Annotated in this window: 38 protein-coding genes; 27 read left to right on the top strand and 11 right to left on the bottom strand. The window is 32.1% G+C overall.

The annotated features are described in order from the left end of the window. The first annotated feature begins 153 nt into the window (after window positions 1–153). From RWQ73_RS03180 to RWQ73_RS03135, 10 genes are all read left to right on the top strand, one after another. Window positions 154–969 (top strand): MBL fold metallo-hydrolase, encoded by an 816-nt coding sequence (locus tag RWQ73_RS03180; protein WP_314406662.1) that lies wholly within the window; start codon window positions 154–156, stop codon window positions 967–969. Between the two features lie 474 nt (window positions 970–1,443). Next, on the top strand, window positions 1,444–2,448 hold the full coding sequence (locus RWQ73_RS03175; RefSeq protein WP_314406661.1) for an ABC transporter ATP-binding protein: 1,005 nt from the start codon (window positions 1,444–1,446) through the stop codon (window positions 2,446–2,448). Next, window positions 2,441–3,373, top strand: coding sequence for an ATP-binding cassette domain-containing protein (locus RWQ73_RS03170; RefSeq protein ID WP_314406660.1), 933 nt, complete (start codon window positions 2,441–2,443; stop codon window positions 3,371–3,373). Before RWQ73_RS03175 ends, RWQ73_RS03170 begins: the two co-directional genes overlap by 8 nt. Next, on the top strand, window positions 3,373–4,338 hold the full coding sequence (gene opp4B, locus RWQ73_RS03165; RefSeq protein WP_314084645.1) for an oligopeptide ABC transporter permease: 966 nt from the start codon (window positions 3,373–3,375) through the stop codon (window positions 4,336–4,338). Before RWQ73_RS03170 ends, opp4B begins: the two co-directional genes overlap by 1 nt. A gap of 14 nt (window positions 4,339–4,352) precedes the next feature. Then, window positions 4,353–5,258, top strand: a complete 906-nt coding sequence (locus RWQ73_RS03160) for an ABC transporter permease (protein WP_314406659.1) — start codon at window positions 4,353–4,355, stop codon at window positions 5,256–5,258. Between the two features lie 378 nt (window positions 5,259–5,636). After that, a complete protein-coding gene (locus RWQ73_RS03155; protein ID WP_314084650.1) occupies window positions 5,637–7,439 on the top strand; it encodes an ABC transporter substrate-binding protein in 1,803 nt (600 codons plus the stop codon). Between the two features lie 492 nt (window positions 7,440–7,931). Continuing rightward, window positions 7,932–9,734 (top strand): ABC transporter substrate-binding protein, encoded by a 1,803-nt coding sequence (locus tag RWQ73_RS03150; RefSeq protein WP_314406658.1) that lies wholly within the window; start codon window positions 7,932–7,934, stop codon window positions 9,732–9,734. Between the two features lie 500 nt (window positions 9,735–10,234). After that, window positions 10,235–12,043, top strand: coding sequence for an ABC transporter substrate-binding protein (locus tag RWQ73_RS03145; RefSeq protein WP_314406657.1), 1,809 nt, complete (start codon window positions 10,235–10,237; stop codon window positions 12,041–12,043). A 241-nt stretch (window positions 12,044–12,284) separates the two neighbouring features. Then, the gene (locus RWQ73_RS03140) at window positions 12,285–13,178 is read left to right on the top strand and encodes a DMT family transporter (RefSeq protein WP_314406656.1); all 894 of its coding nucleotides are present in this window, start codon (window positions 12,285–12,287) and stop codon (window positions 13,176–13,178) included. Window positions 13,179–13,255: 77 nt separating this feature from the next. Further along, the gene (locus tag RWQ73_RS03135) at window positions 13,256–14,320 is read left to right on the top strand and encodes an endonuclease (RefSeq protein ID WP_314406655.1); all 1,065 of its coding nucleotides are present in this window, start codon (window positions 13,256–13,258) and stop codon (window positions 14,318–14,320) included. A gap of 218 nt (window positions 14,321–14,538) precedes the next feature. Here the strand turns inward: RWQ73_RS03135 and RWQ73_RS03130 are convergent, their stop codons facing one another. Continuing rightward, on the bottom strand, window positions 14,539–15,738 hold the full coding sequence (locus RWQ73_RS03130) for a dicarboxylate/amino acid:cation symporter (RefSeq protein ID WP_314406654.1): 1,200 nt from the start codon (window positions 15,736–15,738) through the stop codon (window positions 14,539–14,541). A gap of 342 nt (window positions 15,739–16,080) precedes the next feature. Beyond that, the gene (locus RWQ73_RS03125) at window positions 16,081–17,406 is read right to left on the bottom strand and encodes an FAD-containing oxidoreductase (protein ID WP_314084668.1); all 1,326 of its coding nucleotides are present in this window, start codon (window positions 17,404–17,406) and stop codon (window positions 16,081–16,083) included. A 302-nt stretch (window positions 17,407–17,708) separates the two neighbouring features. Between RWQ73_RS03125 and RWQ73_RS03120 the strand changes: the two genes are divergently transcribed. Continuing rightward, window positions 17,709–18,044 (top strand): zinc ribbon domain-containing protein YjdM, encoded by a 336-nt coding sequence (locus tag RWQ73_RS03120; protein ID WP_314084671.1) that lies wholly within the window; start codon window positions 17,709–17,711, stop codon window positions 18,042–18,044. A gap of 545 nt (window positions 18,045–18,589) precedes the next feature. On the opposite strand, the gene RWQ73_RS03115 is transcribed toward RWQ73_RS03120, so the two are convergent. Beyond that, the gene (locus RWQ73_RS03115; RefSeq protein WP_314406653.1) at window positions 18,590–19,804 is read right to left on the bottom strand and encodes a peptidoglycan bridge formation glycyltransferase FemA/FemB family protein; all 1,215 of its coding nucleotides are present in this window, start codon (window positions 19,802–19,804) and stop codon (window positions 18,590–18,592) included. A gap of 164 nt (window positions 19,805–19,968) precedes the next feature. Here RWQ73_RS03115 and RWQ73_RS03110 point away from each other — a divergent pair, with 164 nt between their 5' ends. Continuing rightward, window positions 19,969–20,235 carry a hypothetical protein gene (locus RWQ73_RS03110; RefSeq protein WP_314406652.1) on the top strand — a complete coding sequence of 89 codons (267 nt, stop codon included), beginning with the start codon at window positions 19,969–19,971 and terminating at the stop codon, window positions 20,233–20,235. A gap of 65 nt (window positions 20,236–20,300) precedes the next feature. Here RWQ73_RS03110 and RWQ73_RS03105 read toward each other — a convergent pair whose 3' ends face one another. Both RWQ73_RS03105 and RWQ73_RS03100 read right to left on the bottom strand, forming a co-directional pair. Then, a complete protein-coding gene (locus RWQ73_RS03105; RefSeq protein WP_314406651.1) occupies window positions 20,301–21,395 on the bottom strand; it encodes a metallophosphoesterase in 1,095 nt (364 codons plus the stop codon). Window positions 21,396–21,755: 360 nt separating this feature from the next. Continuing rightward, window positions 21,756–22,382 (bottom strand): superoxide dismutase, encoded by a 627-nt coding sequence (locus RWQ73_RS03100; protein ID WP_314406650.1) that lies wholly within the window; start codon window positions 22,380–22,382, stop codon window positions 21,756–21,758. 441 nt (window positions 22,383–22,823) lie between these two features. On the opposite strand from RWQ73_RS03100, the gene RWQ73_RS03095 reads away from it, so the two are divergent. Continuing rightward, window positions 22,824–23,993: a hydroxymethylglutaryl-CoA synthase gene (locus RWQ73_RS03095; RefSeq protein WP_314406649.1), complete on the top strand. Its 1,170-nt coding sequence runs from the start codon at window positions 22,824–22,826 to the stop codon at window positions 23,991–23,993. Window positions 23,994–24,004: 11 nt separating this feature from the next. Continuing rightward, on the top strand, window positions 24,005–25,273 hold the full coding sequence (locus RWQ73_RS03090) for a hydroxymethylglutaryl-CoA reductase, degradative (protein WP_314406648.1): 1,269 nt from the start codon (window positions 24,005–24,007) through the stop codon (window positions 25,271–25,273). Between the two features lie 71 nt (window positions 25,274–25,344). Here RWQ73_RS03090 and RWQ73_RS03085 read toward each other — a convergent pair whose 3' ends face one another. Next, window positions 25,345–26,181, bottom strand: coding sequence for a hypothetical protein (locus RWQ73_RS03085; RefSeq protein WP_314406647.1), 837 nt, complete (start codon window positions 26,179–26,181; stop codon window positions 25,345–25,347). A gap of 226 nt (window positions 26,182–26,407) precedes the next feature. On the opposite strand from RWQ73_RS03085, the gene RWQ73_RS03080 reads away from it, so the two are divergent. Further along, a complete protein-coding gene (locus RWQ73_RS03080) occupies window positions 26,408–27,586 on the top strand; it encodes an acetyl-CoA C-acetyltransferase (RefSeq protein ID WP_314406646.1) in 1,179 nt (392 codons plus the stop codon). A 135-nt stretch (window positions 27,587–27,721) separates the two neighbouring features. Continuing rightward, a complete protein-coding gene (locus RWQ73_RS03075) occupies window positions 27,722–28,348 on the top strand; it encodes an O-antigen ligase family protein (RefSeq protein ID WP_314406645.1) in 627 nt (208 codons plus the stop codon). Between the two features lie 485 nt (window positions 28,349–28,833). Here RWQ73_RS03075 and RWQ73_RS03070 read toward each other — a convergent pair whose 3' ends face one another. Beyond that, a complete protein-coding gene (locus RWQ73_RS03070; protein ID WP_314406644.1) occupies window positions 28,834–29,520 on the bottom strand; it encodes a uracil-DNA glycosylase in 687 nt (228 codons plus the stop codon). A gap of 158 nt (window positions 29,521–29,678) precedes the next feature. Here RWQ73_RS03070 and proC point away from each other — a divergent pair, with 158 nt between their 5' ends. Then, complete coding sequence (gene proC / locus RWQ73_RS03065; protein ID WP_314406643.1) at window positions 29,679–30,470, top strand: pyrroline-5-carboxylate reductase; 792 nt, start codon at window positions 29,679–29,681, stop codon at window positions 30,468–30,470. 197 nt (window positions 30,471–30,667) lie between these two features. Here proC and pepF read toward each other — a convergent pair whose 3' ends face one another. Next, entirely contained in the window at window positions 30,668–32,476 is a 1,809-nt protein-coding gene (gene pepF, locus RWQ73_RS03060) for an oligoendopeptidase F (protein ID WP_314406642.1), read from the bottom strand. A 275-nt stretch (window positions 32,477–32,751) separates the two neighbouring features. Here pepF and RWQ73_RS03055 point away from each other — a divergent pair, with 275 nt between their 5' ends. Then, window positions 32,752–33,846 carry an FAD-dependent oxidoreductase gene (locus RWQ73_RS03055; RefSeq protein ID WP_314406641.1) on the top strand — a complete coding sequence of 365 codons (1,095 nt, stop codon included), beginning with the start codon at window positions 32,752–32,754 and terminating at the stop codon, window positions 33,844–33,846. Between the two features lie 73 nt (window positions 33,847–33,919). On the opposite strand, the gene RWQ73_RS03050 is transcribed toward RWQ73_RS03055, so the two are convergent. Next, on the bottom strand, window positions 33,920–35,257 hold the full coding sequence (locus RWQ73_RS03050; RefSeq protein WP_314406640.1) for an MFS transporter: 1,338 nt from the start codon (window positions 35,255–35,257) through the stop codon (window positions 33,920–33,922). A gap of 549 nt (window positions 35,258–35,806) precedes the next feature. On the opposite strand from RWQ73_RS03050, the gene RWQ73_RS03045 reads away from it, so the two are divergent. The 5 genes from RWQ73_RS03045 to RWQ73_RS03025 all read left to right on the top strand — a co-directional run bounded on the left by RWQ73_RS03045 (window position 35,807) and on the right by RWQ73_RS03025 (window position 41,497). After that, a complete protein-coding gene (locus tag RWQ73_RS03045) occupies window positions 35,807–36,955 on the top strand; it encodes a pyruvate kinase (RefSeq protein ID WP_314406639.1) in 1,149 nt (382 codons plus the stop codon). A 420-nt stretch (window positions 36,956–37,375) separates the two neighbouring features. Further along, a complete protein-coding gene (gene cdaA, locus RWQ73_RS03040) occupies window positions 37,376–38,182 on the top strand; it encodes a diadenylate cyclase CdaA (RefSeq protein WP_314406638.1) in 807 nt (268 codons plus the stop codon). A gap of 11 nt (window positions 38,183–38,193) precedes the next feature. Further along, window positions 38,194–39,156: a CdaR family protein gene (locus RWQ73_RS03035; RefSeq protein ID WP_314085783.1), complete on the top strand. Its 963-nt coding sequence runs from the start codon at window positions 38,194–38,196 to the stop codon at window positions 39,154–39,156. Between the two features lie 2 nt (window positions 39,157–39,158). After that, entirely contained in the window at window positions 39,159–39,410 is a 252-nt protein-coding gene (locus tag RWQ73_RS03030) for a hypothetical protein (protein WP_314406637.1), read from the top strand. A 215-nt stretch (window positions 39,411–39,625) separates the two neighbouring features. Further along, on the top strand, window positions 39,626–41,497 hold the full coding sequence (locus RWQ73_RS03025) for a nucleoside-diphosphate sugar epimerase/dehydratase (protein WP_314406636.1): 1,872 nt from the start codon (window positions 39,626–39,628) through the stop codon (window positions 41,495–41,497). Window positions 41,498–41,627: 130 nt separating this feature from the next. On the opposite strand, the gene RWQ73_RS03020 is transcribed toward RWQ73_RS03025, so the two are convergent. Beyond that, the gene (locus tag RWQ73_RS03020; protein ID WP_314406635.1) at window positions 41,628–41,858 is read right to left on the bottom strand and encodes a hypothetical protein; all 231 of its coding nucleotides are present in this window, start codon (window positions 41,856–41,858) and stop codon (window positions 41,628–41,630) included. Between the two features lie 423 nt (window positions 41,859–42,281). Here RWQ73_RS03020 and RWQ73_RS03015 point away from each other — a divergent pair, with 423 nt between their 5' ends. The 4 genes from RWQ73_RS03015 to ftsH all read left to right on the top strand — a co-directional run bounded on the left by RWQ73_RS03015 (window position 42,282) and on the right by ftsH (window position 46,889). Continuing rightward, the gene (locus tag RWQ73_RS03015; RefSeq protein WP_314406634.1) at window positions 42,282–42,896 is read left to right on the top strand and encodes a S1 RNA-binding domain-containing protein; all 615 of its coding nucleotides are present in this window, start codon (window positions 42,282–42,284) and stop codon (window positions 42,894–42,896) included. Continuing rightward, window positions 42,886–44,202, top strand: coding sequence for a tRNA lysidine(34) synthetase TilS (gene tilS / locus RWQ73_RS03010; protein ID WP_314406633.1), 1,317 nt, complete (start codon window positions 42,886–42,888; stop codon window positions 44,200–44,202). The genes RWQ73_RS03015 and tilS overlap by 11 nt, the downstream gene beginning before the upstream one ends. Before the next feature lie 4 nt (window positions 44,203–44,206). Beyond that, window positions 44,207–44,752, top strand: coding sequence for a hypoxanthine phosphoribosyltransferase (gene hpt / locus RWQ73_RS03005; RefSeq protein ID WP_314406632.1), 546 nt, complete (start codon window positions 44,207–44,209; stop codon window positions 44,750–44,752). Window positions 44,753–44,852: 100 nt separating this feature from the next. Then, on the top strand, window positions 44,853–46,889 hold the full coding sequence (ftsH, locus tag RWQ73_RS03000) for an ATP-dependent zinc metalloprotease FtsH (RefSeq protein ID WP_314406631.1): 2,037 nt from the start codon (window positions 44,853–44,855) through the stop codon (window positions 46,887–46,889). 142 nt (window positions 46,890–47,031) lie between these two features. On the opposite strand, the gene RWQ73_RS02995 is transcribed toward ftsH, so the two are convergent. After that, window positions 47,032–49,263 carry an HAD-IC family P-type ATPase gene (locus RWQ73_RS02995; protein WP_314406630.1) on the bottom strand — a complete coding sequence of 744 codons (2,232 nt, stop codon included), beginning with the start codon at window positions 49,261–49,263 and terminating at the stop codon, window positions 47,032–47,034. Window positions 49,264–49,529: the final 266 nt, after the last annotated feature.

The raw sequence follows: 49,529 nt of genomic DNA, 5'->3' as shown, positions 1-49,529 counted from the left end.
CGTTATTGTATGTTTTTTTCTATATTCTTTTATGCACTTAATTTTACAATGTACCGAAAGCAAACTTTATATATTCTAAAGTATTTTTATCTTAAAAATTTTTTAAAAAAATGATATAATGTAGCAGTATATAGTTAGATATGGAGGTGCAATTTGAAATTATCGGTATTAGCCAGCAGTAGTAGTGGAAATAGTATCTATATAGAGCATAATAATTTTAGATGTTTGGTAGATGCTGGACTGACTGGGAAAAAAGTAATAGAGAACTTAGCACAGATTGGGCGAGATATTAAAGATATAAATGCAATTTTTGTAACTCATGAGCATATTGATCATATTAAAGGGGTAGGGGTACTAGCAAGAAAGTACAATATTCCTGTGTACGCTAATAAACTTACTTGGCAAAATATGACTAAGTGTGGTGAAATTAGCTCAGATCTTAAGTTTCATTTTGAAAAAGAGGAAAGCAAAATTTTTGGTGATGTAGTTGTTAATAGTTTTGGAGTTAGTCATGATGCAATTAATCCGCAATTTTACACTTTCGAATGTGAAGGGAAAAGAGTAAGTATCCTTACAGATACGGGGTATGTATCTGATAAGATGATTGATTATGTAAAGGACTCTCATACGATTGTTTATGAGAGTAATCATGAGGAAAATGTTCTGCTTAGTGGACCTTATCCGTGGTCAACAAAACAACGTATACTATCAGATATGGGACACTTATCTAATACAGACTCTGCTAATTATTTAACAAAAATAGTAGGAGATAATACAAAAAATGTCTTTTTAGCTCACTTAAGCGAACAGAATAATACTAAAGAACTTGCTCGTATGACAGCGGATATGACGCTTAAGAACAAGGATATAAACTGTGTTTTAGAGGTGGATAAGACTATAGATTGTAATAATAAGATAGTTATAATGGATACTGATCCAGTGATTCCGACAAAAATTATAGAAATTTAGAAGAATGTGGCTGACCTAAAAGACCTAAATTTTAAAAAAGTGTATATGATAACTTATAGACGCAGTGGTTTATTGATATCTAAATTCGCTTTATAAAAGCTTTTTAGATATCTAATAAGCTTTGCGAAGGTGACTCGACAAAATTGATTTCTTCGAAATCACGATTTTTGAGTCACTCCCATTCTCTAATATTGTTAGTGATAAATTAGTAGATGCTTTGCTTATTAATGGTATGTTTTATATAGGAAGCTGAAGCAGTATCTCTAAATAGTCAGAAAATTCTAGTTTTTTTACTATGAATTTTTTCTTTTTTATTGCTTTTTTTCGAAAAATTTTATAATATAGTATTATGCGTTTTTTAAAATTATAATCTTTTAAAAAAGTTATAATTTATAGAACAATATTAAACACAAGAAATTAAGTTTTGAATTTGTATTTATTTTTATATGAAAGTTATTGGAAGGAGATAGGTGAATGGAAAAACTATTAGAGATTAAAAATCTAGAGACAGCATTTAGAATTAAAGATGATTACTTTAACGCTGTTGATAAAGTTAGTTTGAACCTATATAGAAACGAAGTATTAGCCATCGTTGGTGAGAGTGGTTGTGGTAAGTCTACGTTAGCAACTACTATTATGCGTCTTCATAATGAGAATTTAACGAAGTCTACGGGAGAGATTATCTTCAATGGAAAGAATTTGTTAGACCTAACAGAAGATGAAATGAATAAAATTAGAACAAAAGATATTGGAATGATTTTCCAAGATCCTCTTTCTTCATTAAATCCATTACACAGAATTGGAAAACAAATTGAAGAAGCATTAATTTATCACACGGAGTTAAGTGCGGAAGAAAGACAAAAACGTGTTATCGAGTTATTAACACAGGTTGGTATTCCAAACCCAGAACGTTGTGCAAAACAGTATCCACATGAATTATCAGGTGGTATGCGTCAACGTGTAATGATAGCTATGGCGATGAGCTGTAAACCAAGTGTTCTTATCGCAGATGAGCCAACGACAGCACTGGATGTTACTATTCAAGCACAAATCTTAGACCTTGTTAAAGGGCTTCAGGATGAAATGCACGCAGGAATTATTTTAATTACTCACGATCTTGGGGTCGTTGCTGAAATGGCTGATAGAGTAGCTGTATTATATGCAGGAGAAGTAGTAGAAATTGGAACTGCTGAACAAATATTTAAAAATCCAAAACACCCATATACTCGTAGTTTATTACGTAGTATTCCTCAAATTGATGATGAGGAAGTAGGAGACGAACTTTATGTTATTCAAGGTATGGTGCCTTCTTTAAAAACTCTAGATAGACAAGGATGCCGTTTTGCTAATCGTATTCCTTGGGTGAAAGAAGAAGAACACGAACACAATCCAACGCTACATGAAGTAGAAGAAGGACATCATGTACGTTGCACATGTTATAAAAACTTTGAATTTGAAAGGGAGGAAAACAATGCTTAAAGTTGAAAATCTAAAAGTACATTATCCTATTCGTGGTGGATTTTTCAATACGATTAAAGATCATGTTTATGCAGTAGATGGTGTTGATCTTGAGATAGAGGCTGGAAAAACTTATGGACTAATTGGAGAAAGTGGTAGTGGAAAGACTACAGTTGGTAAAGTGGTTCTAGGTTTAGAAAAAGCAACTAATGGACAAATTATCTATAAAAATGAAGATGTTACTAAAAAAGCATCTCGTAGTAAAATTAAATATAATCGCGATGTTCAAATGATTTTCCAAGATGCAATGTCTAGTTTAAATCCTAAGAAACGTATTATAGATATTATTGCAGAACCAATTAATAACTTTGATAACTTATCTGAAGAAGAAACTAAAAATAGAGTCTTAGAACTTCTTAATATAGTTGGTATGGGAGAAGAGGCACTGTACAAATATCCATTTGAATTTTCAGGTGGACAACGTCAACGTATAGGGGTTGCGCGTGCAATTGCATGTAATCCTCGTTTAATAGTAGCCGATGAACCGGTATCTGCACTTGACCTTTCAGTTCAAGCACAGGTATTAAACTTTATGAAAAAAATTCAAAGAGACTTTAATATAAGTTATCTATTTATTTCTCACGACCTAGGTGTTGTTAAACATATGTGTGATTATATTTATATCATGTACCGTGGTCGTATAGTAGAACGTGGAACTCGTGAGGACATTTATAATAATCCACAACATATTTACACAAAACGTCTTATTGCGGCTATCCCAAGTACAAACTTAGATAAAGCTAAAGAAGTAAAAGAAATTAGACAAGCTGTTGAAGAAGAATATCAAAAACATTATAATGATTATTTCGACAAAGATGGAAGAGTATATCCACTTAAAAAATTAACAGATACACACTATGTAGCGATGAAAGGAGGAGAAGTGTAATGTGGAAAGTAGTTTTAAAACGTGTTTTAGTAATGATACCACAATTATTCATCCTTAGTATATTAGTGTTTGGTCTAGCTAAGCTTATGCCTGGGGATCCATTTAGTGGTCTTGCAGAAAATCCAAAGATCTCTCAAGAACAAATTGAAGCTATTCGACAAGCTAGTGGATTCTATGAGCCTTGGTATCAACAATATCTAACTTGGTTAAAAAACTTTATGCATGGAGATTTTGGACTAAGTTATACTACTGGTAAATCGGTTGGTACACTTTTAGGAGAAAGAATTTTCAATACATTTAACTTGTCTTTATTTACGGCATTATTAATGTATTCAATCGCTATTCCTATGGGGATGTATGCAGGGCGTTATAACGGTTCTAAATTCGATAAATTCGTAAACTTTTATAACTTCTTCTTCTTAGCGATACCATCATTCGTATTATATTTATTTATGATTGCGTTATTCGGTTTTGGATTAGGATGGTTCCCAACAAGTGGATCTGTAGATGTTAACCTTGATCCAGGGACATTCTCATACTATATCAATAAACTGCAACACTTAGTTTTACCGGGTATCTGTTTAGCATTATTATCAACAGTATCGACTGTTCAATATTTACGTAATGAAGTTATTGATGCAAAACAAAGTGACTATGTAAAAACAGCACGTTCTAAAGGTGTGCCAGTTAAGAAAGTTTATTCTGGACATATCTTCAGAAACTCTATTTTACCAATTGCAGCATTCTTTGGATTTTCTATTACTGGATTATTCAGTGGTGGTATCTTCGTAGAAACAATTTTTGGTTACCCTGGAATGGGGCAATTGTTCTATCAAAGTATTCAAGATAGAGACTATAGTGTTGTAACAACATTAATGTTATTCTCTGGATTCTTAACACTACTTGGTAGTACTTTAAGTGATATTATCATGGCAATTGTTGACCCACGTATTAAATTAGACTAGGAGGAAGTTGAATGATGACAAAAGCAAAAGAAGAAAAAGTTATAACTAAAACTCCTTCTGGGTTTTCAGTTGTAGCTCGTGAGTTTAAAAAAGATAAAGGTGCACTTACAGCTTTAATTACATTAAGTGCTATCTTAATATTCGTAGTACTTTTCAATATTTACATTCGTGTAAGTGGCGTATATAGTACTTACTTTGATGTAGATTTATTAAATATTTTCTTAAAACCTGGTGAGGATGGATTCTTATTAGGTACAGATGTTGGAGGACATTCAGTATTTGGATGGCTTATGATGGGTATGCTTAACTCGATTCTTATCGCAGTAGCGGTAACAGTATTAACTATCGGATTTGGTACTGCTGTAGGTTTAGTTATTGCGTACTATGGAGGAAGTGTTGATAATGTAGTAATGCGTTTTGTAGATTTTATGGTAATTATTCCAACACTGATGGTAATCATTGTATTCGTAAGTATTAAACGTGATTACGGACTTGTGCTGTTCATCTTGATTTTATCAGCGTTTGCATGGATGAGCTCAACTCGTTTAGTACGTAGTAAAGCTTTATCAGAATCACGTCGTGATTATGTATTAGCTTCAAAAACTATGGGAACACCTGATTGGAAAATCATGTTACAAGGAATCTTACCTAACATTAGTTCTATCATCATCGTAGAAGCTACATTATCATTAGCGGCTAATATGGGTATTGAGGTAGGTTTAACATATCTTGGATTCGGTCTTCCAGCAGGAACACCAAGTATTGGTACTATGTTATCTTACGCAAAAGATGCAGACGTACTTATTAACAAAATGTATATTTGGTTACCAGCAGCTCTTTCTATCTTAATTATAGTTTTATGTATTAACTCTATCGGTGGTGCATTGAGACGTAGTTTAGATGCTAGACAAAGATTATAATATTAAAAAGTCATGTAGAAACTTTCTACATGACTTTTTTATTTACTTCATAATACGGAGTAGCTATGATTTTGTAATAACTGTTTTAAGGTAATTGTTACAGTAGTATGTCCAAAAGAGTGTTAGTACTTAATAAAAGTTTGTATTCTAAACCTAAGAAGATACAATAGAGGATATATGTTGAAGTATGGTAGTAATGCTGAAAATAATAATTATTTCTAGTGATTAAAAGGTATCAATTTTTAAAAAATCTAATAAGTAAAAAAATACTGTAAAATTTTCTGACAATTACTTGACTTAAATATTTTTTTTTGATATAATTGCTAAAAAATAATATTTAAGAAAGGCTGTATTTAATACAGCATGGAGGATAAGATAATGGAAAAGAAAAAAATGTTAAAGGTAGTTAGTTCAGCTATGGCTCTCACAATGTTACTTGCAGGATGCTCAAGCGCAAGTAACACAAATAAAGGAACAAAAGCTGCTGTAGAATTCAAGACAGCTGTAGACAATGGTGGGAATGCACTTAGTGGTCAACAATTAAGAATCGGTATCGCTTCTGCAGATCCATTAACGGGGATGTTTAACCCAGTGTTCGCTTTACAGGCAACAGATAATGATGTAATGAAGTATACAATGAATGGGGCTTTCCCACTTGATGATGCAAACCGCCTAAAACAAGATGATAAAGAAGCACCGGTCATGTTCCACGTAGATCGTGAGAAAAAGGAAGTTACATTAACTATTCACAAAGATCTTAAATGGAGCAATGGAGAAGATGTTAAGGCAGATGATATCGTTGCAACATATGAGTTAATGGGGAATCCTAAATATACTGAAAACGTTCGTTACAGTGATGAATACGAAGTAATTGAAGGTATGAAAGATTACCACGATGGAAAAGCAAAAAATATCTCAGGTGTAGTTAAAAAAGATGACAAGACTGTAGTACTTAAGTATACAGAAATCAAACCAGCATTATTATGGGGTAATGGATTCATTGGAGAATTCTTAAACAAAGCCCAAGTAGATGCTGCATCAAAAGACTTCACTAAATTTGCTGAAGCAGACTTAAATAAAAAACCATTATCTTATGGACCATATTACTTAGACAAAGTAGTAAACGGGGAAAGTGTATTAGCGAAAGCTAACCCTCATTTCTACAAAAAAGCTGATGTAAAAATTCCAGAAATTCAGTTCAAAGTTGTATCGCCGGCTCAAGCAAGTGCAGTTCTTAAAAACGGCGATGTAGACTTAATGGACCGTTTAACTACAGGTATCTGGGATGCTACTAAAGATGCGAAAAACGGAGCAATCTTAGGAGAATCTGACAGCTATATTTCATATGTAGGATTCAAACTAGGTAAGTTCAACAAAGAAAAAGGTGAAGTAGAAGTAAATCCAAATGCAAAAGCTGCAGATAAACGTGTACGTCAAGCATTCGGTTATGCGGTAGATTGGGATCAAATCAACGAAAAAGTTTACAAAGGATTACGTTTCACACCAACTGGTTCTGGATTCTATCCACCAAGTGTTAAAATGTTCTACAATCCTGAAGGTGAAAAATATGCTAAGAATGTAGAAAAAGCGAAAAAACTTCTTGATGAAGCTGGTCTTAAAGATAAAGATGGAGACGGTTTAAGAGAAGATAAAAATGGTAACAAACTTACATTTAACTTTGCTATCCGTAATACAGGACAAGACTTCGACCAAACATTAGCAGATACATTCATTAAATCTTGGAAAGAAGTAGGATTAGATGTTAAACTTGTAGATGGTAAACTTATGGCACCTAAAGATTGGTCACAACGTGTTCAAGGTGATGATCCAGCGATCGATATCTTCCAAGGAGCTTGGGGATTAGGAAGTGATCCAAACCCAGGTGGATTAGTAAGTAAAACAACACCACTTAATTATCAACGCCACACAACTGAAGAATTAGATAAGTCATTAACTGCAATGGGAAGTAGCGACATGTTTGATGATGCTAAACTTAAAGAAGCATATCAAAAATTCGATAAACAATTCAGAGAAGAAGCTGCATGGTTACCATTCAGCTGGCAACAATCTATGACATGGGTTAACAAACGTGTTAAAACATTCGATTTAGCGAAACTAAAAACTGGTGAACAAACAATCTATAAATTAGAATTAACTGCAGATGCACCAGCGAAAAACTAATCTAGTTTAGGTATGAGATTTAGCTAAGGGTACTTAGTTGAATTCTCCCTAATAAACTTATATTTCATTTTATTTTCAATTAATTTTGGAGGGGACGAAAAATTAGAACTTTATTAAAGGTTTTGATTTCAGTCCTTTCTCCTTTTGAAAAGGTAAATATATTGTTTAAATTTATTAGAGAGGTTAATCCAAAGGGTCTAAATTTAAAAAATGTATATGAGAACTTATAGAAACAGTGATTTACTGATATCTAAATTCGCTTTATAAGAGCTTTTCGGATATCTAATAAAATTTGCGGAGGCGACTCGATAATATATTGTTTTTCTAAAATCATGAGTTTTGAGTCGTTTCTATATCATTAATAAAATATGTAGAGCTACAATTTTACATAATACTAAGGCGAAGTATCGTTCTTTAATGTAGTGAAGATACCTAGTCTTAAATTTTATTCTTATTAATTTTTAGTAATTTAAAGTTATATTGGAGGAAAAGATGAAGAAAAATAAATTTTTAAAAGTATTCAGTTCAGCGATGGCGTTATCAATCATTTTGGCAGGATGTTCAACATCTTCTAAATCATCAAAAGAAAGTAAACCAGCGGTAGAATTTAAAACATCGGTTGATAATGGTGGAAGTGCAGTAAGTGGTTCTACATTAAAAATCGGTATCTTAAGCGCGGATCCACTAACTGGTATGTTTAACCCAGTGTTTCATCTGCAAGCAACAGATAATGCAGTAATGGAAGACACAATGGCACATACATTTGCTTTTGACCATTCATATAAATTAAAAGAAGATGATGAAGATGCACCGGTTAAGTTTCATTTAGATAAAGATAAAAAACAAGTAACACTTACAATCCGTAAAGATTTAAAATGGAGTAATAATCAAGATGTAGTTGCAGAAGATATTATAGCAACATATGAGCTTATGGCTAACCCTAAGTATAAAGATAATATTCGTTATAAGAGCGAATTTGAAACAATAGAAGGTCTAAAAGATTACCACGAAGGCAAAGCTGAAAAAATTTCAGGTATTACTAAAAAAGACGATAAAACAGTAGTAATTCAATATAAAGACGTAAAACCGGCTCTTCTTTGGGGTAGTGGATTTATTACAACATTCCTTAATAAAGATCAAGTAGCTGCAGCATCAAAAGACTTCAGTAAATTTGTAGAAGCGGAATTAAATACTAAGCCATTATCTTATGGACCATACTATTTAGATAAAGTAGTAAATGGTGAGAGTGTACTTGCTAAACAAAATCCATATTTCTATAAAAAAGATGCTGTAAAAGTAAAAGAAATTCAATACAAAGTAGTTGCACCAGCTCAAGCAAGTTCTGTAATAAAAAATGGTGAGATTGACTATATGTCACAAGTAACGCCAAATGTATGGAGTGCAGTAAAAGATTATTCAAATGGAACGTTACTAGGACAACCTGATTTTTATATTTCATACGTAGGATTTAAATTAGGTGTATGGGATAAAGATAAAAATGAAGTTAAAGTAAATCCAAATGCAAAAGCAGCGGATAAACGTGTGCGTCAAGCGTTTGGTTATGCGGTAGATTGGGATCAATTAAATGAAAAAATCTACAAAGGGCTTCGATTCACACCTACAAACTCAGGAATTTATCCGACGCGTTCAGAAGATTATTATGATAAAGATGGATTCAAATTTAAAAAAGATGTAGAAAAAGCGAAAAAACTTCTTGATGAAGCAGGGCTTAAAGATGTTGATGGAGATGGACTAAGAGAAGATAAAGACGGTAAAAAACTAACATTTAACTTTGCAATCCGTAATACAGGTCAAGACTATGATCAAACACTTGCTGATGCATTTATAAAATCGTGGAAAGAAGTAGGATTAGATGTAAAACTAGCTGATGGAAAATTAATGTCATCGAAAGATTGGACACAACGTGTAACAAGTGATGATCCATCTATAGATTTATTCCAAGGAGCATGGAGTTTAGGAACTAATCCTAACCCTGCACGTTTATTAAGTGATAAAGCTAAAGTTAATTATCAAAGATATATGAGTGATGTACTTAAAAAAGATTTAGAAACAATCAATTCAAAAGAAATGCTAGATGATACTAAGCGAAAAGAGGCATACAAAAAATTTGATAAAGATTTTGCAGAAGAAGCGGCATGGTTACCATTTAGTTGGAGTACAGACATTACTTGGATAAATAAACGTATTAAAAACTTCGATGTTAAGAAATACGCTTTCGGCGAACAAAGACTATATGAGTTAGAACTTACTTCTAATGATAGCGCTAAAGGGTAATTTTAAAATTTTATATTGAGTTTAAAGGGACTACCTAAAAAGCTCTAAACTATAAAAATTTATATGAGAACTAATAGACAGTTGTTTATTGATACTTAAATTCTTTTATAAAAGTATTTTAAGTAGCTAATAAACATTGCAGGAGATGACTTGACAAAATTGATTTCTATGAAATCAAGATTTTCGAGTCATTCTTTTTATATAAAAATAAATATACTATTTTAATAAAATGCGATTTTAAAGAATAATATATTATATACATTGAATATCCTTGTTGTATATGTAAATAAGAGAATGTATTCATTAATAAATAATAACAAATAGGATAGTTGGTTAATATTAAATTTACATTTTTAAATAAACAAACAGAAATTTAAAAAGAGAATTTTGTTATTTTTATATTATTTTCTGAAAATTTACTTGACTTATTATTAAAATAATGTTAGAATGATTTCATAAATAATTGAAAATAAGTTTTTATATATTATGGAGGAAATAAAATGAAAAAGAATAAGTTTTTAAAAGTATTTAGTTCGGCGATGGCACTTTCAGTTATTTTAGCTGGATGTTCAAGTGCTAACAATACTACTGGAAACAAAAACGCTCCTAAACCAAAAGTTGAATTTAAATCAAGTTTTGATAACGGAGGAAGTGCTGTAGATGGAGCAACATTAAAATATGGTATTTTATCTCCACAGCCACTAACAGGTCTTTTTAACCCAGTATTTTCAGATAAGGCAGAAGATCAATTCGTGAACTTAGCTGTAATGGGTGGAACATTCCCTACTGATGAAGAAGGGCGTGTTGTTCAAGATGATGCAAACGCTGCAGTTAAATTCCACTTAGATCGTGAGAAAAAAGAAGTTACTTTAACTATTCATGATGGAGTAAAATGGAGTAACGGTGAAGCTTTAACAACAAAAGATATCGTGGCTACTTATGAGCTTATGGGTAACCCTAAATTCACTACAAATACTCGTTATAACGCTGCGTTTGAGTTTGTTGAAGGTATGAAAGAGTACCACGCAGGAACAGCAAAAACGATCTCTGGTTTACAAGTTAAAGATGATAAAACTGTAGTAATTAAATATACTCAAGTACGTCCATCATTGTTATGGGGTGAAGGTTTTGTTGGTGAATTCTTAAATGCAAAACAAGTTGAAGAAGCATCTAAAGACTTCACTAAATTTGCTGAAGCAGACTTAAATAAAAAACCATTATCATATGGTCCTTACCACATCACTAAAGTAGTAAATGGAGAAAGTGTTCTTGCAGAACAAAACCCTCACTACTACGATAAAGATAAAATGAAACTTAAAAAAATCGAGTTCAAAACAGTAGCTCCAGCTCAAGCTAGCCAAGTAATCAAAAATGGAGAAGTAGACATGATTGAAGATGTTACTCCAAGTGTCTATGAAGGAGCTAAAGACATCAAGAACGGAACATTCTTAGGAGAAACTTCTCGCTACATGTCATATGTTGGATTCAAACTAGGTAAATTCGACAAAGCTAAAGGTGAAAACGTAGTTGATCCTAACTCTAAACTTGCTGACAAAAACTTACGTCAAGCATTCCTATATGCAGTTGACCGTGACCAAATCAATGAAAAAATCTTCAAAGGATTACGTTTCACTCCAACTGGATCTGGTATGTACCCAGCAGCTGTAGGTAAATTAGTAAACGAAAATGCAACTGCAGCTAAAAAAGATGTAGAAAAAGCTAAAAAATTATTAGATGACGCTGGATACAAAGATAAAGATGGTGACGGACTACGTGAGGACAAAAACGGAAACAAACTTTCATTCAACTTCGCTATCCGTAACACAGGAGCAGAATATGACCAAGCATTAGCAGATGTATTCTTAAAATCTTGGAAAGAAGTAGGATTAGATGTTAAATTAGTAGACGGAAAACTTATGTCTCCAAAAGACTTCTCTCAACGTGTACAAGCGGATGATCCATCAATCGATATCTTCCAAGGTGCGTGGAAATATGGAACAAACCCTAACCGTCAAGAGTTACTAGGTAAAAAAGCTCCATTAAACTTATACCGCTACACTACTGAAGCATTTGAAAACAGCTTTAAAGCTCAAGCAACTGATGATATGTTTGATGATGCTAAATTAAAAGCAGCTTACAACAAATTTGATGGAGAAGTAGCTGAAGAATTACCATTCTTCCCATTAAGCTGGGATACTAGCCTTTCATTCTTCAACAAACGTGTTAAAGCATACGATTTAGCTAAAGTTAAGAAAAACCAATTCAAACTTTATGATATTGAGTTAACTGCTAACGAAGGTGCTAAATAATAAAAAATAATATACGACATAGATGACTACGGTCGTCTATGTCTTTTTTTAGGATATTAGTATTTTCTTGTAAATATTTAAAAATGTTTGGAATTCTATTAGTTGTCATAAGCGATAGATAATAGTTGAAATTTTTGTAAATAACATATAAAATTATAAAAGTGTGATGTATTTATTGCTAGAATAGTAAATACTTTTAGAATTTTGATATTGATAAAATAAGTATAGGAAAGGTGTATTAATGAGAAAATTTATTTCAGAATTATTATTGATAATCGTAACGATTATTTGGGGTCTGGCTTTTATTTGGCAAAATATAGCGAGTAAGGTATTAGGACCACTAACAGTGGTAGGAATAAGATCGATAATAGCAGTTGTTTTTCTTGGAGCTGTTGCGGTGTTAGTTCCTAGTTTATATAAGAGTCAAGATCTGAAAATGTTAGCTGAGCCAACGACGAAAAAGCAAAGTTGGTTATTAGGTGGAATCTGTGGGATTGTACTATTTTTTGCAATGTATATTTCGCAAATTGGAATCGGTATGACAACGGCAGGGAAGGCTGGATTTATAACAGTTTTATATATATGTATAGTTCCGTTTATCGGTGTTTTCTTAGGAAATAAGCTTAATAAATTCTTTATAATAGGGTTAATTTTATCGGTAATTGGTTTTTATTTCTTATCAGTAAAAGAAGAGTTTGCCTTGGAGATGGGAGATATTATAGTTTTAGTTAGTGCTATTTTATTTGGTATTCATATTATTGTTATTGATTATTCTGCTGTTAGGGTTAATTCTATGTTTTTATCAATTGTCCAATTAGTTGTTGTATCTGTGTTGAGCTTAGTTCTTGCAGTATTTAAGGAAACGATAGTTTTTGCAGATATTATGAGTGTAATTTGGCCATTACTTGCGATAGGGGTACTTTCTAGTGGAGTAGGATATACTTTACAAATCGTTGGTCAAAAAGATGTTCCACCGCATACAGCATCTTTAATATTAAGTTTAGAGTCTGTTGTAGCTGCAATAGGTGGAGTACTTATTCTTGGTGAACATATAGGTTTACGAGAAGGAATAGGTATGCTTATTGTTTTTGTAGGGATTATCGTGTCACAATTACCAGATAATAAGAAAAATTAATAGATTACAATGTAAAGTATTAAGGAGTGACTCGAAAACTGTGATTTTGTCGAGGCTCCTTTTTTATGAGGTTGATGATGAAAAAAATATTAAAATTTATAGTGAGTTTGTTGTTAGTAGGGGTATTAGGCTTTTTAGGATTAGTTGGATACTTGATGGCTACTGAATATAGTCCAAATGGCGTTGAGAGTTTGCCGGTTACTAAACAGGGTGTTTCAGAAAACGCAAAGTTAGGGATAGAATATAGTGCTCTTAACTGGAATATAGGATATGCTGGCCTTGATAAAGATGAAGATTTTTTCATGGATGGTGGAAAAATGGTACTACCACTAGATAAAAATCACGTTGAAGACAATTTGAAAAACATTACAGAAATAGTTAAAAATGAGAATGCGAATGTTAACTTTATTCAAGAAATTGATGAAGATTCAAAGCGTAGTTATAATATTAATCAGGTTACAGCTTTTGATGAAAAATTGGGTTTAAATAGTATTTTAGCGTATAATTTCAAGGTTAGATATATACCATATCCATTGCCACCACTAGGAAAGGTGAAAAGTGGTATATATACTGCGACTAATTTTAAAATAGAGAACGCGAGAAGATTTCAAATGGCGATTCCATTTAGTTTTCCTGAGAGATTAGCGAATTTAAAACGTGGATTTTCTGTTGTTTATACGAAAATTGAAAATAGTGATAAATATTTAATATTAATTAACGCTCATCTTGATGCTTATGATAAGGGAAATTCTGGAAAAATTGCTCAGACAAAACAACTTCTTGAATTTATTGATTATGAGTATAAAAAAGGTAATTATGTGTTAGTTGGAGCAGATTTCAATCAGTCGTTAAAAACTTTAACAAAAGATGAAATTAATACTGTGCCAAAAGAGCTTTGGCGTGCTGAAAATTTTGATAAGAGTTTATTACCGAGTGGCTTTAAGTTAGTGTATGATGAGAGTAAAAATTCTGCAAGACTTAATAATAAACCTTATGTGAGAGATAGTGAAGGAACATATGGTTTTATTATCGATGGTTATATTGCTAGTGATAATATTGAGGTACTTGGAGTAGAAACGCTAAATCAAGAGTATAGATATAGTGATCATAATCCGGTGAAACTAAGATATAAACTTAAATAGAATAATGAAAGTGGCTCGGAGATTAAGTTCAAAGAGCTGCTTTTTTTGTTAAGTATTATTCGATAGCCTACTGTTTTTATGTAGCTACTATATATAGTTGTTTTTTACTAAATTAGATTTTATGGACGCTTGTTCTTAGATGGTAGTACGAGACGTCTACAACCAACAGTTTTTTAATCATGAAGAATCCCACAAACTTCCGTCTGTGGGATAGTTTCTTATGCTTTTTGATTCAAATCTTCTTTAAAGAAAAGTTTATTTAATTTATCAACGATTGCTGATAAAGCTCCGTCTCCAGAGATGTTACATGCAGTACCAAAGCTATCTTGAGTGATGTATAATGCAATCATTAGAGATAACATGATCTCGTTGAATCCAAGAACTGATTGTAATAATCCAAGAGCGGCCATAACTCCTCCACCAGGAACTCCCGGTGCAGCTACCATTGTTACACCAAGTAGTAAGATGAATTTAATCATTACTGCAGCTGATGGGAATGCAGCACCGTTTTGTAACCAGAATACTGCAGATGCACATGTAGTTAAAGTAATAGTACTTCCTGATAAGTGGATAGTCGCAAATAATGGAATAGTAAAGTTTGCGATATTTTTATCAACACCCATATTTTTAGTACTCTTAAGTGTTACAGGAATTGTAGCAGCTGATGATTGAGTACCGATTGCAGTCATGTATGCAGGTAGGATATTTACAAGCATCTTAAATGGATTTTTACCATTGATTGATCCAGCTACTGTGTATTGGATAATAATAATCGCGATGTGCATAATAATGATAATTACAAATACCATAGCGAAGATTTTTAAGATTTTGAATACTTCACCAGAAGCTGTAATATTCATGAATACACCTAGAATGTAGAATGGAAGAAGTGGGATAATTACAGAAGCAAGTAATTTTTCTATAATTTCTCCGAAGTCTGCAAATCCTTGTTTTAATCCTTCTGATTGTGTTGCTGAAATCCCAATTCCTAAGATGAATGAGATGATAAGAGCAGTAGTAACATCAAAAATTGGATTCATTTTAAACTCGATGAAAGGTTTTAATAATAAATCCTCTGGGTTTTTGAATGATTGTAATGTAGCGTTAGCTAAGATATTTGGTAATACTGCTTGTGCTGTTAAGAATGCAAATGTTCCTGCGATAATAGTAGAAATATATGCAACTCCTGTTGAAAGTCCAAGTAATTTTCCAGCGTTGTTAGACACTTGGCTAATACCTGGTACGATAAATCCTACGATAATAAGTGGGATTGTGAATCCTAAGAATGAGCTGAAAATTGATGAGAAAGTAACGAATACTCTAATAATTGATGTAGATAGAGTACTTCCTAAAACTATCCCTAAAGTAACAGCTATAATAAGTTTTACTATTAACGGAATTCTTTTATAATAACTCATTGTCTTATCTCCTTTTCATTGTATTTTTTAAAAAGACATGTGTTCATTATACAAGAAAAATTATACCTTGTAAAGTGCTAAAAGACATATTCCTTTTAATAAATTAAAATGGTACTAATTAAAAAGCTCTAATTTTTAAAAAAGTTTACATGAGACGTAACAGGAGAAATGGATTGTTCATATTTAAATTTTCTTTATAATGACGCTTAGATAACTAATAAACATTGCGGAAGAGATTCGATAAAATCGATTTCTTTAAAATCGAAATTTCTTGAGTCGCTCCTAGTATAAAAAAGCTTAAAACCTCAAATTATTATTGAGATTTTAAGCTTTTTACAGTTATTAGATTAATTTGAATAAATCATTTAAGTTCTCAGCCATTGTTGGGTGAGTGAAGATTTGATCTCTAATGTAAGTGTATGGAATTTTGTTATCAATTGCCATTTTAATTAAGTTGATAATTTCTTCTGAGTTTTTACCGAATAGTGTAGCTCCAAGAATTAAGTTAGTGTCTTTATCTACAGTTACACGGAATAATCCACGTGGGTCTTGGTTAACAGCTCCTCTTGGCATGTTAGCAACTGGTAGTGATGCTACTGCAACGTTAGAATATGCTGCTTCAGCTTCTTCTTTGTGTAATCCAACGTGAGATAATGCTGGAGAGATGAATGTTGAGTAAGGTACGTTTTTACGGTCAGCAGTTGTGTATTCTTTGTTACCGTGTAAGTATCCGTTAACTACTCTGAAGTCATCTAATGATACGTATGTGAATTGTAATCCACCGTTAACATCACCAACTGCAAATACATTTTCTACAGCTGTTTGACAGAATTCATCAACTACGATTGTTCCGTTTGGACGTAATTCGATATCAGTATTTTCTAATCCTAATCCTTCAGTGTTAGCACGACGTCCAGTTGCGTGTAATACTGCTTCGAATTCTAACTCACCGTATTTTTCTGTATCAACAACTACAAGTTCTCCGTTGTTGCGAATTTCTTTTGTTGCAGTTCCTAGTTTGAACTCGATTCCTGCTTCTTCTAGGTATCCTTGAGCAAGTTCAGCGATGTCTTTATCTTCTCTTCCTAAGATTCCAGGAGCGAAGTCGATAACTGTAACTTTAACTCCAAGACGAGCGTATAGGTTTGCGAATTCTAATCCGATGTTACCTCCACCGATGATTCCTAGAGTTTTAGGAGCTTTTTCTAATTGTTGTAATTCTGTGCTATCGTAAACATTTTTAGATGTTGTTAATCCTGGAATTGGTAATACATTGTTTTTAGCTCCAGTGTTAATTACTACGATTTCACCTTCAAGTTGTTTAGTTTCTCCGTTAGCAGAAATTTCTACTACTTTGTTAGAAACGAATTTAGCGTGAGCTGTGTAAACATCAATGTTTGGACTACTGTCTAACATAGCGAAGTTTTTAGCGTTAAGTTTAGATACAACAGCATCTCTTGTAGCTTTAGCTTCTGTATAGTCTTTTTTGTTGTCAGCAGCTACGATTAAAGTTTTAGTTGGAATACATCCGATATTGATACAAGTACCACCGTACATTGCACTACTTTCTTCAACTACTGCTACTTTTTTTCCTTCTTTAGCGAATGTTGCAGCTAAAGTTTTTCCGGCTTTACCGAATCCTACTACTAATAAATCATATTTAACCATAATTTGATTCCTCTTTTGTTTAAAATTTTTGTTTATATTTTATATTTTAGAATAACCGCAAATAAATATAATGTGATTAACTCTTTAATACATATTTTATTACTTCTTTAAAAAAAATTCAAGTACTTTGCCTACAAAAGTAGACGATTTTTCAAAAAAATTTTTAAAAAAGAGATTTTTTATGTTAGAATTATTATTGCATCAAGGTTTAAAAGAGTAAGTTATTTGATATTATTTTGATATTATATCTCATTATGGTATAATATCCCTTGTACAAAATTGAAATATTATGGAGGAAAACAATGACATTACCTAATTGTCCAGAATGTAAAAGTGAATATACTTATGAAGATGGAATTATGCTAGTGTGTCCTATGTGTGCTCATGAATGGTCACCAGAAGATGCTAGTGGAGCAGAAGAGGAGAAAGTTTATCGTGATGCTAACGGTAACGTACTTCAAGATGGAGATACAGTTTCTGTAATTAAAGATTTAAAAGTTAAGGGTAGTTCATCTACATTAAAACAAGGAACTCGTGTTAAAAATATCAGATTAGTTGATGGAGATCACAATATCGATTGCAAAATTGATGGTTTTGGCGCTATGAAATTAAAATCTGAGTTCGTTAAAAAAATATAATTAAATAAAGAGCTGACTCAATAGTTGTGATTTCAGTGGAATCATCAAGAGTACAGCTCTTTTAATTTTTATATAGGGATTTATTTATCTAATACTACTGTTTTTAATGTAGCTTAGGGTTTGTAATCTCGAATTTTTCTAGTGAAACACTAAAGTATTTTACTTCAGCTACTTTAAAACAGTAGGAGAAAAATAAAAACAGAATTTAAAACTAAATACAAAGTTTTCTATTGTTTAAAACGGAGACTAATTTTCTAGCACATTATTATAGTGAATTAATAACTAAATTATAGTAGATAACTAACTATTTTATAATTTATATATTTTTCATTTGTTCTTTATAGTGGTGGAAATAAAATGCTGTTGCATTTTATCGAGGAAAAGAAAGATTACAAGCTTTCTTTTTAGTCGGAAAACAATCTTTTCTTTGAAAGTTGGTTGAAGACGTCTCGCACCACAATCAAAAGAACAAATGTTTAAAAAATATAAAATGAGTAGATTAAAATAAACAGTCTGTAAACCATAATGATTTACAGACTTATTTTTTATCTTTTGATTAGTTTTAATACTTTTCTTCTTAGTGGTAAGCCGTAGTTGTACATTAAATTGAATACGTGAGAGATTACTAAATCGAACTCTCCGTAGTATTCTACGATATTTGGAGCAAATTTTGATTTAAAACCAAGTAGACTGTCGTTTAAATCTCCTTCGATTCCACCCATAGAAACTTCTTTAACACCCATTTCCTGAGCTTTTTTCATAGTATCAGAAAAGATTTTATATTGGGCAGGAAGTTTTGCGAAATCTTCATTCATACCAGCGTAAATAATTTCTGCATGATTGCCATAAGCGATAGTAATCGCAGCGCTTATAACCTGATCCTTATTTTTATCTTCTATATCTAAACTATCAAATAGTACGATTAACTTGTCAATTCCAGCTACTTGTTCAAGAAGTGTACGTTTTTTCTTCGGTGATTTTTCGCCAAGAGCTTCAATTTCATCTTCAAGAGCTTGTTTTCTAGAATGACATTCTTTTACAGCTTTTTCTACGTTTATATATGAAATATATAATAAGGCGTTATCTCCAAAAGTATCTAACAAGTTTTCAAAATACTCACGACCACGCAATGAGATATTTTTTCTTTTCTCAGTACAAGCTAAGGCGAAAAGGAAATCATCAAGATTTTCTTTACCACAACGTCTAACTTCAACGAATTTCTTCTCAGCATCGCGAATTAAACGACGTGTATCTTTCGGGAAAAGATCCGGAACTTCTTTTTCAAGTTTTGTAACTGTGTTAAAACGTGGTTGAATAGTACTACTCATATCAAGGTTAAAACCTTTGTGCTTATAACCATTATCCTTGAATATTCTAATAAGACTATTGTTTTCTCTATTTACTTCAATATCCTTAAAAATTGCTAGTTTTTCATCTTTTACAGCTGTGGGGATGTCTAATTTAACCATTTTTGCACCATTTTCTTTAGCAAATTTTTTAAGGTTAGTTAAAAAGAAATTTAGTAGTTCGGTATTACTGTAATCTAGAATGGGTCCACGCGGAGCATACCATAGTCCTTGACGAGTTAGAATTTGCACTGCAGCTATAATATTATTATTTTCATCTTGAACACCTACTCTTACAGCCCCCCAAGTATTTTTAATATGAGACCACTCAATAGCTTGCATCATATTACCATGTTTGTGATTTTTTATAAATTCAGTATATTTTTCATCATTAATATTTGTTAAAAATTTCATTATTCAATAATCCTTTAACTAAAGTACACCTTATCATAACAAATTATAGTAGAAAAATCAATTTTTAGAAGGAGTTAAGAAGAAATAAGTTAATTAAAATATTTACAATCGCATACAAAACTTATATAATGTGTATATAGAATAAAACAAAGGAAGTAATTGCGATGAACATGAATACATTATATATCATGCTAGGATTTATATTTGTCTATGCGATGATTTCTAATACAAGAGACAAGATAAAAAAGCGTGATGAGAAGAGTAAAGAAGCATTTGAAAGACTTCAAACACCAGCTTATAAAAAAGAATTAGAAAAGGTTATAAACCTGAGTCAGGATGATGCATTTAATATTGCCGCATTAAGAAAAGCATACTTTTTAAATGGAAAAGATGAAAAAAAACTAATAGAGATTTTCAAAAAAAATAGATAGGAAAAACAAGAAACTCAACGAACTGATTTTTATGAATCGAATTGTTGAGTTTCTTTTATAATTTATTATTTTCCTTCAATAGTAATTATCCATACTTCACTACGAGCTGAAGTTTTGAAAGGTGGTCCCCAGAAACCATAACCTGCAGAAGTGAAGAAATGTTTACCATTAATCTTTGCGTAGCCATGATCTAGAGTATAAACTATATCAGTGATGAAGTTTAATGGCCATAGTTGTCCGCGGTGAGTATGCCCAGAGAGCTGCACATCGATAGGCAATGTAGCGTGATAATCGACAGCATCAGGTTGATGATCGACAAGAACAATGGTCTTATTTAAATCAACGCTCTTAAGTAGGTCTGCAGTATCAAGTCTATCACGACTCACACTTTTATCTTTACGTCCTACTAAAGTTATATCATTATTAAGTGGAATACTTTTATCAAATAGTGGGATAATCCCTGTCTTCTTAACCTCATTTACTATTTCTAGCGCGTCACGGTCGTGATTTCCCATTGTAGTATAAACGCCTAGTGGAGCTTTTAGCTTACTTAGATTTTCTTGCATGTTGTGTTTTTTGTACATAACCATATCATCGTCCATAAGGTCTCCTGCGATAACTACAGCATCTGGCTTTTCTTCATCAATAATCTTGTTCAGTTTTTCAAGTTGAGGATTTGAGAAAAATGTCCCAAGATGAAGATCGGATACCATGGCGATTTTAATAGGTTTTTCAATGTGTTTATCTACCTTGATAGTCTTATTAATCACAGTAGGAGAGTATGCACAAAATAATCCAAGAGCAGTCATCCCCAATAAATATAGAACAGTTATACTTAAACTAATTCCTTGAGTAAGGTTTAATTTAAAGATTTTTAGTAATAACTTAGCAACTAATAAGATAACACCTATGACAGCACCATTTAAAAAGTAGAAGTACCAGATGTTTCCGTAGTTTACCCAAGGTGCACCTAATCTTAACATATAAGCTATAATAGAAAAGTTAGCAATGATAAATAGCGCAATACCAATAGCCAATTTAACCTTAGGGGGAACAAAAGGTGAGATCATCCACTTTAAGCCTAGCCATAATAGAAATACGAGTATTTCATATACTGCGAATACTCCGGTGAAACCAGCGATAAATTTCCAATTATTCAATATCAATTCTCCTTCAAACTATTTAATAATAAATGTAAGGGAGTGACTCAAAAATCATGATTTTCGGAGAAACAAGATTTTGTTGAGTCCCCCCCCGCACAGTTTATTAGATATCTAAAAAGCTTTTATAAAACGTATTTAGATATCAATAAACCACTGCGTCTATGAGTTATCATATACACTTTTTTAAAATTTAGGACTTTTGGGTCAGCCCTAATTGAGTGTTTTTCATTATACATTATGAAGTTAAAATTGTCATTAAATTAAGTTGGGGAAAAGACCGGATAAGTGTTGATTGAGGGAGATAAACACTTGATAAAAAATAAAAAGCCGTCATGTGACAGCTTTTTATCTATATAATTATTTACCTAATTTTTCTAAGTGTTTAGCTAGGCGTTCGTTAACGAAATCCCAGTTTACAACACGGAAGAATTCTTTAATGTAGTCTGGACGACGGTTTTGGTAGTTTAGGTAGTAAGCGTGCTCCCAAACGTCTAATCCAAGAATTGGAGTAAGACCTGTTAAGTATGGAGAGTCTTGGTTAGCTGTTGAAGTAACAACTAGTTTACCTTCTTTATCTAAAGCTAGCCATGCCCAACCACTACCGAATCTTGTAGCAGCTGCAGCTGAGAAACTCTTAACGAATTCTTCGTATCCACCAAGTTCAGCTTCAACTTTTTCTTTAACTAATCCAGCGAATTCAGAAGAATCTGCTTTAGTTAGAGATTTCCAGAATAGGCTGTGGTTGTGGTGTCCACCACCATTGTTGATAACAGCTTGACGGATGTCAGCAGGTACGCTATCAATGTTTTTTAATAGACCACAAATGCAGTTAGCTTCGAATTCTGGGTGTTTTTCTAAAGCTGCGTTTAGGTTGTTAACGTAAGCAGCGTGGTGTTTGTCGTGGTGAATTTCCATTGTTTTAGCGTCGATAACTGGTTCTAAGTAATCGAATCCATAAGGTAATTCAGGTAATTTAAATGTCATAGTAATAATCCTCCCGGGGTTTTTTAGATATATTACCATTATAAGAAAAATATTAAAAATAAACAACAAAAATGCTTACAAAAAAATTTTTTTATTAAAAAGAAACTATTTTTCAATATAAAAATGCTAGTAAAATCGAGTTTATACAAGGAGTTCACCTAAAATTCTAAATTTTAAAAAATTATAAATTAATAGTGAAACTGCTCGGGATACATTTTGTTTGAATTTTATAATAGTTGAGGCACAAGATTTGTAATTTTTAATGGCTATCTATGGACTAATTCGTGAAAATTTTATACAATAGTATTTGCATGAAATATTTTAATTTAAATTGAAAGTTTATATTTATTAAACTTTAATTTTTAAATGTTTAATAGTATAATATAGTTGGAAAATTTGTTATAGATAAATAAATCGAATTTGATTGAAAGGAATTTGATAATGAAAATAGGAATTGATAAGTTTGGCTTTGCAATGCCAAGTTATTATTTAGATATTCGTGATTTAGCAACAGCGCGTGGAATAGAACCTGATAAATTCACTAAAGGTCTATTACAACTTGAAATGAGTATTCCACCTGTATCTCAAGATATTGTAACTCTTGGAGCGCAGGCAGCTTTTGAAATACTTGATAAAGATGATTTAGAAAAAATTGATATGATTATCGTAGGAACAGAATCAGGAATTGATCAGAGTAAAGCTTCTGCGGTATTTATCCATGGACTTTTAGATATCCAACCATTTGTACGTGCTATTGAAGTGAAAGAAGCATGTTATGGTGCTACAGCAGCTTTAGATTTTGCTAAAAATCATGTTATGAATAATCCGGAATCAAAAGTATTGGTTATTGCTAGTGATATTGCAAAATATGGAATTAAATCATCAGGAGAGTCTACACAAGGGGCTGGTAGCTGTGCGATGGTAGTGAGTAGTAATCCAAGAATTTTAGAATTTAACAATGATAATGTTTGTTTAACTCGTGATGTTATGGATTTTTGGCGTCCAAATTACTCTTGTTATGCATTTGTAGAGGGAAGATTTTCTACCGAACAGTATCTTGATTGTTTAACAACTACGTGGGATAGATTTATCGAAAAATCTAAAAATAAACTTGAGGACTTTTCAGCAGTATGTTTACATTTACCATATCCTAAGTTAGGATTAAAAGGTTTAAATTTGTTGTTAGAACAAACTAAAGAGAATAAGAAAGAAGAGCTACTTGCTCGTTTTAATGAATCAATCTTATATAGCCAACGAGTAGGTAATATATACACAGGATCTTTATTCTTAGGACTGTTATCACTTCTTGAAAATAACACTACTTTAGAAGCTGGAGACAAGATTGCTTTATATAGTTACGGTAGTGGAGCAGTTGCTGAAGTGTTTAGTTTAACCTTAGTGGATGGTTACAAGGAGCAATTAAGAGATAATCGTTTTGAGGACTTCGCTAGTAGAACACGTATTTCAATAGAGGAATATGAGAATATGTTCTTTAGAGATACTACTGTTGATGAAGAGGGTAACCTAGATATTTCTGATATTCAAGATGAAAGTAAATTTATTTTAGAAAAAATAGAAAATCATAAGAGAATATATAAAAAACAATTTTAAAAGAGGGAACTATGGAAAAAATTTGGAGTGGATTTTATAAAAAAAATATTAATGAACGCTTAGAGGTTATTGAGAAAACTGATATTTTAAGTGAAGAACATTTTGAATTTCTTAAAAATAATGAAGTTCTAGACTTTAATACGGCTAATAACATGGTAGAAAATGTTATTGGAACTTTTTCTCTACCGTTTAGCGTTGTGCCAAATTTTATTGTTGATGGAAAACAATACGTAGTACCATTTGTTACAGAAGAACCGTCGGTAGTTGCAGCTTGTAGTAATGCTGGGAAAATAGTAGCGAAATCAGGTGGTTTCAAGACAGAAGTTCTAGATAGAAAAATGATTGGTCATGTAGCATTATATAATATAGTTGATACTAATGGAGCTGTAGAATGTATTTTACAAAGTAAAGAGTTGCTTTTAAAAACAGCTAATGAAGCATATCCGTCTATAGTAGAGCGTGGAGGGGGAGCTTGTGATATAGAGGTTAAAGTTCTATCAGAAGATGGAACGGATTTTGTAGTTGTTTATCTTATCGTTGATACTTTAGAGGCGATGGGGGCAAATATGCTAAATACTATGCTAGAGGCACTTAAAGTTTCGTTAGAATCATTAACTGAAGGTGTTGCATTGATGGCGATTTTATCGAATTATGCGACACGCTCACTAGTTACTGCAAAATGTACTATCCCATTTGGAGAATTAGGTAATGACGGAGAGTATCTTGCAAAAAGAATTGAGCTTGCTAGTAAATTCGCAAAAGCAGATGTTTATCGAGCAGCTACTCACAATAAAGGTATCTTCAATGGTATAGATAGCGTTGTTATAGCGAGTGGAAATGACTGGAGAGCTATAGAAGCGGCGTGTCAGAGCTATGCAGCTAAAGATGGACAATATATAGGTCTTTCTAGATGGTACTGTGATGAAAAAAACAGTATGCTTATTGGAGAGATTACTTTACCGATGCCAGTAGCTAGTGTAGGAGGATCTATTGGAATTAATCCTACAGTAAAAGTCGCAAGGGGATTATTAAACAATCCAGATGCTAAAACTTTGGCGAGCATACTCGTTTCTGTAGGTTTAGCTCAAAACCTAGCCGCCCTAAAAGCGTTAGTAGGAGATGGAATCCAAAAAGGTCATATGAAGTTACATGCAAAATCTTTAGCGATCTTGGCTGGAGCTTCTCATGATAATATAGAATTAATAGTTGAAGAACTTAGAAATGAAAAACATATGAACTTAGCTAGTGCTAAGAAAATAGTAGAAAAATATAATAACTAGTACAAGAGAGAGTGACTCAAAAACCTTGTTTCTTTGAAATTAAGATTTTTGAGTCACTCTCTTTTTTAATTTTAGTATATTTCGAATTTTTCAACGTAGTACATTGTTTTATCAATTCCGCTATCATAATTTTTATTGTTTAAATGAAGGGTCATAATTCCTATAGGTTTTCTTGTGGCAATAGTTTCAAAAGGAATTAGAACTCTATCTCCGTGTATTTCCCATTTTTCAACTGGCATAAAGATTGTATCAGTAGGGCCACCATAACCAATGTCACTTTTTGCAATAAATACTTGATCTTTTTCAAAAAATATTACTTTATTTTTATGATTTACTAGTTTTTCTAACTCTAGTTTATTATAATCAGTAATTTTATTGTTCAATTGTACAAATTCTATTTCTTTGTCATTTCGTAATCTTTGGAGTACATCATGTTTATTAAATGTTTGAGCGTTATAAGTATTTAATAAATCAAGTACTTTTGTTAAATTAATTTGTTTTATGATATTATTACTTCTATCCGTACTAGCTATGTATCTTACGACGTTTGCAGTGCTACTTCCTCTTAAATTTAGCATTCCATATGCCATAGGTTCTATAATTTGACCAGCTTTTGTTAAGTTATGTTTTTGTAATATTACATTATTTTGTTTTGTATTGTTGTTTTGAGTTTGTTGTATATTGATATTTCCATTTTTTGTTAATTCTTCAGCTTTATTATCTCTTTGGAGATTATTTGTTTCTTTTTGAAGAGGAGTCAAAGTAGTATCTTTCTTATTAGTAGTTGTAAATTCAGAAGTAATATTATTTTTGTGAGTATCTATTTTTTGAGCAACTTTATCAGTACAGCCAGTCATTAGACCAATACCTAAGATAAATATTCCGGTAGTTTTTATAAATTTATTCATGATGTTCACCTTCTTTTTTATATAACTTCTATATACTTATATTATACATCTTTAGATTACAAAAAACAACAATTTATTACAAATGTATTACAATAACGTTACAGAAATATAAAACAAATGTTACAATAGTGTTTTTTTTATTCTTTGTCGGTTATATACATTATTTGAACAAGTGCAGTATTTATAGTAAAATATACTAGTAAATCAAATTAGGAGAATTAAAAACATGAATAGAGTTGCTATTGTAAGTGCGAAGAGAACTGCTATAGGGAGTTTTGGTGGAAGTTTAAAAGATGTTTCAGCTGCTAGACTTGGTGGGGATCTTGTAAAGTATGCATTAGAAAGTATAAATCTTGATCCCAATCTTGTTGATGAGATAATATTTGGTAATGTGTTACAAACTGGTCTGGGGCAAAATGTTGCACGACAAATCGCAGTTAATGCAGGCATTCCAAAAGAGAAGAGTGCCTTTGTTGTGAACAAGGTATGTGGTTCTGGTTTGAAAAGTGTAGTGCTAGGAGCGCAGTCAATTATGTTGGGCGATAATGATATAGTAATTTGTGGTGGAGTAGAAAATATGAGTGCAGCACCTCATTACACGAAGAATGCACGTTTTGGTCAAAAATTAGGTAGCTTTGAATTAGAAGATACTATCATAAATGATGGATTAACTGATGCTTTTGAAAATTATCATATGGGTATCACTGCCGAAAATATCGCAGAACAATACAATATAACAAGAAAAGAACAGGATGAATTTGCTCTAGAGAGTCAAAAAAAGGTAGCAATAGCTATTGAAAATAATCAGTTTGTTAACGAAATAGTGCCGATAGTTATTAAAACTAGACGAGCAGAAATTATTTTTGACACAGATGAATTTGTACGTGCTAATACTACATTGGAAAGTTTAGCCAAATTACACCCGGCTTTTAAGAAAGATGGAACAGTAACGGCTGGGAATGCTTCAGGAATTAATGATGGAGCTGCTTGTGTAATATTAATGAGTGAAAATCGTGCAAAAGAGTTAGGGTTAGATGTTCTAGGTTATATTGAGGGTTATGCATCAGCAGGGTTAGACAATAAGGTGATGGGCTTAGGACCCGTTCCAGCAACAAAGAAAGTACTAGAAAAATTAAGTTTAAATATAGAAGATATAGACTTATTTGAGATGAATGAAGCTTTTGCTGCGCAATCAATAGCTGTAACACGCTTATTAAATCTTGACGAAAGTAAGGTTAATACTCGTGGTGGAGCAATTTCACTAGGGCATCCGATAGGAGCTAGTGGCTGCCGTATTTTAGTTACTTTGGTACATGCATTAATTAAAGATAACAAGGAAAAAGGAGTATGTTCACTTTGTATAGGTGGAGGGCAAGGGATTGCTATGGTTATTTCGAGAAAATAATTACGGATTTTATATAAATATATTATTATAAAATCCCTTATATTTCGCTAAATTAAAAGTTATTTATAAAAATAATTGTTTATTAGATAAGAAAGTGTTAAAATAGATAAGTGATTATTTTTAAGGAGAAATATTGTGAATAAATTCATAAAAGAACATGGACAAGTTATTTTGTGGTTTATCTTTTTAGTATTTATGATAATATCGCTTAGTATGGTATTCACTCACGGTATTGGCTATGCTAGTATTGTATTCATATTAAGTTTTGTATTATTGTGCCCACCTATTGTAAAATTTATTCAACGTAAAACGCGTTTGAAAAAAGTAGTTTTAGGAGCTGTGAGTGCACTAGTGATGACGCTAACAATGTTAATGACTAATCACTTTAGTGATGCTAAAAAGGAAGAACAAAGAAAAACTTTCCAAGAGAAAAAAGAAGAACGTGATAAAAAAATAGAGGAACAGTCATCAGCAGATAATGACTCAGAAAAGAAAGAACAACAAGTAGCACCGCCCCCTCCACCTAAAAAACGAATTGATGAGCAGGATGGGGAAAAAAATGAGACTGTTCAAATAGCTCAAAATAAAGAGACGCAAACACAATTACAACAACCTAAGAAAGTAATAGTGAGAGCAAGTAAAAAGAATGGATATTATTATACACCGACACATCCTTCTTATAACAATATCGCAGCAAAAAACCTATTAGTCTTCAATTCAGAAGAGGCTGCTCAAAAAGCAGGATATAGAAGAGCTGCATAATAAAAAAGGATTGACTTAAAAATTATGATTTCGTAGAAACAAGATTTTATTATGTCAATTCTTTTTTATCACTTTAATGTATAAAAACAAAGAGAAAATGTAGTGTAGAGCAGGGTAGTTTTCAAAAATAAAAAAAACGTGTTTGGGGAACACGTTTTTTTTAAAATGAACTAAATTAAGTTCTAAGCAATTTCTTGCTTGTTTATATCTAATCTTATATACAAATAACAAAAGAGTTTTACAACTCTTTAAAAGGGAGAATGGCTTGCCTAGGGAGCGACAAGCCACATTATGAAAAAAATTAAAAAGTTTTATTATCTGTTAATTTCATAAAGAATTAACCGAAATATTGGTTTAAACAAAAATAATTTCAAACTTAAAAGGGAGAAACGACAAGTGTCGTTAAGAATGAAATATTATTACTTTTGTTCAGATAATTATTATATACCTCTTACTTAAAATATACTTAAAATTTTCTAAGTTTTTTAAAAAAATGAAATTTGTTCATTAGTTTTCATATTTAATTCAAAATCTATAGTTCGCTTATTACAAGCAGCTAAATAACCGTTAATTTGAGAGAAGACCTTACTCCCAAAAAAGCCACGGTATGCGGATAGTGGACTTGGGTGAGCTGATTCTATAATTTTATGTTTCGAAGAATTTATCAGTTTGTTTTTACTTCTTGCATAGCTTCCCCATAAAACAAAGACTACATTTTCATTTTTTTCAGAAATATTTTCAATTATGTAATCTGTGAAATTTTCCCATCCCATTTTACTATGGCTTGCTGGTGAATTTTTTTCGACTGTAAGAACAGCGTTAAGTAAAAAGACTCCTTGTTTAAACCAATTTTCAAGGTTACCTGTTTTTGATGGTTTAATACCTAAGTCATCGTGTAGTTCTTTATATATATTTATTAAACTTTTAGGTAGGGCAACTCCATCATTCACAGAGAAACTTAGTCCACATGCTTGATTAGGATTATGATAAGGATCTTGTCCTAAAATCACAACCTTAATATCTTCTAATGCTAAATCAAAAACTCTAAAAACTTGTTCTTTAGGAGGATAAATCGTAGTAGTTAGACGTTTTTTATTTATTATTTCTATTAGATTATTTAGTTCATCAATCTTTGGATAATCTTTAAATATTTCTTCCCAACTTTTGTGCATATAAATCTCCTTTTAATAAAATAGATTATTATGATTCTTGTTAAAGTATAACATAGTTAAATATATATTAAAATAGTTGAGATAGAAATAACATGGTTGTAACATAAGTCTAAGTAGTATGGTATAATGATATTGACAAATATTTAGGAGGAATATGTATGAAATTAGGTTTTATCGGTGTTGGGAATATGGGAAAAGCTATATTGGAAGGATTACTTCGAAGTGGTAAGGTTAGCTGTGCCGATATTTTTGTAAGAAACTCTTCTGATAAAAGTACTAAAAATATTGCAGAAGAAACAGGAACTGTATTCTGTAAGAACTTAGAAGAAGTCGTAGAAAATAGTGATATAGTATTTTTGGGAGTAAAACCATATTTAGTGGCGACGATTCTTGAGAAAGTGGCAAATAGTTTAAAAAATAAGATTATTATTTCTATGGCTGCAGCAGTAGAGGTAAAAGATTTAGAAAAGGTAATTCCAGAGAGTAAAATAGTTAGAATTATGCCGAATACACCAGTGAAAGTAGGAGATGGTGTAATAGGGGTTACGTTTAATTCGTTAGTAAATGACTCTGAGAAATTATTAGTACTAGATTTGCTAAATAATCTAGGTGTTGCCGAGGAAATATTGGAAAAAGATATGGCTGCTTTAACAGCTTTGAGCGGTTCAGGTCCTGCTTATGTGTATTTATTTATAGAGGCTTTAGCTGATGGTGCTGTTCTAAATGGTTTAAAACGTGATGTCGCCTATAGACTTGCTGGGAATACTGTTTTGGGTGCGGCGAAGATGGTATTAGAGACTAAAGAACATCCAGGTAAGTTAAAAGATGATGTATGTTCACCGAGCGGAAGCACTATTGAAGCTGTAAGAGTTTTGGAAGAAAAGAATTTCCGTAGTGCAGTTATTGAATGTGAGAAGGCTTGTTTTGATAAATTAGATAAAATGAAATAGAATATAAGGATAAGATGAAAGGCTACCCCAAAAGGCCTAAAATTTAACAAAGTTCATATAAGAACTCATAGACGCAGTGGTTTATTGATATCTAAATTCGCTTTATAAAAGCTTTTTAGATATCTAATAAACTGTGCGAGGGTGACTTGACAAAATCTTGTTTCTCCGAAATCACGAATTTGTCGAGTCACTCCTTTTTATTTATTTAATTCATCTGTTAAGTTGTAAAGTTCATCTACTAGGTGACCAACATAAGCAATGGCTTCTTTAAGTGGTTCATCAGTACTTACATCACAACCTGCAAGTTTTGAAAGATTTAAAGCTGACATGCTGCTTCCTTTAGAAAGAACATTCAACCAAGTATCGGCATAAGAACTGTCGTTATCGATCTTATTAGCGATAGCTGTACCGATTGTTAATCCTGCAGAGTAAGTGTATGGATATAATCCCATGTAGTAGTGAGGTTGTCTCATCCAAGTAAGCTCTGCACCTTCATTAACTACTAAACTATTTCCGAAGAATTCCTCCATAACATCACGTTTCACTTTAGAAAGAACATCTGCAGTCAGCATTTCATTATTATCTACCATTTTGTAGATTCTATCTTGATATACTGCTTCTAGGTAGTGTGTCACCATATTGTGGAAGTATGTTCTACTAATCATATTACTGATAACCCAACGTTTGAAACGAGCATCAGTTTTAGTTTTTAGTAGGTAGTTAGATACTATAACTTCGTTACATGTTGATGGTGCCTCAACGAAGTAAAGTGGGCAATCGTTATTTAACATTGTTTGGTGTTTTCCTGTGCTCATAAAGTGATATGCATGTCCAAGTTCATGAGCAAGAACGAAAACTTCATTCATTTTACCTGTCCAAGAAAGTAGGATAAATCCAGCTACATTAGGAACTGTTGCGCAGAATCCACCAGTACTTTTCCCGATATTTTGAGGGAAGTCAGTCCAACGTTTGTCATAACTTTCATCTATCATTTTAACGTAGTCTTCACCAAGTACACCAAGTGCTTTTTTAAGGTAAGAACGAGATTCATCGATAGTCATATCAACTTCGAAATCTGGATCAAGATTGATTTTACAATCGGCATATTGCATGTCTTCAATTTTGTGTTCGCGAGCTAGTAGCTTAATGTAACGTCGAATATGAGGTGCTAAATCTGTCATAAGAGTACGGATTTGACGATCATATAGTTCGCGGTTACCATCTTGAGCAGCTAATAGGTAGTCGATAACACTATCATAACCACGCATTGTAGCAAGCATTTTTTCTTTTTTGATTTGTGAAATATACTCATTTGCTGAAGTGTTTTTATAAGCATTTAATGTTTTATAAAAACTTTTCGCAGCATTGCGGCGCACTTCAGTATCGTTGTCCATTTCGTGTAAGTTTTCGTATAGTACGAAGCTATTTTCGAAAGTTTTTCCCTTTGCTTCGAAGCTATCAAATTGCATATCTTCGTGTTTAGTTACCTCATATAGATTGTAGTAACCAGGAAGACTCTCGTAATTTGCGATTACTTGTTCAGCTTCTTTAGATAATGTATGTTTTTTCTCCTGAACGATTTTTTCGAAGTAGTATTCTAAATCAGGACGATAGTTTTCCACAAAGTCTTTAATGAATTGTTCATCTAGTTCTACAAGTTCAGTATCAAAGAAACTTAAATTCCCCGCCCATAAAGTAGAAACATCTTCAAAAAGTGTTACATTTTGTACTACATTGTCATTAAATCTATCCACTGCCATTGGTAATTCCGCATAGTGAGATAGTTTGTAATATTCTTCATAAAGTTCTTCGTATTTTTTAATAGCAGTATCTAAAGTAGTGTAATCAGCTAATTTACCTTCGTAAGTAGCCTTAAAATCTAAGATTTCTTTTTTAATATTCTCAAGGCTCGCTTTAAAATCTTCATCAGTTTTGTATAGAAGAGTCATATCCCAAGTATATTTCTCTTCGACTTCATTTCTTGGTATTAATTTCATTTCAGTCATAGTTTACCTCCTGTAAATTATAATTTTAAAGTCATTTGACTTAAGTTATATTATAATATGTTATGCTGTATAAGTCTATAAAATAATTCAGAAAGAAAAAAATTCCGTATTGCATATAAAATTAGATTAGGTGAAATTTAGAATTTAGTTATTTTTAAAATTAATTTATGAGAAAGTTAGGTTCTAGAGATGTTTTTAAAGTTAAAGTTTACTCTTAAATTTTTTTGAGTTATAATTTTAATAAGTAGATCTAATAAACAAAAGTGAGGTATTTTATGAAAATAGCAGTAGTAGGCGGGGGAATAGTAGGAGCTACATGTGCTTATTATTTGTCAAAAGAACAGAAAAATGAAATAGTTGTCTTTGATTATGGATTGGGTCAAGCTACTAAAGCGTCGGCTGGAATTATAAGTCCGTGGTTTTCTAAAAGGCGTAATAAACCGTGGTACAAGATGGCAAGACTAGGTGCTGATTTTTATTTGAAATTAGTAAAAGATCTAGAAAGTGATGGTTATAATACTGATTTTTATTCACAATGCGGTGTTTATCTATTGAAAAAAAATGAAGATAAGCTACCGGAGTTAAAAGAACTCGCAGAAAGTCGTAAAGAACTATCACCGATGATAGGAGATTTAGAGATAATCTCAAAAGAAGAGGTGCAAAAGGTCATTCCTAGTTTTAATAACAATGGAGATGTATTGTATGCGAGTGGTGGTGGACGTGTAGAAGGAGAGAGATTCGTTAATACTTTGCTTACCGCCTCGAAGGCTAATGTTGTTAAAGAAAAAGTTAGTTTGAAAGTTGTTGGAGATAAATATGACGTTAATGGAGAAATATTTGATGTTGTTGTTCTTGCGACTGGTGCGTGGTTAAAAGATATATTATCACCACTTGGGTTTGACGTTGATGTTCGTCCGCAAAAAGGACAACTAAGGGATTATAAGATTGTTGACTTAAATACAGGATTTTATCCAGTTATTATGCCCGAGGGTGAGCTTGATATTATTCCATTTGAAAATGGTGTTGTCAGTGTTGGAGCAACACATGAAAATGACATGGGATTTGATTTAACCGTTGATAGAATACAACTTGATGCTTTCGGTAAAGAAGCGGAAAACTTTTTAGGTGAATTGAAAAATCCAGAAATTATTAATGAACGCGTTGGAATTAGAGCCTATACTAGTGATTATTCTCCATTTTTTGGGGAGGTTCCGACACTAAGAAATGTGTATGCAATTAGTGGGCTCGGATCTTCTGGTTTAACTACTGGCCCGATAATTGGGTATAGCATTGCTAATATGATTTTAGGTAATGATATAGAATTAGATCCACAAGATTATAATATTGAAAACTACATAACACGTAAGTAAGAAGATTAATATAGCTATAAGAAAAAGCACTGAATGATTTTGTTCAGTGCTTTTTAATGTTTTGAATTGTTAATTATTTATGTGCTAATTCTTTAGCTCCGCGGTGACTTAGTACTGCGAATACGATACAAAGAACTGCAGATGCAAGAAGTACATAAAGACCTCCAGACCATCCTACACGGTCAACGACAAATCCTATGAACCAAGTACCGAATGAAGCACCTACAATGTAACTCATGAATCCTCTTAGACCAACTGCGTTACCAACAGCAAATGATGGAACAACTTCCATAGTTTGAACTGATGCTAAGAATTGTGGTACGTAGATTAGACATCCAGAAAGGCTGGCAAATACGATTACCCATACTAGAGAAGTACTTTCCCAATATCCGATTAGACAGAAGAAAATGATAACCATTGCACCGATTGCTGGAGGCATACGGTAACCTTTGAATACTTTATCAGATAGGTATCCAGCAAGAAGTGTTGATGGAATAGCAGCCCATTCGAATAATGTGAAGGCGATACCCATTTGTCCTTTTGTGAATCCTTTAGTTTCTAATAAGTAAATTGGAAGCCAAGAGATTAATCCGAAACGGATTAAGTATACGAATGTATCAACTAAAGATACATACCAAGCGTGTTTGTTTTTTAATACGTAGTTTACGAAAATTTGTCCTGCACTTAAGTTTGCAGCTTCTTCTGGTACGTGTTTTACTTCTACTTTGTGTGTTTCACCAGTGATTTCTTCCATTGTTGGTAAACCTTCGTTTTCTGGTTTTCCTTTAACTAAAACAAGGATGATGATAACGAAGATAATAGCGATAATCGCTGGGAATACGTAGTATGCTAATTTCCAGTGTTCTTTACCAAAGATGAAGAATCCTAATGTAACAACACTTGCTACGATTCCTCCGCCGACGTTGTGAGAAATGTTCCAAAGAGCAGTCATACGACCACGTTCTTTTTTAGGATACCAGCTTGCAAGTGTGATGAATGCTGGTCCAACTCCCATACCTTGGAAAAGACCTAGTAATATTACTAAGATTGACACTAAGAATACAGTGTGACTAACTCCAAGTGCTAAGTTTACAGATGCACAAAGGAAAAGACCAAGAGCCATATATTTTTTTGGATCAGCTTTATCGGCTAAACTACTCATGAATCCTTTACTTAATCCATATGCAAGTAGCATATAACTCATGATTGCCCCCATTTGAGTTTTAGAAATTCCTAAAGATGCTTTAAGGTCACTACTCGATAAACTGATGTTATTTCTAACAATATAGAATGCCATATATCCAAGGAATACCCCAAGGAAAGAAATAAATCTTAATTTCTTATAAGTTGGCATAATTTTATCGGCAGGAACTGTATGTGATTTAGCTTTAGGTTTTAAAAATGATAACATAAAAAATGTTCCTCCTAAATTATTATTTATATATAATTTTAATAACTGAAAACTATGTATTATATCAGCATGTTAAATTATATACTACAGAAAGGGAGATTGTCAATAGTTTTTTATATAATATTATTTTTTATAGTTTTAATTTTAGAAGTGCCACTATTATTCTTTAAATAACACTTATAGTCAAATAAACTTTATAAATATTTTTCACAATTGTCGATAAAAAACAACTACAAACGTAAGCTGTTTTGTAGGAAAAAACCTTACAATTAGGGTAAGAATTTTTCTTTTATTTAATAAAATGGAACTGTTTTTGAAAACGATATATGTAGTTATATTTTTATAGTTTATATTAAATTAATGTGTTAATAAGAATTGAATTTGCCTAAATTAATGAGATTTGATATGATTGAGTGCTTTGTATTTAATAATAATATTTATTTACTTAATAATATAGGTTAAAACTGATGTAATAAGTATAGTATAGTATGTTATAATTTGCTGTGCTATAATAAAATGTGAAATAAAGATATGGATAGGTGAAGAGTTATGATTAGAAATTCTAAAATAATAGCTACTATAGGTGATGCTACAGATAAAGTGTTACGAAAAATAGTGGAAGGTGCAGCAGATGCTGTATTGATAGATTCTTACTATGGGAGTAATGAACAAAATGTTGAAAGAATAGAGAAGGTTAAATCTCTAAGAGAAGAAGTGGGGAGAGATTTAGCTATAATTTATGATGTGGATCATATTTATGCAAAAAATAAGTATAAACTTATAAGAATAGATGAGGAGAATGTAAACTTTGCCTGCGTAAATGATGTAGATTTCGTTGCGTGTCCTTTTGTTGGGAACCTAGAAGAGATTACGAAGGTGAAAGAGCTTATTAAGTCGCATGGAAAAAATATAGGGATTATTGTTAAGATAGATTGTAAAGACGGTTATGACAATCTTGATGGAATACTAGAAATTGCGGATGCGATTATGATTAATCGTGACGAACTTGGTGTAGATATTTCCTATGAAGATTTACCTGGAATTCAAAAGGAAATAGTAAGAAGAGCTAATGAAGCTGCGAAAGTAGTTATTTTAACTACTCAAATGTTATACTCTATGGTTTACAATCCAAGACCGACTAGAGCCGAAGTGTCTGATGTTGCGAATGCAATTTTTGATGGTGTTGATGCGGTAATGTTAATAGAGGAGACTGCGATTGGTGATTATCCATGTGAAGCGTTAGAAACATTAGATAGAACTATAAGAACTGTTGAAAAAAATAATGCTGTTGATGCTGAAAGATTTGAAGTGGAAGGATATAAAATGAGTATCTCTCACGCTGTCTCTATGACGACAAAACATCTTTTAGAAGCAGTTGATGTAAAAAATATTGTAACTTATACAAAATCAGGAACAACAGCTCGTTTCATCGCGAGGTACCGTCCAAATGTACCTGTGCTAGCGGTTTTACCTGATAGAGAAAGTGCTAGAAAATTAATTATTACTAGAGGAATAGTACCGTATATTGAACTTAAAATGTTGAGTATGGAAGAGATGTTAAGTAATGCTTCTGCATATTCTAAAGAAATTGGGCTAGCTGAAGTTGGTGATTCTATACTAATAACTGCGGGTCAACCAGATATAGGAAAAGGTACTGTACCACCTACAGACTTTGTATATGTAAGTAAAGTTGACTAGTTAGGTATTAATACGATTTGTAGGTACGAGTTTTAATGTCTATGTTGTTTAACATAATTTTTGTAGACGATACTTAATGTATTATATTCTAGAAATTATAGAAGATATTTTGAGAGGATGATCAAAAAGCCCTAAATTTTAACAAAGTGTATATGAGAACTCATAGCCGTAGTGGTTTATTGATATCTAAATACGCTTTATAAAAGCTTTTTAGATATCTAATAGACTTTGTGGGGGTGACTCGACAAAATCGATTTTTCTACGAAATCACGATTTTTGAGTCACTCCCCTTTTCTTTTATAAAAAAAATAGCACAGTACCTGTATTTTATGATATAATTGAAAGTGGAATATTGTACTCACAAAATGTCGATTATTGTGTATTGCAACGACATTATTAATCTAAGGAAGGAGATTTTTTATGATAGCTGAATACTTATCAGGAGTAAGTACACTGACGCTGATTATTCATTTATTGGATATATTATTAGTGTGGTTATTAGTTTATAAACTATTAAGTCTACTGCAAGGTACTCGTGGTATGCAACTTATTAAAGGTATTTTAATTGTTATAGGTTTAAAAATATTCTTTAATTTTATCGGATTTAAAACGATGACGTACATTTTTGAACAAGTAGTGACTTGGGGAGTGTTAGGGATAATGATTATATTCCAACCAGAATTAAGACGAGCTCTTGAGTATATAGGAAGGGTACAGCTGTCTAATATCTTCAATATTAATTATAAGGATGTTGAAAAAGATTCTACAGAACAAATTATTAAATCTGTTGTTGAATCATCAAGACACATGGCTCGTCGAAGAATAGGGGCTCTTATTGTTTTAGAAAATAACACTGGGCTTGATGAGTATGTAGAAAGTGGTATCACTGTTAATGCTGAGGTAACGAATGAACTTATAATTAATATATTTATTCCTAATACACCACTGCATGATGGAGCAATGATAATAGATAAAAATAAAATTCGTGCAGCCAGTTGTGTGCTTCCTTTATCAGATAATAGATCAATTGCGAGTAGTTATGGAACACGACACCGTGCAGCTTTAGGGTTATCGGAGTTGACAGATGCTATCGTTATTGCTGTTTCAGAAGAAACTGGGAAAATCAGTGTTTGCCAAAATGGTGTGTTAACTTCTGATTATTCAACTGAGGCTTTAACTAAATATCTGACTAAAAATTGGCAACAACAAGAAAGAATTATTAAATAAGAGGTGATATTATGAAACTAAAAGAAAATAATAAGTTAAAGTTAATATCATTTTTAATAGCGATATTATTATTTATATCTGTTAATGAAAATTTCAAAAACTTCTCAGTTTTAGGTGGAAATAATAGCGATAATGCCACTGCATGGGTGAGTGATGTACCATTAGAAGTTGAATATGATAGAGATAAGCTTTATGTTGTAGGTATTCCTAATACTATTTCTGTGAAATTATCAGGAACGCAGACAAAAGTTCAAAAGGAAAGTATCGCAAAGAATTTCAAAGCTAGACTAAATTTAAAAAATGCTCAGATTGGTGATGATCAAAAAGTTAGAATAGAGATTGAAGGTTTAGAAAGAGGTGTTGATGGCACAGCAGAACCTTCTACAATAACTATTTCTATAAGAGAAAAAGCGACAAAAGAATTTAGAGTGACTCCTGTAGTTAAGAAAGAAAGACTATTAATAGGATACGAAGTCGAGAAACTTAGTGTAACTAATGAAACTGTTAAGATTTCTGGGGCGATTGAGAGCCTTAATAGAATTAATGAAGTTCGTGCTGAAAGTGATACACGTACAAAAATTAATAGAAATACTAGAGAAGAAGCTAAATTGGTTGCTTATGACAGTGATTATAACAAGATAGAAGATATTCAAATAGAACCGAATTCAACTGTTATGAGTATCGAATTAAAGAATATTGAAAAAGAAGTTCCGTTAGAAGTAAACACTATAGGTAGTTTACCTCCAGGATTTGAGCTTGTCAGTGCTACTGCCGATGTTACAAAAGTAACGATTAGAGCGGAGGATGCTGATAATCTTGCAAAAATAAGTGAAATGTTCGTTGATGTTGATTTGAGTGATATTAAAGAGGAAACAGAAGAGCGTAGTAATCTGAAGATTTATCCAAAAGAAAACATTCGAATAGCGACGGATACGCCGATTGTTAAAGTAACAATTAAGATAAGGAAAAAATAATTATGACAGATAAAAAATTGATATTTTTGGCTATTAATATGCTTATAACGGTTTTTAGTTTGGCTATAATAATAGGAACTATTTTTATAGAAAATCAGAGAGTAAAAACAACTGCAATTTTTGTAGCGATAACGATATTAATAGTTCAAAAAATAGTGGAGATAAAAGTAATCAAAGAAACAAGGAAAGTTAGTATTGTAATATTACTTATTATAATAGCAGTTACGGGATATTTTGGTTATAGATTACTTTAAAATATCTGGATGAGTAGTAAGGGAGACTTTAAAGTTTAATTTTATATAATTTTATTTTTAAAGTTTCCCTATAGGATTTATTAGGTAATTTTACAATCCCAAAAGACACTTTTATTGCTTATGGATTGTTACATGAAGTATTGTTATTTAAATTTTATATGGGATTGACCTGTTAGGTCAGCCCCGTAGTTTTTAATAAATTTTCAGGAGATGTTATGAATAGATTATTTTCATCAAAAATTTATATAAATCACAGATTTAAACTTATAATGTTATTGGATTTATTTATAGTAGCATTAGGGATAATAGCATCGATATTTTTAGGTAAGGCATCAGATCCATTCGCTATGCTAAATGGACACTATACAGAAATATTTGAATTTCTAGTGATTTCACTTGTTATATATATAGTCAGTTTTTATTTATTCGGTACTAATAAATCTCTATGGTCATATCTAGGAGTAACAGAGATAGTTAATATTTGTATTTCTGTAGTTCTAGGGGATTTGATTACTAGTATTTTATACCAGTATATGTTGCCAGATACATTCTCAAATGTTAGGTTTGCAATTTTTTCACCGTTATTAATAATAGCGGGGATGATGTTTACAAGAATGTTATATCGTGCCTTACGTGAAAGAGAAGCTGGTAAGTATGGAGTTAGTACTTATAAAAATACATTCATAATCGGTGCAGGAGATGCGGGATATATATTATTAAAAGAACTATCAAAAAATAATATTTTCCGAGCTAATGTAGTTGGTCTTATAGATGATAATCGAAAAAATTCTGTAATCAGCGGGGTTACGGTAGTTGGAACAACTTATGAAATACTAAAACTTATTCCAAAATATGAAGTAGAACAAGTTTTTTTAGCTATTCCTTCGATTAGTGCTTATAATAAAAATAGAATATTAAATGTTTTGAAGGAAGCAAATGTTACTGTTAAGGTAATGAGTTCTGGTGTTGCTGTAGAAGATGGAGAGAGTATTTCTAAACACTTGAAAGATGTATCGATTGAGGATTTATTAGGACGTGGAGAGGTGAAACTTTCTCAAGGAGAGATTCGTTCTTATATTAAAGGAAAGAGTATCCTTGTTACAGGTGCTGGTGGTTCGATTGGAAGCCAGATTGTAAGAGAAATATTCAAATTCAAACCTAGTCAACTTGTTTTAGTTGATGTTAATGAAAATGCCTTGTACATGTTAGAACGTGATTTAGATTTTGAAAAATCACATAGTAAGGAATACGAGGATATAAATTATATTTCTGAAATAGTAAGTATTCGTGAAAAAGAGGCTCTAGCTGAGGTGTTTGATAAATATAAACCGAGCGTAGTGTTCCATGCAGCAGCACATAAACATGTACCGCTAATGGAACGTCGTCCACAAGAAGCGATAAAAAATAATGTCTTTGGGACAAAAAATGTTATGGATGTAGCGATTGAAAAAGAAGTAGAAAGATTTATTATGATTTCTACTGACAAGGCGGTAAATCCTACGAATGCTATGGGTGCTTCAAAACGTTTAACAGAGATTATTTTACAATCAAAAGGTAATAAGTACAAAACGAAATTTGCTGCGGTTAGATTCGGTAATGTATTAGGTTCAAATGGTTCTGTTATTCCTATCTTTAAAGAACAGATTAAAAAAGGTGGACCTATCACAATCACGCATAGAAATATTATTCGTTACTTCATGACGATTCCAGAAGCGGCACAATTAGTACTACAAGCTGGGTATTACGCAAGTGAAGGGGAGATTTTCCTATTAGACATGGGAGAACCCGTAAAAATAATAGATCTTGCGACAAACTTAATCAAACTATCAGGATTAGAACCGTATAAAGATATTGATATCGAAGAAATTGGTCTAAGACCTGGTGAGAAAATGTATGAAGAGTTATCACTTGATTACGAAAGCAGTGAGAAAACTGATAATCAAATGATCTATAAAAATACAACTTTAGACATTGATGTAGATGAATTAGATAAAAAATTAAATGAATTAAAATCAATGCTAGGACATTCAACAAATGAAGAAATACGTAGCAAGTTATTTGAAATAATAAATTGTTATAATGGATAAAAAAAGAAGGGCGATTCAAAAGTAATTTTGAGTCGCCTTTTTAGCTATAGGAATAATGCGAAAATCTTGATTTTTAAAAAACAAGATTTTATTGAATCATTCGCTAGCAAGTTTTAGAGAGTGTTATTTTTTATTTTTCTACGTTTTTAGTTTTTTTATCTATATAGTTATTTATAACCAACGCTAACACTATAGGTAAATCAAAATAAACAACTTCGAGCACAAATAATATGATTTTGTATTGTTGTATAGAGTTTGGATTAACTACATTATCAAATAAGAAATAGATTGTAGTACCAAATAAAAAATAAAATACTAGAAATATGTAATATCTTTTTTTGATTTTTTCCGCGTTTAACATAGTAACCTCCCTGAAATAGCGTATTGCGTGTTTACTATAGATAAGAATATATGATATGAAACATATACCTTTGGTATTTTTAACATAACACAAAATATTAAAAAATAAAAGACTGATAAAATCATTGTTTTTATGATATAATAAAGGTTAGTGATGTTATTTGTAGAGATAGTTAACATAACATTACTTAAAAGAAGATATAATGATTAAGTGCTGATTTCAAAAGAGTAAATTTTTGAAGTTGGCATTTTTTAGTTGTCGGGATTTGGTTATTGGTATATTATTACCTTGAATTATCTTTGATATTTCAATAGATGAATAGAGTGTGGTATAATATTTAAGTGAAACAAATAGGAATGATTTACGAGGTTTAAACTATTAAGATTATATAGTTTACATCTATATTGATAGCGAGGTGATTGAATGAGTAAAGTTTCAGGTAAGGTAACAAAGGTTGAAAGTAAAGGGCTGTATATAAAACTAGAAAATGGTAAAGATGCATTTTTACCAAAGGAAAATATGTTTATAGGTAAAAAGAAGAAGCTAGAAGAGATTTTTTCTGTTGGTTTTATAATTAAAGCTGAGGAGAAAAGTACGAAGGATTCTTTAGTGATTTTAACACAAAAAGAGTTAAAGCAAGCTGAGGGTGAAAAGAAAAAAGCAGAGAATAACTCGAAAGAAAAACATAGTAAAAAGAAAAACAAACCAAAAGCACCTGAGAAAAAAGAAGTTAAAGGACAACCTGAAGTTCAGAAAAAACAAGAAGTGCAGGAAGAAAAAGAGGAGCCTAAACAGGAGACGAAAACTTTAAAAGACTTGAAAAAACTTCAATTCATAGGGAATATGAAGATTTCTGTAGGGAAAGGTAAGAAGAGTAATATTACCGAGTTATCTGAGGAGAAAGAAGAGAAAAAAGAAATTCCTCCAGCGCCAGAAGGATTACTAGAAGATATACTTACGACGACAAAGCAAGCAGAAGGTAAGCTAAAAAAAATAAAAAAAGAACTTCAAGAGAGAGGTTATCTAGATGGACATTAATGTTTTATGGCAAAAAACTGATAAAATAGCACTAGGTCTGTCAGGAGGAGTGGATTCTATAGTTTTGTTTCATCTGCTTGTTACAAAGTATACAGAAAGTTATAAAGAATTAGTGGTGTTCCACATAAACCATGGTCTAAGAGAGCAGTCTTATGAAGAAGCTGAGTTTGTAGAAAACTTCGTCAAAAACTATAATGTCAAGTTCTACAAAAAAGAGCTAAATATGAATGATTTAGAAAGAGATAGTCATACCTCAGAGGAGATGCTCGCAAGAAAACTCCGTTATGAAGCTTTTGAGGAAATGTCTTCGTTAGAAGGTGTTGTGAGGTTAATAACTGCTCACCATAAAAATGATCAGGTAGAAAATATACTTATGAGACTCCTTAGTGGACGCAGTATGGATTATAACTTGATAATAGAAGAGAAGACAACTATAGGAAACTTAGAAGTTTATCGACCATTACTAAATGTATTAAAAATAGACCTTGAGCAATATGCCGATAAAAATGACTTAAAATACTATGTAGATTCAACAAACTTTGATACTGATTATACAAGAAATAATATAAGGCACAATATTGTACCGTTGTTGAACGATGTAAATACAGCGAGTTTTGATAATTTAATCAATTTTTCTAGTTATTATCAAAACGTTAATACTGAATTAAGAAATAAAGTATTAGAAAACAAAGCTGATTATGTTATTTCTAAAGAAGAAGATAAAGTTGAATTAGATAAGAAAAAATTATTGAAAAATACCAAAGAAGAGATTTATTTCTTGTTAAGAGACATATTAGCAAATAATTTTGGTATTTTTGATGTGAAACAAAGGGCACTTTTTACAATAATAGAAGACCTGAAAAGTAGAAATAACAATAAAAGTTATGATTTGAAAAATAATTTAAAAATTATTAGCGAATATAATAGTATTTATGTTCATAAAATCAAAAAAAAATGTTATAATGATAAGATAGAGTTAATAATAGATGAAGTGGATATTACTAAAGTTTATACATTTCATCAGAGTAATTTTCTAATAACAACAACTAACAACTCATCGGAGGTTGGATTTAATAAAGAAGATTTGCCCTTGATAGTTACGACCAAGAGGAATGGTGATAGAATTCAAAGAGGTAAGGTTAGTAAAAAACTTTCACGCCTATTTATTGATGAAAAGATTCCCAAAGAACTCAGGGATACTCTTCCAGTAATTCGCAACAAAGATGGGATTTTAGGAGTTTTAGGAATAAATACTAAAATCAATAAAAATAAAAAATATGATTATTACATAAACACGAAAGGATAAAACAGTGGAAAATTTATTAAAAGATATCAAGAAAGTTCTATTTACACACGAGGAAATCGTAGTTGCTAGTAAAAGAATTGCTAAACAAATTGAAGAGGATTATAAAGATAAATGCCCTGTTCTAATTTGTACATTAAAAGGGGGATTACCTTTTATGGCAGAACTTTTAAAACATATTGACATTCACGTAGTTACTGACTTTATGGATGTATCTAGTTATCACGGAGGAACTGAATCTTCTGGTGTAATCAAAATCAAAAAAGATTGCGGAATGGATATTGAAGGACGTCACGTAATTATCGTTGAAGATATTGTAGATACAGGAAGAACTCTTAAGGCACTTATTGAGAACTTAAAAGAAAGAAAAGTAGCTTCTGTAGCGTGTGCTTCATTAGTAGATAAACCAGAAACTCGTGTAGTTGATGTTGAGGCAGATTACATCGGTATGGTTTCACCAAATGAATTCTTAGTAGGATTTGGTTTAGACTATGATGAGAGATATAGAAACTTACCTTATATCGGTGTTCTAAAAGAAGAGATTTACTCATAATAATATTTTAATCAAAAAAGGTCAAAATATTAGTCAAACTTTAGTTAAATATGATAAAATAAATTATGTTTAGAAATATGATAGGAGGAAGATTGTCTATATGAATAATAAAAAAAGACAAAACCCTATCCTTGGTATGCTTGCATTAATCGCAATCGCGATTGGATTATTTGCATATTGGCAGCAAGACTTACCTGGGACAACTGAAAAAATAGACTATGCTAAGCTTGTTCAAACTATTAAAGACGACAAGGTTAAAGAAATAAGTCTACAAAGAAAAGATGAGAACTACAATATTAAAGGTACTTACACAGATGGTAATAAGAACTTCGAGAGTGTAGTTGCAGCATCTGATTCTGAAGTACAAAAACAAATTAATGAAAAAGCTAAAGATGGAAAATTAAGTGTAGTAGAATATAAACCAGCTGAAAAAACTGGAGCAATTCTATCATTCTTAGGTCAGATTATTCCACTTATCTTGTTTATGGGTGTTTTAGTTTTCTTTATGACACAAATGCAAGGTGGCGGTGGAGGCAAAGTAATGAGCTTCCAAAAATCTAAAGCTAAAAAAATCGATGGTGGAGAAGCGAAAGTTACATTTGATGATGTAGCTGGAGCTGATGAAGAAAAACAAGAACTTGCTGAAATGGTTGAGTTCTTAAAAGATCACCGTAAATTCACTAAGATGGGTGCTAGAATCCCTAAAGGTGTCCTACTAGAGGGGCCTCCAGGGACTGGTAAAACTTTACTAGCTCGTGCTGTAGCTGGTGAGGCAAAAGTACCATTCTTCTCAATCTCAGGATCTGATTTCGTTGAGATGTTCGTAGGGGTTGGGGCAAGTCGTGTTCGTGACCTATTCAAAGAAGCTGAAAAGAATGCGCCATGTATCATTTTCATCGATGAGATTGATGCTGTAGGACGTAAACGTGGAAGCGGAGTAGGTGGAGGAAATGACGAACGTGAACAAACTCTTAACCAACTTCTTGTTGAAATGGATGGATTCGATGGTGAAAAAGGTATTATCGTAATTGCAGCTACTAACCGTGCTGACGTATTAGATAACGCCCTTAGAAGACCAGGTCGTTTCGACAGACAAATTAAAGTTTCTACACCTGATGTAAAAGGTCGTGAAGCTATTCTTAAAGTACACGCTAAAAACAAACCACTTGCTAAAGGTGTTGACCTTCGTTCATTAGCAGAAAAAACTCCAGGATTCTCTGGTGCGGATCTTGCTAACATCCTTAACGAAGCGGCATTATTAGCAGCTCGTGAAAATAAATCTAGTATCGATAAAGAAGATCTAGATGAAGCTATGGACAGAGTAATCGGTGGTCCAGCTAAACGTAGTAGAGTATACACTCCAAAAGAAAAACGTCTAGTAGCTTACCACGAAGCAGGTCACGCAATCGTAGGTATGGTACTTGATAGTGCTGATAAAGTACAAAAAGTTACTATTATCCCACGTGGTGATGCTGGTGGATATAACCTTATGATTCCGGAAGAAGAAAAATACTTCCAAACTCGTACAGATTTAATCGACAAAATCTGTGGATTACTTGGTGGACGTGCTGCAGAGCAAATCTTCTTTAACGAAGTATCTACAGGAGCTCACAATGACTTCGAACGAGTAACAGCTATTGCTCGTGCGATGGTTACAGAATACGGTATGAGTGATGCTGTAGGACCAATGCAAGCTCCATTCCACGATCCATATGGTGGACGTCAACTTTCAAGTATCGGTAACTACTCAGAAGAAATGCTGAAAGAAATCGATAACGAAGTTCGTAAAATTATTAACGAATGTTACGCTAAAGTTCTTCACATTATTGAAACTCACAGAGAACAATTAGAACTTATTGCACAAACACTTATCGAAGTTGAAACAATCGATAGAAAAGAAATTGTTGCTCTTTACCAATTTGGAAAAATGCCAAAAGACCTAGACGAAAGAGAAGCAGAACAACTGGATAAAGTAGTTAATAAGAAATATTACGAAGAACAAGCTCGTAAAGCCAAAGAAGAAGCTGAGAAAAAAGCTCAAGAAGAGGCTAAAAACGAAGAAGATAAAGTTGAAAAGGTTGAAGAAAAAGACCTAGAAGACGAAGAATCAAAAGAAAAACCTTCTAACGAAGAATAAAAGAAAACCCTGGATTTGAAATTAACCAAATTCAGGGTTTTGTTGTACTCTTTTGAAGTGTTATTATAGTAATGTTTAGACGATGTTCACATTCGAAAGTGAGCGATAAATGAGCGATAAATGAGTGATAAATTTTTATTCTTTATCTTGCTTTTCTTCTCGTAAAGAAGTGGACTGTTGAGATTAATAGCCCGAGAATAATTATATAAATCACTTGAGAAAATACCAATGGTGTAAAGTAATTTTTCAAGATAAATATATTAACTCCCACACCTATAATTGTAGCGATACTTAACATAGAGAGTAGTGCAACTTTATATTTGTTAAGAGGTAGGCTGACCTTCGCAACCATGCATAATCCATTTATTAACGCAAGAAGGAAACAGATGAATTTCACTTGTGAATTGTCTGTAATGGTAAAGTTTGTCAGTAGTACTGTAGCTACTAAAATACCACCACCGATTGTAGCATTTTTTAGTATGTCTTTCATGAAGTTACTGCTTACTTTCTCCTTATTCGCTTCAAAAGTTAGGAAGAATGATGGAATACCGATTGTTATCGCTGAAATTATCGTAAATTGAATCGGTATAAATGCAAACTCCAGGGCGAAGATCACACTAAGTATTGAGAAGATAATCGAGAAGAATGTTTTTGTTAGGAATAGTGAAGCTACCTTTTGAATGTTATTAATAACACGACGACCTTCCATAAGTATATCGTAGAATACTCCGAAGTCATCTGTTAAAAATACGATATTAGATACGCTTTTTGCAGCACTAGTAGCACCATTCATCGCAAAACTAATATCAGCTTTTTTAAGGGCAAGAACATCGTTAACACCGTCACCGCTCATTGCAACAGTCTTTCCAGCTTTTTGTAATACGGCTACCATTTTCTGTTTTTGTTCAGGGGTAACACGTCCGAAAATGTCATTCTCAAGAATAGTTTTTTCAAAGTCCTCTTCAGTCACTTTAGTCATATCGATAGCCTTAGCATCTTCTTTGAAACCAGCTTTTTTAGCAACACCGTACACGGCTATATGATTATCTCCACTGATTATTTTCACTTCAACACCTTGTGATTCGAAGTATTTGAATGTTTCTTTTGTGTTTTCTTTTATTTCATCTGATAGAACTACATGTCCTACAAGTTTCATATTAGTAGGAACATTTGTACTATCTTCAGTATAGGCTAATGATAATATTCGATAACCCTCTTTTTTTAGATTCTCGTAATACTTATCCATTTCAATAGAGAAGCCTAAAAATTCATATGCACCGAAGAAGTATGTTCCACCGTTTTGCAGTTTTATAAATGAATATTTATTTTTACTAGAAAAGGCTCCTAATTCTTCGACATCCCATTGTTTTTTACACGTTAGATGATTCTTTAAAGCTCTAGATGTTGCATTTTCATCATTGAAATATGCAAGGTAACTTGATAATTTTTCTGCAACTTCATCATCAATTTCTACAACATTCATATTACCTGTAGTGATAGTTCCTGTTTTATCGAAACAAAGGACATCTACTCTGGCAAGGGTTTCCACGCAGTATAATTCTTGAACTAAAACTTTCTTTTTAGCAAGTTTCATCGCAGCAACCGCAAGAGAGACGCTGACAAGAAGGATCAAACCTTCTGGAATCATACCTACTAAAGCCCCAGCACTTCGCAAGACTATTTCTACATAACCACGACCAAGACTAGCACCACGCATATACAGCATAATTGCGACAGGAACTAATAGAATAGATATAACTTTTAAGATTTTATCCATATAGTCACGAAGTTTAGATGGATATTTTTTAAATTCTTTAGTACTTTTAGCAAGCTTATTAATATAGCTATCCTCTCCAACAGCAATAGCTCGCACTAAACAACTACCACTAACTACGTTACTACCGCTCATTACTTTATCACCAGTAGTCTTAAAGATATTGTCACTTTCACCAGTTAATAGTGATTCATCAACCTCGATACTACCTTCGATGATTTGGGCATCAACAGGAATCTGATCTCCGAGATTTAAGTGTAGATATTCTCCAAGGACGATTTCTTCAGAATCTATATTTATTATTTTATTATCACGGTTTACTCGGTATTTACTTCTACCTAGCAAACTCAACTTTTCAAGGGCATTTTTCGAACGAACTTCTTGAAAAATACCAATTGCAGTATTTATAGTGATTACACCTAAAAACAACATATTTTCAAATCTAAGTGTTGTAGCTATAAATGCTGCTAAGACTAAGTTCATAGCATTGAAAAAAGTGAAAATATTAGAAAAGATAATCTCTTTAGTAGTCTTATAAGGTTTTATTTCACTAATATTTTTTTTCGCTTTAGTTACTTCTTCACTAGTTAAATATTTCATTCTACCTCCGCCATAACTATATTTTTTAATTAGTTTCTATTTTATCACACTTTAGTATAGTTTGGAAAATTAAAGGATGGAGAGCGGGATTTCAAAACTTTTAGTTGATACTTTATCTATAAAGTAGTATTATATTATTGATTAAATTATAATATAAGTGAGAACAACATGGAAAAACTAGATTTTTTAATAAAAACACTAAATTCAGAAGTAGAAATACCAGAAACGGAACAAGAAAAGAAAGATTTATTTAGAACATTGATGAA

The organism is uncultured Gemella sp. (genome assembly GCF_963525875.1).
Lineage (GTDB): Bacteria > Bacillota > Bacilli > Staphylococcales > Gemellaceae > Gemella.
This window is presented reverse-complemented; position numbering and strand designations above follow the sequence as displayed.

What these genes read in the sequence shown, in the direction of transcription:
- RWQ73_RS03175 (WP_314406661.1), top strand. Translation starts at nt 1,444, where the DNA reads ATGGAAAAACTATTAGAGATTAAAAATCTAGAGACAGCATTTAGAATT.
- RWQ73_RS03170 (WP_314406660.1), top strand. Translation starts at nt 2,441, where the DNA reads ATGCTTAAAGTTGAAAATCTAAAAGTACATTATCCTATTCGTGGTGGA.
- opp4B (WP_314084645.1), top strand. Translation starts at nt 3,373, where the DNA reads ATGTGGAAAGTAGTTTTAAAACGTGTTTTAGTAATGATACCACAATTA.
- RWQ73_RS03160 (WP_314406659.1), top strand. Translation starts at nt 4,353, where the DNA reads ATGACAAAAGCAAAAGAAGAAAAAGTTATAACTAAAACTCCTTCTGGG.
- RWQ73_RS03155 (WP_314084650.1), top strand. Translation starts at nt 5,637, where the DNA reads ATGGAAAAGAAAAAAATGTTAAAGGTAGTTAGTTCAGCTATGGCTCTC.
- RWQ73_RS03150 (WP_314406658.1), top strand. Translation starts at nt 7,932, where the DNA reads ATGAAGAAAAATAAATTTTTAAAAGTATTCAGTTCAGCGATGGCGTTA.
- RWQ73_RS03145 (WP_314406657.1), top strand. Translation starts at nt 10,235, where the DNA reads ATGAAAAAGAATAAGTTTTTAAAAGTATTTAGTTCGGCGATGGCACTT.
- RWQ73_RS03140 (WP_314406656.1), top strand. Translation starts at nt 12,285, where the DNA reads ATGAGAAAATTTATTTCAGAATTATTATTGATAATCGTAACGATTATT.
- RWQ73_RS03135 (WP_314406655.1), top strand. Translation starts at nt 13,256, where the DNA reads ATGAAAAAAATATTAAAATTTATAGTGAGTTTGTTGTTAGTAGGGGTA.
- RWQ73_RS03130 (WP_314406654.1), bottom strand. Translation starts at nt 15,738, where the DNA reads ATGAGTTATTATAAAAGAATTCCGTTAATAGTAAAACTTATTATAGCT.
- RWQ73_RS03125 (WP_314084668.1), bottom strand. Translation starts at nt 17,406, where the DNA reads ATGGTTAAATATGATTTATTAGTAGTAGGATTCGGTAAAGCCGGAAAA.
- RWQ73_RS03120 (WP_314084671.1), top strand. Translation starts at nt 17,709, where the DNA reads ATGACATTACCTAATTGTCCAGAATGTAAAAGTGAATATACTTATGAA.
- RWQ73_RS03115 (WP_314406653.1), bottom strand. Translation starts at nt 19,804, where the DNA reads ATGAAATTTTTAACAAATATTAATGATGAAAAATATACTGAATTTATA.
- RWQ73_RS03110 (WP_314406652.1), top strand. Translation starts at nt 19,969, where the DNA reads ATGAACATGAATACATTATATATCATGCTAGGATTTATATTTGTCTAT.
- RWQ73_RS03100 (WP_314406650.1), bottom strand. Translation starts at nt 22,382, where the DNA reads ATGACATTTAAATTACCTGAATTACCTTATGGATTCGATTACTTAGAA.
- RWQ73_RS03095 (WP_314406649.1), top strand. Translation starts at nt 22,824, where the DNA reads ATGAAAATAGGAATTGATAAGTTTGGCTTTGCAATGCCAAGTTATTAT.
- RWQ73_RS03090 (WP_314406648.1), top strand. Translation starts at nt 24,005, where the DNA reads ATGGAAAAAATTTGGAGTGGATTTTATAAAAAAAATATTAATGAACGC.
- RWQ73_RS03085 (WP_314406647.1), bottom strand. Translation starts at nt 26,181, where the DNA reads ATGAATAAATTTATAAAAACTACCGGAATATTTATCTTAGGTATTGGT.
- RWQ73_RS03080 (WP_314406646.1), top strand. Translation starts at nt 26,408, where the DNA reads ATGAATAGAGTTGCTATTGTAAGTGCGAAGAGAACTGCTATAGGGAGT.
- RWQ73_RS03070 (WP_314406644.1), bottom strand. Translation starts at nt 29,520, where the DNA reads ATGCACAAAAGTTGGGAAGAAATATTTAAAGATTATCCAAAGATTGAT.
- proC (WP_314406643.1), top strand. Translation starts at nt 29,679, where the DNA reads ATGAAATTAGGTTTTATCGGTGTTGGGAATATGGGAAAAGCTATATTG.
- pepF (WP_314406642.1), bottom strand. Translation starts at nt 32,476, where the DNA reads ATGACTGAAATGAAATTAATACCAAGAAATGAAGTCGAAGAGAAATAT.
- RWQ73_RS03055 (WP_314406641.1), top strand. Translation starts at nt 32,752, where the DNA reads ATGAAAATAGCAGTAGTAGGCGGGGGAATAGTAGGAGCTACATGTGCT.
- RWQ73_RS03050 (WP_314406640.1), bottom strand. Translation starts at nt 35,257, where the DNA reads ATGTTATCATTTTTAAAACCTAAAGCTAAATCACATACAGTTCCTGCC.
- RWQ73_RS03045 (WP_314406639.1), top strand. Translation starts at nt 35,807, where the DNA reads ATGATTAGAAATTCTAAAATAATAGCTACTATAGGTGATGCTACAGAT.
- cdaA (WP_314406638.1), top strand. Translation starts at nt 37,376, where the DNA reads ATGATAGCTGAATACTTATCAGGAGTAAGTACACTGACGCTGATTATT.
- RWQ73_RS03035 (WP_314085783.1), top strand. Translation starts at nt 38,194, where the DNA reads ATGAAACTAAAAGAAAATAATAAGTTAAAGTTAATATCATTTTTAATA.
- RWQ73_RS03030 (WP_314406637.1), top strand. Translation starts at nt 39,159, where the DNA reads ATGACAGATAAAAAATTGATATTTTTGGCTATTAATATGCTTATAACG.
- RWQ73_RS03025 (WP_314406636.1), top strand. Translation starts at nt 39,626, where the DNA reads ATGAATAGATTATTTTCATCAAAAATTTATATAAATCACAGATTTAAA.
- RWQ73_RS03020 (WP_314406635.1), bottom strand. Translation starts at nt 41,858, where the DNA reads ATGTTAAACGCGGAAAAAATCAAAAAAAGATATTACATATTTCTAGTA.
- RWQ73_RS03015 (WP_314406634.1), top strand. Translation starts at nt 42,282, where the DNA reads ATGAGTAAAGTTTCAGGTAAGGTAACAAAGGTTGAAAGTAAAGGGCTG.
- tilS (WP_314406633.1), top strand. Translation starts at nt 42,886, where the DNA reads ATGGACATTAATGTTTTATGGCAAAAAACTGATAAAATAGCACTAGGT.
- ftsH (WP_314406631.1), top strand. Translation starts at nt 44,853, where the DNA reads ATGAATAATAAAAAAAGACAAAACCCTATCCTTGGTATGCTTGCATTA.
- RWQ73_RS02995 (WP_314406630.1), bottom strand. Translation starts at nt 49,263, where the DNA reads ATGAAATATTTAACTAGTGAAGAAGTAACTAAAGCGAAAAAAAATATT.